Source organism: Burkholderia sp. Se-20378, assembly GCF_017104665.1.
GTDB lineage: Bacteria > Pseudomonadota > Gammaproteobacteria > Burkholderiales > Burkholderiaceae > Burkholderia > Burkholderia lata.
The window spans coordinates 1-44,333 of the sequence record NZ_JAAGPG010000022.1; the positions used below are offsets into that span (position 1 = coordinate 1).

Consider the following 44,333-nt stretch of genomic DNA (forward strand, 5'->3'; position numbering starts at 1 on the left):
TCTGCGGCCGCCTGCGCGGCGCGCGCCGCGGCGGGCCAGTCGATCGTGTGCGTGACGACGCTGCGGGTCGAATCGTTGCAAGCCATGACGCGGTGCTCCTGTGCGGTTCAGGTGTAGACGGTCGTGAACGCTTCGTTCAGCTCGCCGGAATGGAAGAAGATCCCGCGCCCGAGTTCGTCCTCGGTCCAGGTCGTGACCGGGCGGTCGGGCTGCGCGAGATAGCCGAGCCCCGCGAAGGTTTCGTTGCGGTTGCCGCTCGGATCGAAGAAATAGATGGTCGTGCCGCGCGTGATGCCGTGCCGCGTGGGGGCGACGTCGATCTTCACCTTGTTCTTCGCCATCACGTCGGCCGACTTCAGCACGTCGGCCCAGTCGTCGAGGAAGAACGCGATGTGGTGCAGCCCGTTGCGCGGGCCGCCGACGAACGCGATGTCGTGCGGCGTCGAGCTGCGGAACATCCACGTCGCGGCCTGGATCGTGTTGCCCTGGCCGACCATGACCTGCTCGGCCAGGTGGAAGTCGAGACACTCGGCCATGAAGCGCGTGTTCTCCTCGACGCGGTTCACGCCGGCTTCCGGGTTCATCTCGCACATCAGCAGGCAGTGGTCGAGCCAGTGCACGGCCGAGCCCGGGATGTCGTCGGGCCACGGATCGGGATTCAGCGAGCCGACCGCGGTGCCGACCTGCTCCTTCTGCGCGAACAGGCGCAGCTCGTGCCCGCTCGGCAGCAGGAACCGCAACTGGCGGCCCACCGCCGGCAGCGCGCCGTCGGGCAACATCTCCGTGCGGATGCCGTACGCCTCGATGCGCTGCTGCAACGCGTCGAGATCCGCGTCGTGCTCGACCTTGTAGGCCGCGTGCTTGAGCCCCGCCTGATCGGACGGCGACAGGATCAGCGAATACCGGTCCCATTCGTCCCAGCATTTCAGGTAGACGTTGCCGGCCGCGTCGCGCATCGTTTCCTGCATGCCGAGCACGCGGATGTAGTGACGCAACGCCGCTTCCATGTCCATCACCTTCAGATTGACATGACCAATACGCATCACACCCATGGTGAGTCTCCTCCTGGTTACTTGTTGAATACCGGCGCCCCGGCACAAGCCGAGCCGCAGAAAAACGGCTTTTTCAGCCGGCCCGCCACTTCCAGCTCGACGTCGCCGTCCGGCGCGACGCGGCACGCGAGCGCATAGCCGTCGCGCTCCTCGTCGGCGCTCACGTGCGCGCGGCTGATCGGCCCGAGCCGGTGCACGGCGCCGCGCAGCACGCGCACCTTGCACACGCCGCACCCGCCGTTCAGGCATCCGACCGGAATGCCGCGCCGGCCCAGCTTCGCCATGCCGGCCAGCAACGATTCGCCGGACGCGCACACGTAGCGCTCGTCGGTCTGCGCGATCGTCACCGTGGCGCACACGCGGCCCGCGTCCATGTCACACCCGCCGGAACAGCGGGCTGCGCGTCTGTTGCGCGTCGGCCGCCGAGATGAACTTCTCGTGATAGATGTCCCGCTCGAACAGGCGACCCTTCATCAGCGCGGTGATGCATGCGTCGATCATCGCGGGCGGCCCGCACAGGTACGCCTGGTGGCCGGAGAAGTCGCCGTCGAAATGCGCGTTCGCGACGTCGTGCACGAACCCTTGTGCGATCCCGCCGCCGGCATCCGCCGCACCTTCGGACAGCGCCGGCACGTACGTGAAGTTCGGGTAGCGCTGGGCGAGCGCGCGGAATTCGTCGTGGTAATAGAGCTCCTTCGCGTTGCGCTGGCCGTAGACCAGCGTGATCGGCGCGGTGACGCCGCCGTCGAGCAGGTCCGCGATCATCGAGCGCGGGCTCGACAGGCCCGATCCGCCGGCCATGAAGATCATCGGCAACGCGGCCGAGCGGCGCACGAAGAAGCGGCCGTACGGGCCCGACAGCCGCACGCGGTCGCCGGTCGCCAGTTGCTCGTGCAGGTAGCCGGTGCCCAGCCCGCCCGGCACCTGCCGCACGTTCAGTTCGATCTCGCCGGTCGCGGCCACGTCGGCCGGTGAATTCGCGATCGAGAAAGCGCGGCTCTGCCCGAGCCCCGGAATCTCGAGCTGCACGTACTGGCCGGCCTGGAAATGGATCGGCTGCGACAGCTTCAGGCGGATCGACTTGATGGTCGGCGTGAGTGGCTCGATGCGCGTGACGTCCGCAGCGAAATCCTTGACGGGGATGATCTCCGCGTCCGGCTCCTCGTCGACGTCGGCCTCGATCACGGTGTCGGCCTGCAGCGTCGCGCAGCACGCAAGCGCCTTGCCCTCCTCGCGCTCGAAGTCCATCAGCGCGAACGGATTCGCGTCGCCGACGTCGGTCTCGCCGTCGAGTACCGCGACCTTGCAGGTGCCGCACAGCCCGTGACAGCACGCGTGCGGAATGTAGATGCCCTGGCGCAGCGCCGCGTCGAGCATCGTCTGTCCTTCCTCGACCTCGATCGTGACGCCCAGCGGCTCGATGGTTAGTTGATGGCTCATGATGGTTCGCCCGTCCGCGTCGCGGTCAGAAGCTCGCGCCGCCGAGGCCGTCGAGGCCCGGCGTGCGAAAGCTGATCAGGTCCTTGTGCCCGAGGCCGTTGCCGGCCAGGCTCTTTGCCGCGTCCGGCGCCCACGGCTCGCCGGATCGGAACCACTCGACGCGATCCCAGTCGATCTTCGCGAAGTCCGGGTGGTAGCCGTAGACGGGCGGCAGCACGTCGCGTGCGAGCGCGCCGAACGGCAGGTCCGGCGGCAGCGGCAGGCAGAACGGCGCCGGGAACATCAGGTGGTCTTCCCAGCACACGTACAGCAGCGGTGCCGGAAACTTCCCGACTTCATCCTTGATCGGGAAGTCGTAGGGTTTGAGCGCGATGACGGCCATGCTTGTCTCCTGTCGGCCGGCGTTCGCGCATGCGCGCGTGCGCCGGTCTCGTTCAAGGTTGCGTAGGTGTTGCGTATCGATCAGTTGCTCGTGGCCTGGCCACGCCATGCCGCGAAGTTCTTCTGGTCTTCCGAGCCCTCGAAATCGAGGTTGTCGCGACCCATGCCCACCGCGTAGTAATCGAGTACGGCGGCAAGCGGGTCGAAGCCTTCGGCGCTCGGGTCCGCATCGGGCGGGAAGCAGTTGCCCTGGTGGATCTGGTGCACGGGCAGCCACGCCTGCACGTACTTCTGCGGCTCGTGATCGAAAATTTCCTTGCAGTGATCGCTGCAGAAATGGAACTTGTTGCCGAGGTAGTCCGATTCGCGCGCACCGATCTTTCGCGGATTGCCGGGCTCGGTGAACAGCATCGGGATCTGGCAGGTCTGGCACAGCATCGGCAGCGTCTTCATGTAGAAGCGGTTGCCGGCCTTCGCCTGCTCGCCCCAGTAGTCGAAACGCGGACGGTAGTAGCGGTCGAACGAGTCGGGATACTTCGCCGCCAGCCACGTCATCTCGTCTTCGGTCGGCACCCACGTATGGAATGCGGACGCCGCGTTGAAGCCGTAGAACGTCGACCATGCCTGGTGGCTGATGTGGTCCTTGCCTTCGCACGCGTCCTGCCAGCCCTTCGGCTCGCGAATGCCGTAGCGCGCGAGATCCTTGAACAGCGCGCCGCCGTTCTGCTCCGCGTACATCTCCCACGATTCGCGCCAGCTCATCACGCGCTTCGGCTGCATGTAGTCCATCATCATCGCGACGAGCGTCAGCAGCCGGTAGCCGCGCCAGAACCACTTGTCTATCCAGCGCTGCACGATCGGCACGTTGCCCGGGTCCTGCTCGAGCAGGAACTTGATGCACTCGATGCCGAGCGTCATGTGGCGCGATTCGTCCGACTGCGCGGAGAAGCCGAACGTGACGGTCGACATGTCGCCGTTGTAGGCCGCGCCCGACATGAACGGCACGAACAGCAGGTTCGTCAGCACGTATTCGAACGAGAAGCTCACGGCGGTCAGGAATTCGAACGGCCCCGACGAGTACGCATCCTCGAAGAACGACTTCGGCACCGACAGGTACCAGACGCGATCGAACCAGTGGTTCGAGTGATGGAATCCGTTGAAGAACTTGTTGTACGTCGACATCGCGTGCGTTTCGGTCTGGTAGTGCCGCAATTCGTCGATCGACTGCATCTGGCACGCGATGCGCGCGCCCTCGCCGGTGAAGTGCCGGCCGACGTGCGCGAAGCCGCGATGCGCGAGGTATTCGAGCGGCGTCACGCCCTGGATGAACAGCTTCAGCGCGTTGATGTAGCGCGCATCGGTCACGCCGAGGAACGCGTTGTTCTGCGTGAAGGCGTCGATCACCGCGTACAGCTTCTTTTCCTTCTCGCCCTGGTACTTCCAGTACGCGTCCATCGTCAGGCGAAACGGGTCGACCCACTTGTCCCAGTCGTGGATCTTGATGCCCTCGTAGCGGTCGTACGGAAAGACCTTGTCCATCGGCTGGTAGGTCGTCTCCCAGCCGAGGCCGCGCGTCATCGCCGCGTAGCGGTCCTTCAGGCCGAGTTTTTTCTTGAGCGTTGGCGTGTCCATTCGTGTCTCCGGTGTTGTCGGTGCGCGTGGCGCGTCGTTCAGTGCGACCAGCTCAGCGTGAACTGGTCGTCGTCCTCGTCGATGTGGCCGGACAGCGTGATCAGGTTGACCTGCAGTTGCTGCAGGTCGAAACGCGTGCCGGTGAGTTCTTCGATCGTCTCGCGGCGGATCGTCAGCCGGTCGGGCGAATCGATCTTGACCATGCCGGGCGACTCGACCACCGTCGCGAGCGGGTTGTCGGCGACGATCGCCTCGACGATCGGTCTGGACTCCTCATTGGCCTGGAAGGCGATGAATACGTTGGACATGCTGTTTTCCTGGATGAAAGGTGGGCGGCCCGGGCTCAGAGCGCGAGGCCGAGCTTCGCGACACGTGCGTGGAACTGTTCTCGCGCTTCGTCGAGCGCCGCGCGGCCGTCGTCCTGCAGCGCCAGCGCCGCCACCGGCGCGAGCGCCGCGTCGGCGCGCGCTGACCAGTCGCGCGTCCAGCGTGCCAGCAGCGCGCGGTTGTCGTCGGATTCGGCCGCCATCGTCTTCACGACGGCGTCGATCCAGCGGTTCGATTCGGTGTGCCATTCCGGCATGAACGCGGTCAGCATCGCCACCGCCGAGCCGCCCGCGAGCGCGATCCGCTCGTCGACGAAGCGGTCGTACACGAGCGGGTAAAGCAGCCCGTCGAGCGCCAGGTTCTGCGCGACGAACAGCTCGACCGGGTCGGCGACCACCAGCGTGTCCTCGACGTAGCGCCGCAGCGGCTGCCACGCGGCGCCGGTCGTCCATGCCGCCTTGGCGGTGTCGAGCACGTCGGGCTCGGCCATCGCGAGCGCGAGCCGCGTGAGGTATTGCGCAACCCCGAGGTTGTCCATCGCATGAAACATCGCGGGCGCCGTGAACGCGGTGCCGTAGCCGAGCGCGCAGACCTGCGCGTTGTTCATGTTCGCGCCCCAGGCCGCATGGCGCAGCGGCACCAGTACGTCGAGCGCGTGCGCGGCGACATCGTCGCGCATCAGGCCGATCATCCGGCGCGACTCGACGAACTCGAAGTTCGCCTCCATCGTGTCCTGCTGGCGCGCCCGCGTGGTCGCCCACGACGCGTAGTAGAACTGGCGCGGGTCCTTCAGCGCGTACCAGTTCGCCATCCGGATCGCCGAACGCGACGCGTCGAAGATCTCGTAATCGGGATCCCACGTCGGGCGGTAATGGAAGTTCGCCTGGGGCTGCGCGCCCATCATGCCTTCCTGGTAGCGCGTCGCCGTCTTGTCGCCGCCGATGTTCTGCGCCACGTGCGCAAAGGTGTGCCGGAGCGGCTTGATGTCGACTGTCTTCAGCTCGATGGTCACTTCTAGCTCCTCAAGGTCATGGGTTCGCTTCGACGTCCAGCCGCGTAACGTGCTGTTCGCGGCAGAACGCGTCGAAGGCGGCAGGAGGCAACGTCAGCTCGACGCACAGCTCCGGCGCGCCGCCGATCGAAAACTCGAATTCGACGAAGCCGCGTGGGTTCGTGCCGGTGACGCGGACGCACTTGCGGCCCGGGTCGAGCGGGGAAAGATCGGTGTCGGTTGGATTCATGTCCGGTGTCGCCTCCATGCCGTCCTTCAATGCAGCATCCGTGCCACGCACGGCCGGCTCGGCAAAAAATCTCGATAATTCAGGGAAAGCCCTGACGCGAAGTTCGAATTCGCGATCCACAATGGCGGTTAACCAGAATGGAAACGGCGCCCGGACGAAAGCGCCGGGCGCTTGATTCGGCGGGCCTCTTCATCATTTGAGCAACCCGGCGGCGCGCATTTGATGAAATGATCAAACGGCTGCCCGGGTTCGGGCGCCGCGAGCGGAAATTTCGAAAATCACGAGAAATCTCGACGGAGGAGACATGACGCGGCCCAGCCTGCCCCCCTTGCCGCCGGACACCGACCTGCGCAAGCTGATCCATTTTTCGGCGAGCGACGGCCGCATCTGGCTCGCCGGACAGCGGATGGTGCTGCTCCATGCCGGCGCGCTGGCGACGCTGCGCCAGGAGTTGATGGAAAGCGTCGGGCCCGCGCAGACGCGGCGCTTCTTCACGCGCGTGGGCTTCGCCGCCGGCGAACGGGACGCCGCGCTCGCCCGCGAGATCCGCAGCGGCGCGTCGCTGTTCGACATGTTCCATGTCGGCCCGCAGCTGCACATGCTCGAAGGCGCCGTGCAGGTCACGCCGTTGCGCTTCGAGGCCGATCCCGCGACCGGTGCGTTCTATTGCGAATACCGCTGGGAACATTCGTGGGAGGCCGACGTGCACCGCCGCACGTTCGGGCCGCAGCCCGAGCCGGTGTGCTGGATGCTGATCGGCTATGCGACCGGCTATACGAGCGCCTTCATCGGCCGGACGATCCTGTTCAAGGAAACCGGCTGCGTCGGCATGCACGACCCGCACTGCACGATCGTCGGCAAGCCCGCCGAGGAATGGCCGGACGCCGAGGAAATCTCGTCGTGGTTCAAGGCCGATTCGCTGATCAACACGATCCGCGACCTGCAGACCGAGGTCGAATCGCTGCGCCTCGAGATCGCGCCCGACGATGACCGCACGCGGCTGGTCGGACGCTCCGACGCGTTTCGCGCCGCCTATGCGCTGCTCGAAACGGCCGCGCCGACCAAGGTGGCCGTGCTGCTCACCGGAGAAACGGGCGTCGGCAAGGAGCGCTTCGCCCGCGCGCTGCACAGCCTCAGCCCGCGCGCCGCGAAGCCATTCGTCGCGATCAACTGCGCGGCCATTCCGCACGCGCTGATCGAATCGGAACTGTTCGGCGCGGAGAAAGGCGCGTTCACGGGCTCGCAGGTTGCCCGCGCCGGGCGCTTCGAGCGCGCCAACGGCGGCACGCTGTTCCTGGACGAGATCGGCGAGTTGCCGCTCGACGTGCAGGCCAAGCTGCTGCGCGTGCTACAGGAAGGCGAGGTCGAACGGCTCGGCGCGACCGACAGCAGGAAGGTGGATGTGCGCGTCGTCGCGGCGACCAACCGAGATCTCGAACAGGCCGTGCGCAATGGCACCTTCCGCGCCGACCTCTACTACCGGATCAACGTCTACCCGGTGCTGATTCCGCCGCTGCGCGACCGGCAGGACGACATCGCGCTGCTCGCCGACGCGATGCTGGAGCGCTTCGCGTCGCTGCACGGCAAGCCGGCGCCCACGCTGACCGACTATGCGTACGACGCGCTGCGCGGCTACCGGTGGCCCGGCAACGTGCGCGAGCTCGAGAACCTGATCGAGCGCGCGGTGATCCTGTCGCGCCCCAACCGGCCGGTCGATGCGAAGGACCTGTTCCCCGGCGTCGGGCTGCCTGGCGGCTCGACCGTCGACCGTGCGGGGCAGATCAAGCCGGCCGCCGCGCTGTCGATCGACTGCGCGACGATCCTCGACCAGTTGCAGGGCGGCGGCGGGCTCGACGGCCTCGAGCGCGCGCTGCTGCACGAGGCCGTCGATCGCGCGAACGGCAACCTGTCGGCCGCCGCCCGCCTGCTCGGGCTGACGCGCGCGCAGCTCAGCTATCGCCTCAACCGCAAACAGGATTCGGAGGACGCGTGACATGAACACCATCCTGCCCGCCCACCCGTTCGCCGACGCACTGCCCGACGACACTGCGCCCGCGATCGAGCCGGCCGCCGACGACGCGGTCGAACCGCATGCACGCACGCTCAGCGAACATGCGTACCACCAGCTTCGCCAGCACATCATCGAGGGGCACTACCCGCCCGGCGCGAAGCTGCGCGTCGAGCACCTGAAGAACGTGTACGGCGTCGGCGCGGGTACGCTGCGCGAAGCGCTCACGCGGCTCGTCAGCGATGCGCTGGTCGTCGCCGAAGGGCAGCGCGGGTTTCGCGTCACGCCGATGTCGGTCGACGATCTCGAAGCGATCACGCGGCTGCGCATCCATATCGAGGTCGATGCGCTGCGCGAATCCGTGCGGCGCGGCGACGATGCGTGGGAGCACAGGGTGCGGCAAAGCTTCGAGATGCTGTCGGCCTGGGAGCAGCCGGTGTCGATCGAGCACCGCACCGCGTGGGAAGCGTGCAACCGGCGCTTTCACGAAGCGCTGATCTCGGCGGCCGCGACCCCGTGGACCTACCTGATCCTGCGCATGCTGTCGCAGCAAAGCGAACGTTACCGGCGCGTGTGCATCGGGCTCGGCGATTCGAAACGCGACGTGCATGCGGAACATGCGTGCCTGTTCGAAGCCGCGATGCGGCGCGCCGATGCGCGCGCGGCGCTCGCGCTCGAAGACCATATCGGCACGACGCTCGCCGTCGTGCGCAACGCGCCGCCCGGGACGCTGCCGTTCTAGTGCTTGGATGCCGGCTCGCGGCGCTCAGGCCAGCGCGGGATACCCGTGCGCGGCCGCCTCGTGCTCGAACCGCGCAATCGCGTCGTAGTCGCCTGGCGACAATCGTTCGAATCCCTTCAGCCGCAGCACGCGCGCGCGCTCGGCATCGGCGGCGACCGCGCGATCGAGCGCATCCTGCAGCGCGGCGACCTGCGTTGCAGGCAGCGCGCGCGATGCGATGAACGGCAATCCCGGCGCAGAGGCCGTCATCCCGATGATCCGGATGTGCTTCAGCAATTCGGGCAGCGCGTCCTGCACGTACGCGAACGTCACGCAGTCGATCGCCGCGCAATCGGCTTCTTCTAAAGCCAGCGCACGCAGCACGTTCAGGTGCGAGCCGAGCGCGGCAACCGATCCGAAGAACCGCCCGTCGCGCGCATGCGGCGCGACCGCATGCCGGAGCGCGTTCATCCCGCTGTGCGAATCTCCGCCGTTGAATGCGGCCCGCAGCCCCCGGCATGCGGCGAGCGTCGTCGCGCCGCCCGCATGTGCACGAGCCGACACGGCCAGCACGCTGCTGTAGTGCGCGCCGTGGCAGCCATCCGCATCGAACACGGGCGTCGCGATCAGTCGCACGACATCGCGCAAGCCAAGCATCCGGTACGGATAGCCGCAGGTCTGCGACAGCAGCAGATCGTCGCGCCGCCATAGCGCATGCAGGTCGTCGAACGGTTCGTCAGGAAGCACGACATCGACGGGCCCGCCCGCGTTCGCGAACGCATCGAGTGCATCGCGCAGCAGTGCGCGCCACAGCGCGTCGTGGCGCGGCGTCACGTTGTACATCGGCAGTACTGCGATCCATGGGTTCATGCGGGCATTCTACGCATCACCGCTCACCCGGGGGAACCCGGTTCGATCACGTCAAAACGGGGGCCGAACGTGGTACAGCGCGCCCGAAGCTTATCGGCCACGCGACGATAAGCAAATGCGAATCGATTGGTTGGCCGCACGACGCGATCCCGGTACCGTCCTGATGCCTGCCCGAGCATCGCCATTGCACGTGATAACGGACAGGCCGACCGTGATCCGCGAGACACTTGCGCACCCGGGCCGAGCGCACCGGTTCAATCGCTCGTTCCCCGCACTGCCCGTTCAATCCGCCTCAACGCCATGGCCGAATACTTCGACGTCGACCACGCGCGTGCGATCGCCGCGCTCGACACCCGCTTCACAGCCCGCACCGAGTGGCCGACCTGGCTGCTGGTCGTCGCGATCTACGGCGGCTGGCTCGCCGTGCTGCTGCTCGTGCGCGACGGCACCCTGTCGCTCGCGGCCGCGACACCGCCGCTGATCCTGCTCGGCGCGTGGCACCTGTCGCTGCAGCACGAGCTGCTGCACGGCCATCCGACGCGCTCCGCGCGCGTGAACAAACTGCTCGGCTATCCGCCGCTGACGGTCTGGTATCCGTACACGCTGTATCGCGACACGCATCTCGACCATCACCGCGACGAAGACCTGACCGTGCCGGGCGTCGATCCCGAAACGAACTACGTCACGCGAGAACGCTGGGCGCAGTTGCCGCGCTGGCGCCGCGTGCTGACGGTCGCACGCAAGACATTCATCGGACGATTCATCGCGGGGCCGCCGTTGAGCGTCTTTGCGATGGGCGTCGATGCATGCGCCGCGTTTCGTCGCGGTGACTTTCGCTATCTGCCGATGTGGGCGATGCACGTCGTCTGCGTGGTTGCGCTGCTCGCGTGGCTGCAATGGGCGATCGGCGTGCCGTGGTGGCATTACCTGCTCGTGATCACGTGGCCCGCGTTGTCGATTGCAATGATCCGCTCGCTGTACGAGCACCGCGCCGCGCCGCATCCGAAGGCGCGCATCGCGATCAATGAAGCCGGCTTCGCAATGCGGTTGCTGTACCTGAACAACAACTATCACCTCGTCCATCACGACCTGCCGAAGCTGCCGTGGTACGACTTGCCGCGCGCGTACCGGATGCGCCGCGACGCGTATGCGCGGAAGTGCAGTGGCTTCGTGATTCGCGGCGGGTATCGCGAACTGCTCGCGCGCCATGCGTGGACGCCGACCGATACGCCCGTGCATCCGTTCGATCAGGGCACGGCGTCGTTGTCGACGGGGAGCGGCGTGAAGGTGGCGGTGGTCGACGAGGTGGTGCAGATCAGTACGTGACGTTCGGCGAAGCCGACGATTCGTCCGCCCGGCGGCACATTCCTTACGAAAAGCCGACATTCCGGCTCACACCCGCGCATTGCCAATTCCGCCGGCAATGCCCAGAATGTCGGCTCGTCCGGGGCTTCCAACAATCATTCGCCCCGGCTCTGCTCCCGGCCGCGCGCCGCACTCCCCCACGACGATGCAACCGAACACCCCGCCCGGCGCAATCCGCGCGATCGGCAACGACTGGTCCGTTTCCGCGATTACCGCGGGCTTTCTCGCGGTACTGATTTCCTACGCGGGCCCGCTCGCGATCTTCTTCCAGGCTGCGCAGGCGGCCCATGCGTCCAACGCGATGGTGTCGTCGTGGGTCTGGGCGATCTCGATCGGCGCGGGCGTATCGGGCCTGTTCGCGAGCTGGAAGCTGAAGGTGCCGGTCATCACCGCGTGGTCGGCGCCCGGCACCGCGCTGCTCGTCGGCCTGTTTCCGCAACTGACGCTCAACCAGGCCGTCGGCGCGTACATCACGGCCGCGCTGATCATCCTGCTGATCGGCGTGACCGGCTATTTCGACCGGCTCGTGCGCCACATTCCGCGCGGCATCGCGTGCGGGATGATGGCCGGCATCCTGCTGCCGTTCGGCACGCATGCGTTCGCCGCCGCGTCGGAGCAGCCCGCGCTCGCGTTCGGGATGATCGCGGCCTACGTGATCTTCAAGCGCCTGCTGCCGCGCTACAGCATCGTGCTCGTCTTGCTGACGGGCGCCGTGCTCGCGACGCTGCTCGGGATGACGCATCTCGGCAACGTGTCGGCGAGCCTCGCGCACCCGATCTTCATCGCGCCCGAATGGACGCTCGGCACGACGCTCAGCCTCGCGCTGCCGCTCGTCGTCGTCAGCCTCACCGGCCAGTTCCTGCCGGGCATGACGATCCTGCGCGTGTCCGGCTATCACACGCCTGCGCGGCCGATCATCACGGCGACCAGCGTGATGTCGCTCGTGGTCGCGTGCTTCGGCGGGATCACGATCGTCGTCGCGGCGATCACGGCCGCGCTCTGCACCGGCAAGGACGCGCACGAAGACCCGGACCGGCGCTACATCGCCGGGCTCGCGAACGGGGCGATCTATCTGATCGGCGGGCTGTTCGCGGGCACGATCGTCGCGGTGTTCTTCGCGCTGCCGAAGGCGTTCGTCGCTATCCTCGCGGGGCTCGCGCTGATCGGTGCGATCGGCGCGAACGTGCACGGGATCTTCGAGGACGAGAACCACCGCGAGGCGTCGCTGATCACGTTCCTCGCGACCGCGTCGGGCATGACGTGGCTCGGGCTCGGCTCCGCGTTCTGGGGGATCGTGATCGGGTCGCTTTCGTATGCGGTACTGAACAAGGTGCGGCGACCGGCGTGATGCGCCACGCGGGTCGCCGCTTCGGCTAGTCAGATGTGCACTATGCGCACGCACAGAAACGCCAAGAGCCAATGGGCAGCGACCACGCCAACGAGATATCCAACAATGACGAGTGGCGGGCGGCGTCGCGCAAACAGGTAGAAACCCAACGCCGCAAAGAGGATCATCGGGCCAAAGACGTATGAGAACAGTTTGATTGTGCTCTGTATGGTTATGGCGCAAGCATCCACGCCGCCGCCACATTCGCCCACGCGCGGGACGCAGAGGCTCGAAAAGACTGAGCACAAATAGCTGTCAATCAACGTCCATATGACAACACTAGCGACGCCAGCGAGCCCGAATCCGGCGGTCCCAAAGAAACGTCGCATTACCTGATTTCCCAAAAGAGTATCTGCTTGGAGTTGCGCAGGTCTGACCAACCGAAATCAGTGTCGGGGAGAAGTTCGTGCATGCCGAAAGCTCTGCCGAACGTTGATATCACTCCAGGCACACTGCTGACCGTCATTCGCGAGCCGTTCCACAAATCTATGTGACCACCACTCGCATTCGCGGCCGATTCACCGCCACGCGTCCAGTACCTAGAGAACTGTATGATACCGGTGCGTCCCTTGACCTTCGACTCCCAGTCCGCCCCAGTGATGTCCTCTGCTTTGGGAAGACCAGCGAAGGGCTGAAACTGCAGCCATTTTCCCATCTCTTCGGCACGCGTTGCGGTCGGCTTACCATCGAGCATGATTCGGCCGATGGTCTTCGCGCCCGATACAGGCTTTACCGTCTTCGAGTTGAATGACTTCATGCCAACGCCGACGCGATGCAATGTGACGCTCATCCGAATGGCGCATTGATTTGTGTAGGCGGGGTCGTCATATGGCTTTCCCGAGGGGAAGTTATCCCAAAGCTCTTTAAACGTGACGCCTGAAAGGGGCACCTCTTTCTCTGAACCTTGCGTGTTGTTCGAACGGATTTTGATGGGATTGGGGTGTGGCACGCGTCATTCTCCGTAATGTTTCACGAGAGCGTCGTCGCCCCAGTAGATGGTGTAGTCGTCGGAGTTGTCGCCGGTGTGAATGCGGGGAAGCCGGCCGCTCGCATCAAGACTCCCGTAATGCACACGGCCATCCGACGTTTCGATGTAGTACGGCATGCCTTCCGTCGCATGCTCGGTTGCCTTCACGCGTTCGTCATATGCGCCTTTCTTGACCGAAGCGACGCCACCGGTTGCCGTGCGGCTCGAAATGACTTCCCCGAGTCCCTTTAGCCCATCGCAGCACCATGCTTCGCCGGCAAGTGAAGCCATGATATGTGGTGGCATCGAGCAACCACACAGCACGATGTCCTGGTCCAGTGCGACCTCGCCTTGAAACTTGAGCCGATACGGACCACCCGCCTTTGCGATGATGCCGGTGTGTTTGCATGCATCGCAAAATGCGCTTCCGCCAATCAGCGCTGCTTGATGCCCATGTACAAGGAACGGTGGTCCGCTGTATGGCTAAATTGTCCCGCCACTTGAAAGACTATCGCCAACAACTGCAATGCGTCGATTCATTGACTGATCCTCTCGAAAGGACCAATCCTAATCGCGTCACGTATCGGGGCATCTCAATAAGACAGGGGGATCTTCGAGGACGAGAACCACCGCGAAGCGTCGCTGATCACGTTCCTCGCGACCGCGTCGGGGATGACGTGGCTCGGGCTCGGCTCCGCGTTCTGGGGGATCGTGATCGGGTCGCTTTCATACGCGGTACTGAACAAGGTGCGGCGACCGGCGTGATGCGCCACGCGGGTCGCCGCCGCTGTCACCGCGCGTGCTGGCGCACCAGTTGCGCGAGCGCGTCGGTCAGCGTCGTCGTGCCGTAAAGCCGCTCCGACACACCTTCCTCGACGTCGATCTGCCCGGCGTTGTGCACGTCGTAGAGATCGACGATCAACTGCGCATGGCGTTCGCTGAGGCCTGCGCGCAGCAACGTCGCAGCCCACGTTTCGCGTGGCAGTTCATGCGCGACGATCGCGCGGCCGGCCGCCGCGCCGAGCGTATCGGCGATCGCCGTCACGCTCACCCGCCGCGGCCCCTCGACACTGACGATGCGCGGCCCGTTGCCGCCTTCCGGCGCATCGAGCAGCAGCCGCGCCGCGACGACGCCCACATCGGGCGCCCAGACCGTCGGGAACACCTTGCCGACCGGATGGTGAAAGCTCGGCAGCACGCCGGTGCCGAGCGCGACCGGCAGGATGCGCGTCCAGTTCTGCAGATGCTCGGCCGAGCGCAGCAGCGTCACGTGCGTCGGGATCGTCCGCAACCGTTCTTCGAAGTGATGAAACAGCCGGGTGATGCCCGTATTGCCGTCGCGCTCCGCACCGTAGTCCGACAGCGCGAGCAGCACCGGCGGCGGGTTCGCGGCAAGCGCCGCAGTCGCGACGTCGATCGTCCGCGTCATCGTCGCGGCCGGATCGGGGTCGGCGACGGGCACCGGGCACAGTATCTGGACGGCCCGTGCGCCGTCGATTGCCGCTGCGATCGCGTTCGCGTCCGTCAGCTCGGCGATCACGACGTCGCAGCCGAGCTGCGCGAAACGCTCACGATGGCGTGCGTCGCGCAACACCGCGCGCACGGGATGGCCGGCGTTGCGCAAGGCCGTCACGGTCGACTGGCCGACGTTGCCGGATGCACCGAAGATCACGAACACGATTCGCTCCTGGGGGGATGAAGGTGGGGTGATTGTCGGCTTGCGCGGCGGGAACGGCGCGCACGGAGGGATGAATACAGCAGGAAAGGATGATGGATTGGGTGACGGCTACCATGCGCGTTGTCCGACGCACCGCCCGTCGTTTTGAATCGTATGATCTGCCGATCACAAGAAGCAACATGCGGCGGCGCGGGAGATTCTTTGCGCGCGGCGCCCCAGATCGCGATACGACACATGAACGTTGAGCGCACGCGATGCTTCCGGGATCTAGCTCCAACTTTGTCTTCAAAAAATTGGAGTTCTGGAGATACACTTGGAGATAACTGAAGCCTTGCCAGACAAGGCAGACAGACCGAAACACGTGATTGCCTCCAAATCTCCAACGATGTTCGCTTTCTGTCGCACTGGAACAATGCACCTCGGATGCGGAAACCCGGACCGGTCTCCGGGCTTCCGCCAACTCTGGGGTTCAGGATCGACGAAAGCACCGGCGTTTGGGATGGCAATTGCGAACTTGGCTCCGCCTGGACTAGCGACACGGATACTTCGCCATGTACATAACGAAAATAAACATATCAAACTATAGAAGCTTCGCTGATGCCACCGAAATCCCCTTGCAACCCGGAATGAATCTCCTACTTGGCGAGAATAATTCCGGAAAAAGCACGGTATTACAGGCGCTATCATTCGACTCAATAGCATACGAACCCCATCTTTCCCTAAAAACAAAACCATCGCCCTCGAGCGTAATAAGAACGGAGCAGCGAGTCGGAATCGAAGTCTCAATCGAAAAATCGGAAGTTTGGAAATATCTCGGCGAGCAGGCGCTCCTCCCAATTCCATCATCCGACATGATTCCGTCACTCGATTTCCCTAATTTTCTGAGAGAAATAGATCTCCTGGACATTGGATTTGAATTAATTCGCAAAGAAACCAACTATCAGATCGACTTTTTTCATGCAATACAGGGACAAAAATTTAGCGCCAGTCGCGTTGCCAATCAAATGATCATGGCTTATCGCTGCCCACCCGGGGAAAGCCTCCAAGGAGGAGCGATATCAAACTACGGCACTTCAGCGATTTCAACGTTAATTGACACCCAATGGAATTCATTCAAAACAAATCTTTATAAGTTTCGCGCCGAACGACTAAATGTTTACAGATGCCCATTTGGAGCATCGACAACTCTTAATCCAGACGCGAGCAATCTAGCTGAATGCCTTAACTCCATGCAATCTCAACAGCCGGATCTTTTTGAAGAGTACGTCCGGTACGTCAATAAGATTTTCCCAACCGTACACCGCATACAGGCGGTCGCAGTTCCCAACAATCAGATGCTTGAGATTAGAACGTGGCTAACTCCAGCAGCCAGCCGGCGCTTCGATCTCTCTATACCCTTGTCGCAAGCTGGCACAGGCGTCAGTCAGGTTTTGGCGATCCTGTACGTGGCTATGGTTTCGCTGGAACCGATAGTCATTGGCATCGACGAACCGAATAGCTTCTTGCATCCGAAAGCAGTGCGGTCACTACTACAAATACTCAACACCCTGACAATACGTCATCAATACATTATCACCACACACTCACCAGAAGTAATTCGCTCGTCCGACCCAGAATCTATTGCCGTCGTACTTAACAACGGCGGAACTTCACTGGTGCAAAAGCTTGATCCATCCAATATTGAGCACATTAAAGAAGGACTAGCAAACATCGGCGCCCGATTGTCTGACGTATATGGCGCAGACGAGATACTCTGGGTAGAGGGAGAGACTGAGGAACTAACATTTCCAAAGATTGCACTTCACGTAGCAAACTTAAAAATGGTTGGCGTTGCAGTGTTGAAAGTTAACGCCACCGGCGATTTTGATGGCGGTCGACGCGTGCGACCTCGGATGGTCTTTGATACCTATAAAAATTTATCGAACGCCGGATCACTAATCCCCCCAGCAATCGGGTTTATTTTCGACAAAGAAGAACGCAATCAAAGAGACATCGACGATTTAATCAAGGAATCTGGTAGGTCAGTTATCTTCCTTGATCGCCGCTGCTATGAGAATTACCTATTACACCCCGATGCAATATCCAGCACCTTGTCATCCAGCATCGGCGTCCCCATTGACACCGACAATGTAAAAAAATGGATAATCGACAATGGAAACGCTCAAAAATACATCGACCCAGCGGCGTCCATCAGTGAACAAGAGCACCCTTGGGAATCTCTCGATTGGCTTCAACGCGTGAACGCCCCAAAACTCCTGCGAGATATATTCGCTTCTATCCCCGAACAACCGGAGGAATACCGAAAAACGACGCACTCCGTAGCCTTAACCGATTGGCTGCTGGCCAACGCGCCTGATCAGCTGACGCCCATTGCGGACCTACTCAAGGGCTGCTTCTCGGCTACGGGCGAATAGATCTGCTCGGACTTCGAGGCGGCTATCAGCCTCCGTCCTCTCGTAATCCGGCAAGCTGACGTCGTATGTTGGTGCTTTTGTTGGTATCTCTTCGAAGAGATCGCTTACAACCTCGCATGTGTAAGCCAATGTGAATTCTGTCGGGCACCCCGCATCCGCGGTGGGGCCATCGCCCCGCTACGCCCCGCTCCCGCTGCCCTCGCCGTCATACGCCAACCGCAGCCCGCCCCGCGCCCCCGAGCGCGCAATCTCGGTCGGCGTTGCACCTAGCACGCGATTCATCCAGTTCGCCATGTGGCTCTGGTGGGCGAACCCGGCTTCGAGCGCGATCTGGCTGATGCTGAGCCGGCCTTCGAGCAGCAACGCCTTCGCGCGCTCGACCCGGCGCCGCACGACGTACTGATGCACGGGCATCCCGAGCGTTTCGCGGAACAGCACCTTGAAATGCGGCACGCTGATCGACACGAGCGCCGCGAGTTCGGCGAGCGTCATGCGCCGGTCGAGGTTCGCTTCGACGTAGTCGATCACGCGCGCGGCCGCCTTCGGCGCAAGCGTGCGGCGGCGCTCGCGGAATGCCGGCTGGCCGTCGACCAGCCGCGCGACGAGCGCCGTGCACAGGCTTTCCGCATAGAGCGGATCCGACGCGTCTTCCGCTTCGAGTTCGGCGGCCATCGCCCATGCGATGTGCTGCAGGCGCGGGTCACGCACCTGCAGCCGGCGGCGGATCTGCCCCTGCGACGGCTTCAGTTCGAGCTGTTCGACGGTCCGCCGCACGAACGTGTCGCTGAGCGCGATATGGAGGATCTGGCAGTCGGCGCTGTCGGTCCACTGGCCGGGCAGGCCGGCCGGAATCACGTCGACGTCGCCATGCGCCTGGATGCGCGACACGCGCTCGCCGTCGCACACGCAATCCGCGCGAACGGGCGACCCGATATGCACGCCGATCCGGTGATGCTCGGCCGCCGGAATCCGGTAGGTGCCCGCGCGGATTTCCAGCAGCGACGCACCGAAGCCCTGCCAGCCGAGCCCGCGGCTCGAGCGCAGGCTGACCGGGACGCCGTTGTCCGTCGGCGCCGCAAGAATCGCATCGCTCATGGCCTTCCTCCAGTGGATGGGGATGTCGAACGCGCATTGTGACGCGTTTTCGGGCCGCCTGCCGGGGCTGCCGGCGGCGCGCCCGGGTCGCGCAGAAAAAGATCATCCGTTTCTGCTCGGGGCCATCCTTGCGTGTGCGCCGGCGGGCGCCGCGCCGCTTACGATGGCCCCATCCGACACCTACGGAGACCGTCATGCCCCATCAGTGCCTTGCGCAGCGCACCGCGCTCTCCGCGCCGTCGCCCGCCACCACCCACCCTTCATCCGGCCCCCGCCCCCGCAACGACCGCACCACGTTCGCCGCCTGGTGCCTGCGCATCGTCGGCTGGTACCGGCTCGAACGACTGCTCGCGTCGATCCCCGACAGCAACGACGACTTCGGGCTCGTCTGAGCGGCCGCGCGGCAGGCATCGTCGACTCATCGCGCCGCCTACTTGCGCCGCCGCTCGTGCGGCGCCACCGTCGCGCCGTCGATCACCGGTGCGCCCTGCTTGATCAGGAAGTCGCGGAACAGCCCCGTGACCTGCGAAATGCGCCGGTCGGCGAGCGTGACCACATACCATTCGCGCTCGATCGGGTTGCCGGGGAACGGCAGTTGCCCGAGCAGCCCGGTGCGCAGTTCGAGTGCACACGCGTGCAACGACAGGAACGCCACGCCGAGCCCGGCTTCGGCCATCTGCTTGATGGCCTCGTTGCTCGACAGCTCGGAGCCCACATGGAAGCGGTAGCCCGCGTTCTTGAACAGGCTCTCGACGGTCGAGCGCGTACCCGCGCCGCGTTCGCGCACGAGCAGGTGCGCGGATTCGAGATCCTTCAGCGCGACGCGCTTGCGCTGCATCAGCGGATGGCCGGGCGCCGCGACGAACACCATCGGATGCTTCGCGAATTCGACCGCATGCGTGCGCAGCTCCTTCGGCGCGCTGCCCATCACCGCGAGATCGATTTCATGGGTCGCGAGCATGCGGATGATGTCGTCGCGATTTCCAACCTTGAAATAAGTCTTCACATGCGGACGCGTCGCAGTGAATTTCACGAGCAGCGGCGGAATCAGGTACTCGGCCGTCGTGATCGCGCCGATCCGCAGCGTGCCGCCGAGATCGCCCGTGAGCGCGGCCACTTCGTCACCGGCCTCGCTCCACAGATGCAGGATCTCGCGCGCATAGCGCGACACGATCTCGCCGGCCGCGGTCAGCTGCACGCCGCGCCCCACCCGCTGCAGCAACGCGGCGCCCACCGCCTCCTCGAGCAGGCGAACCTGCAGCGACACGGCCGGCTGCGTCAGGTTCAGCTCCTCGGCCGCCCGCGACACGCTGCCGAGCCGCGCAATCATGTCCAGCGCCTTCAGCTGCCGGAACGTCGCGGTCTTTCCTATAAGTGAATACATATGAGTCGCTTATAAACATTAAATTGTTCGTGTTGGTTCGAAACTATATCGTCGGTTCTTGAGCAATGTCATCCGAATCGTCATTCAGCAGGAGCCCAACATGGACAACACCACGCCCAACCTTGCAACGGACCGCGCACCGCGCCTGCCGCGCATCGTGATCGTCGGCGGCGGCGCCGGCGGCCTGCACCTCGCCACGCGTCTCGGCGATACGGTCGGACGCCGCGGGCAAGCCGAAGTCGTGCTCGTCGATCGCTATCCCACGCACTTCTGGAAGCCGTTGCTGCACGAAGCCGCATCGGGCCACCGCGACCCGGCCTCGCACACGATCGAATACGCGGCGCAAGCGAAGCGCCACGGTTTCCGCTTCGTGCAGGGCGCGTTGCAACAGGTCAACCGCGCGGCGCGCACGGCGACGATCGCAGCCGTGCAGGACGCCGACGGCACGGAAATCCTGCCGCAGCGCGAGCTCGACTATGACGATCTCGTGCTCGCCGTCGGCAGCGTGACGAACTTCTTCAATGTGCCGGGTGCGGCGCGCCACGCGCTGCCGCTCGAAAACCTCGACCAGGCCGAGGATTTCCGCCGGAAGTTCCTCGCGGCCTGCACGAAGGCGAATCACCTGGCCGAGCAGCAGCCCGCGCGGCGCGCCGCGCCGATCTGCATCAACGTGATCGGTGCGGGCGCGACGGGCGTCGAACTGGCAGCGGCATTGCGGGATTCGATCCAGCAACTGACGACGTACCGCTTCAAGGCGCTGGTGTCCGCGCGCGACGTGCATATCCGGCTGATCGAAGGCGGCCCGCGCATCCTGCCGGCGCTCGACGAGCGGCTGTCCGGCAAGATGCACGCGCAGCTTCGCGCGCTGAACGTCGACGTGCTGACCGATACCCGCGTGGCGGAAGTCGGCGCGGATGCCGTGACGACCTCGACCGGCGAACGGCTCGCGAGCGACATCACGATCTGGGCAGCCGGCGTGGCCGGCCCCGCGTTCCTGCGGCAGATCGGCGACATCGCGCTCAATCGATCGAACCAGGTGATCGTCACCGATACGCTGCAGACGCCGGACGATCCGCACGTGTATGCGTTCGGCGACTGCGCCGCCTGCCCGACCGCCGGTGCGAACGGCTTCCTGCCGCCGCGCGCGCAGGTCGCGTATCAGCAGGCCGTGTACCTGGTCAACGCATTCGCGCGGCGCGTCGCCGGCAAGCCGGTGGCCGGCTTCACGTTCCGCGATGCAGGCACCGTCGTGTCGCTCGGGCATGCGGGCGCCGTGTACCAGGCTGACATCAGCGTGCGTTCGCGCTCGCTGATCGTCGACGGGCTTGCCGCGATCGGGCTGTACAAGTTCCTGTATCGCAAGCACCTGTTCAGCGTGGTCGGCGTGAAGCGTGCGCTGTTCCAGTCGCTGAGCCACTGGCTGCAAAGCCGCAACCAGCCGTCGATCAAGCTGCACTGATCGCACCGGTTCACACGCGCTATCGCAAGACGGCATATCGGGCGTGCATCGCTCGATATGCCGTTTTTTCATATGCACATGCGCGGTGCATTCACCGCGTGCGCAACTCTGGTGCATCACATCGAAGGCCGTCGATACGATGCGATTCGCGCGGAACAGGCCGTGCGACACGCATCCCGCGCCCACCTTGGCTCGCCGCCCCATTCATTAGTCGAATCGTATGGGTCGGATATAAATATTAATTGGTCGCGATTTCGGGATCGACGCTAAGGTGTGTGGCATTCCCGTCGGCGAACGGATCATCACGTCTCTGAAGAGGAATCACCGTGGTTATCGAAGCCATCGTCACCCGTCTCGACGCAGCATTCGCGCAAATCGAAGCAACACCGGATTCGCATGAATCGCGCCATCAACGCGACGCGATCATCCAGTGGCTCGACCGAGCATCGGAAGAAGGATATCGACTCGGTCTCGTCACGACGCTGCCGGCCGCACGGCTCAGCGACATGTTCGAAGGCCAGTTCGGCCGCGCGAACCTCGACCGCTTCTCGGTCGTCGTCACGGACGCCAATCAGCAGGACTCCGGATCAAATCAGCATCCTTACGACGTCGCGCTGCAGGCGCTCGGCGTGCCGCCCGAGCGCGCGGTGGCGATTGCGAGCAGCGAACCGGAGCGCCGCGAAGCCGAGCATTTCGGCCTGTCGCGCTGCGTGAACATCACCGACACCGTGCGCTCGATCGCATCGGCCGGCCTGCACTGAACGCCGGCACACGGGCCGGCGGTGGCCGGCCTGCCCCGATCCGGCGGTCATCCGACGATTGCCCGACCGAATCCTGACATTCTGCTGTCAAAGTCGCTTGCAACACTTCCGGGCTTGACCGATCCCTCCCGGAGACGGGACGACGCGCACCTGCATCGTCCCGCCCGTTGCACACCACGATGACACGCCCGATCCGCACCGCCACCGCCCTGGTCGTTTCCTGCCTGCTGCTCGCCGCTTGCGGCGGCGAAGACTCGACACCGCCCGCGGCTCCTGCCGACAACAGCGGCTCGACGCCCGCACCGCAGCCGCAGCCTCAGCCCAAGCCGACACCCGCGACTTACTACCAGACGAAGACACCGTACCGTCCGCAACAGGACGCCGCGACGTACGAAGCGCCGCCCGCCGGCTACGCGCCCGTCTATACGGAACTCGTCGCGCGCCACGGCTCGCGTGGATTGTCGGGCTTCAAGTACGACGGCGCGATCTACGCGATGCTGGTCAAGGCCGAGGCCGACGGCGCACTGACCGCGCTCGGCGCGCAGCTCAAGGCCGACACGTACGCGATGATGAAGGCCAATGCGCTGCTCGGCTATGGCGTGGCGGGCATCTCGACGCCCGGGTACGGCAACCTCACGCAAACCGGCATCCGCGAACACCAGCAGCTCGCCGCACGTCTCGCGCAGCGGCTGCCCGCATTGTTCGCGGCCGGCAACCGGCAGGTCGTCGTCGTCAACTCGGGCCAGGATCGCGCGGTCGACAGCTCGACGTATTTCTCCGCGTCGCTCGTGGCCGCGCAGCCGGCGCTGGCCACGGCGATCACGCTGCCCGCCGCGCAGTCCGGCTATCCCGCGAACGCGCCGGTCGCGCAGCCGGCCGGCACCAACCGCTTCCTGCTGTATTTCCACTCGCTGAAGCCGGCCACCGATCTCGTGACCGACACGAGCAATCCGTACTACGCGACCTATCAGGCGAGCCAGGCATACCAGGCCTATGCGAGCGACGCGACGGTAGCCGCGAAGCTCAACGCGATCAAGGCCGCGCCGCAGGCGGCCGACGTCGCGCAGACGGTGCTGTCCGCACTCGTGTCGCAGGCATTCATCGCGAAGCTCGGCACCGACGGCTACACGTTCGCGAACACGGGCACCTATGCATTCACGTCGGCGGACGGCAAGTTCACCAATACGCTGAAAGGCGACGGCAAGACGAAGATCGCGACGACCGTCGATGCGGTGAACGTGCTGTACAACCTGCTGCAGGTCGCGCCGGCGATGACGACTGAAACCGGCGGCGTCACGATGGAGAAGTACATCGGCGCGGAGCAGGCGCAGTATCTCGCGTATCTGCAGGATGCCGAGGACTACTACCAGAAGGGGCCGGGCATCCAGGAAGCGAACCCCGTCACGTACCGGATGGCGAAGGTGCTGCAGGACGATTTCTTCGGCGAAGTCGATGCGATCGCGCGCGGCGACCTGACCCGCGCCGCGAAGCTGCGCTTCACGCATGCGGAGATCGTGATTCCGTTCGCGTCGATCATGAACCTGAAGAACGTGTTCGTGCCGACGCCGCAGGCGCAGACCTACACGTACGCGAACAACCCGTGGCGTGGCGATCAGGTGTCGCCGATGGCCGCTAACATGCAGTGGGATGTCTATCGCAACGGCTCGCGCCTCATCGTGAAGATGCTGTACAACGAGCGCGAAACGGATTTCCAGGCCGCGTGCGACGGCGCGAAGATCGCGGCGGGCAGCCACTTCTACGACTACGCGGGGTTGAAGCAGTGTTACGGGTATCAGTGAGGTGAGATGACGCGGGCGGCGGGCCACGCCACCCGCTCGCCCCGCCGCCCGCCGGCCATTTCCGGTTCGACCAGCATCACCTCGATCCGCTCCTTGCCCTTCCCGGTATTCCGGCGCTTGAGCGTCAGCATGCCGATCTCGCCGGTTGACGTAGGATGCGTGCCGCCGCACGCCATCGTCGCGAAGCCGTCGACCGTCCAGAACCTGCGTTGCGCGTCGACATCGCTGAAGTCGGTCACGATGCGCAGGTCGCGCTTCGACAGATCGGCCGCGGCCGACTCGATCTCGGGAAACAGCGGCGCCACGCTCGTGTCGCTCGCGAAGTCGATGCGCGCCTTGTCCTGCCCGATATGCGCGCCGATGCGCTCGATGCCGGGCCTGAGCCGATAGACCAGCTGCAGCACCATTTCGGCCGCGAAATGCAGACGCATCAGCCGGTACCGCCGCGTCCAGTCGATGCGCCAGGTCACGCGATCGCCGACGCCCAGCGCATGATCGTGCGCCAGCGTATAGACGATGTCGAGCCCCTGCTTTTCAGCCTGGATGACCGGATAGCCGCCCAGTGACCCCGCGTCGCTTTCCTGCCCGCCCGAAAACGCAAAGAAGATGGTTTCTTCCACCCGCACGCGGTCGCCGTCGACGTGGCTGACGACGGTATCCAGCGTGGTCCGGTAGGGATCGTCCCAGAATACTTTCTTCGTCATTGCCCGCCGTGCCTTTCGCCGAGGAAAACAAGCAGGTTAGCCGGATCGCGTACCGGTGGCTTGTACGATCTTGCGCCCTTGCGCCGACGTACCCTCGCCAGCCATGGCACGCGATGCAGCCGCGGCTTCCTCGTCGCCCTTGCGCTCGACACTCCACGTATGAATCGGCCGATGCCCCGGCCGCTCCCATTCGGGCGGCATCCACAGGTGTTTCAGCCGCTGCACGACGGGCCCGGGCGCGAACACGTCGCGCCACATGTCGACGAATTCATGCAGGTTCAGCACCAGGAAGTTGTACGAACGAATCTGCTGCGTGATCCCGTAATCGACCGGCTCCGTCTCCTCGACATACGTGCCGAACAGGCGATCGAAGATGATCAGCACGCCGCCGTAATTCCTGTCGATGTAACGCGGATTGCGGCCGTGATGCGCGCGATGGTTCGACGGCGTATCGAACACGTACTCGAACCAGCGCGGCAGCCGCCCGATCGCTTCGGTATGCACGAAGTACTGGTACGCGAGATCGACCGCAAGCAGGAACAGCACGACGGCGGGCGGAATGCCGAGCCACACCGGCGGCAGGTAGAACACGAACACGCCGACGAACGCGTTCAGCAGCGACTGCCGCATCGCGGTCGTGAAGTTCATCACTTCACCGCTGTGATGCGGCACGTGCGCGGACCAGAACCAGCGCACGCGATGCGACGTGCGATGAAACCAGTAGTAGCAGAACTCCACAACGACGAAGATCGGCACGATCGTGAAGCCGTTCACCGGCACGTCGAACAGGCGGTGCCGGTAGACCCACGCGAAGATCGCGCCCGTGAACAGCAGCCCCATCACCGTCTCCGCCACCTGATAGCCGGCGCCGAGCGACAGGTTCGCGACGATCTCCTTCCAGCGAAACGGCTCGCGGCGGCCGCGCCCGGTCATCACCGCGTATTCGATCGCGAACGCGATCAGGAAGACCGGCGTCATGCCGATCAGCAGCACCTGCTTCCAGTCCACGTCGTTACCCAGGAACGCATGGAGCCACGTCATCAACTCGGTCGGCATGTTCGCGGCCTCGATCAAGAACTGACCGGCAGTATGGTCGCGCACGGGTCGACCCGCGTTGACACTTGCCGACGATTACTTGACACTTTCCGCCATGCCCGCCGCCTCCCCGCTATCGACGCAGCGCGTCTACTACTCGAGCACCTACGTGCGGCTGCTGTTCGACTATCTGTCCGAGCAGGGCAAGGATGCCGCGCACGTGCTCGGCGAGGCGCGGCCACCCGAGGACGATCGCGGGCTCACGCTGTACGCAAGCGCTCACTGGCGCCGCCTGCTCGAATGCGCGGTGCGCGCGCTCGACGATCCGCTGCTCGGCCTGCACGTCGGCCAGCGCATCACGCCCGCTCATCTCGGTGCGCTCGGCTACGCGTTGCATGCATGTCGCGACGCCGGCACCGCACTCGCACGCTGGCAGCAATACGAACACCTGATCGCGAACGTCGCGCGCATGGAAGTGCGGGTCGAAGCGACGTCGGTCGCGATCGAATGGCACGACGCGCCGGAGCCGCTCGGCCCGCTCGTCGACGAAGTGGCGCTGACGGCCATCGTACAGTTCGCGCGCAACATCACCGGCACGCATCACGGGCCCGACGAGGTCTGCTTCGTGCACCCGTCACCCGCCGACGAACGGCCGTATGTCGACTATTTCGGCTGCCCGGTGCGATTCGGCCAGCCGGTGAACCGCCTCGCGTTCCCGTTGCGCCTGCTCACGCAGCCGCTGCGCCAACCGGATGACGCGCTGCTGCAGATGATGGAGCGCCAGGCGAGCGCGCTGCTTGCCGAGCTGCGGCAGACGGACGATCTCGAACAGTCGGTGCGCGAAGCCGTCGCGCGCCTGCTGACGCAAGGTGAAGCGAGCATCGAACAGATCGCCGCGGACCTGCATGTGTCGTCACGCACGCTGCATCGACGCCTTGCCGAACTCGGGCTCAACTTCCGGATACTGCGCGAGGACACGCGGCGGCGGCTCGCGATCGACCACCTGAACGATCCGCGGCTGACACTCGCGGAAGTGGCCTGGCTGCTCGGCTATTCGGAACACAGCGCATTTACGCGCGCCTTTCGGCGCTGGACCGGCGAATCGCCGCAGCAGTGGCGCAGCCGGCAACCGGCACGGGCAGCGAACGTCGCGCGCGGCTGAACGTGGCGCGCAAGCGTGCCGCCGACGAACTCGCGTCCGCTCGCACGGTCGAACGAGCATCGCCGGAGAATCCCATGAAACGCGTTGCTATTGCCACTGTCCTGACCCTGCTGGCCGCCGTCAGCTTGCCGGCTGCCGCCGCTGCACCATCCGGCAGCGCCGAGCCGGCTCCCGTTCAAGTGCACGCGAAAAACTGCGTGCCGTCCCGCGACGCCACGCCCGACACCCGCTCGCCGTCGAAGGCGCCGCCGATCCGCGTATGCGTCAGCGATTCCAATACGCAGCTGAACCTGCCGTGGTTCCTGACCGATGTGCTCACCGCAGTGGACACGCACCAGTCGGGCGGTGACCTGCTGCGCAAGATGCGCAACGATTTCTGAATCGCGGCCCGCGCGACGCGCCGGCACCGCATCGATCACTCACCATCGGACGCCTGCAGCACCTGCACGAACGTGCCGACCATGCCGGCCCACATCGCCGGGTCGGCAATGCTGCGCAGCAGCGCAAGCAATTCCTTTCTTTCACCTTTCGAAAGCGGCCCATGTGCGCCGCTGATGGTGTTGTAGCGCGGCGTCCCGCGCGAAGCGAGCGCGCGGTCGAGCCCGTAGTTGCGGGCCTGCCCGTTCACGTCGAGCCGGATCCACAGCGAACCGCCGTCGGCTGCGGCTGCACCATCGGTCACGATGACCGTGGGCACGGTATTTTCTGCCATCCCGAAGCTCCGGCGAGACGCGCGACCGTATTGCGCGGCGACCGATCAACGGCCGCCGGCAGGCCGGCGGAGACAGCATCCCGAAAGAATGTTTCCTGTCGAGACACAATGACAAAACTACACTAATAGTTGAATAACAATATTTCGTAATCTCTCATCACATCTTATACTTGCCGCGCACCATCCTCGTGCCAAAGAGACGGTGTTTTTAGTCCCGGCCGCAAGACCATGCGGCCGGGGTTTTTTTCGGTGTGCTACGTCAATATACATGCGCCGTATGCACATGTTTATAGAGGCAAGCCTCCGAAATAAATGGCCGATTGCAACGGGGCTGCCGCATATACCCGTCGCGACCGTAGAATCGATCGCATCGCCGCGATACCGGCGCGCGCAACGCATCGTCCGACCCTGGCATGACGCGTGCGCGCTGTTCGTGTGTCGACCGGTTCGACTTGCCTCTCTCGACAAACAACACCAAAGGCGACCGCGGGAATGTCGGCGTTCACGCCAGGCTCGAAGGCAGTTTTCCAGCACAGCGGTGCGTGGCCGCGAGTCGTCTTTTTCGTCGCCGTAATCGTTTGCGTGCTCGTGCCGGCATGCGCGATCGCGCTGGCCGACCGCTACGCGCGCGACACCGTCACCGAGCATGAACACGTGGTCGCGAATGACATCGCGGCCTCGGTGGACCGCATCCTCGACGGTGCGCGCCTGCGTCATGTGGACGAACTGACCGCACTCGTCGGGCGGCCATGCGCGACGGTCTTCCGGACGCTCGCCGAAATCGGCACGCGCCTGCGCTACCTGCGCGCCGTTGCGCTGGTGCACGACGGCCGCGTCATGTGCTCGTCGGCGCTGGGGGCGATCGACTTGCCGCTCGACGCGTACACCCACGAGCCGGAACCGGGATCGACGCTCGTCACGCTGCTGCGCCAGACGCCGTTCCAGCAGGGCATCCCGGTACTGCCCGTGTTCTATGCCACCGCGCCCGGCGCGGGCGTGCTCTACCTGATCGAAGGTGACTACGTGGCCGACGCGCTCGCACACGGCGCCCGCTACGGGACGGAAACCGCGACGCTGTCGATCGCGGGTTCGGGCCATCTCGATCAGCGCGGGAAGTTTTCACCGGAGTCGGCCACGGAACCCACCGGCGGAAGCACGATCGTGTCGCCCCGCTGGCCGTTCACGGTGCGGGTTGCCGCCTCCGCGCACTATGCGTCGCAGATCCGGCAGCACTATCGGCTGATCGGCATCACGATCGTGCTGCTGGCGGACGGCCTCGTGATGGCGGCCTACCTGCTGGCGATGGCGCCGCGCCGGCTGCTGCTGAAGGCCGTGCGCAACGCGCTCAGGCGCGACGAGCTCCATGTCGTGTACCAGCCGATCGTCGATGTCGAGACGCGCAGGACCGTCGGCGTCGAGGCGCTGCTGCGCTGGCAACATCCCAAGTGGGGGGCCATCAGCCCGGCCGTGTTCATCCCGCAGGTCGAATCCAGCGCCGTGCTGCCGAAAGTGACCGAATTCGTGCTGCGGACAGCCGTGTCGGAACTATCCGCGCTGACGCCGTCCGTGCCGCTGCGCGTCGCCATCAACATCGCGCCGAAGGATCTCGAGCGCACGCGGTTCGTGTCCGTCGTCGAGGAGGCGATCCGCGCGCTGCCGCCGGGCTTTACGCTGGTGCTCGAAGTGACCGAGCGCATCCTGCTCGAGAAGAACGCGCGGACCACCGCGATCTTCCATGCGCTGCGAGCGAAAGGCGCGAAGTTCGCGATCGACGATTTCGGCACGCATCACAGCAATCTCGACTTGCTGTCGCGCTTTCCGTTCGACTACGTGAAGATCGATCGCCAGTTCGTCTCGCAACTGAACGGCGGGAATGTCGGGTTGATCGAAGGGATCGCGTCCGTTGCGCATCACTACGACCTGAAGATCATCGCGGAAGGTGTGGAGACCGAAGTTCAGCATCGCGCGCTGCATACGGTCGGGATTCAGTATGCGCAGGGCTACCTGTATCAGCGGCCGCAGCGGGTGGAGCATTTGAAGCAGGATGTTGCGTGGGTGTCGGCGTAGGGAGCGTTGCCGCCGACACATACGCGCCAGCGCTTACTGCGCGCCGTATTGACCGTCGAGGCGCACGCGGTCCTGCTCGACCCAGCCTTCGAAGTCTTCGCCGGTCTTGCCGTTGATGTACATGATGTTGTACCAGCGCCCGTGCGACTTGTAGACGGTCACCGAATCGCCGGGGATGATGAAGGTCCGCTTCGTCATGCATTGCCCATCGGGCGCCGAGTAGAAGTACGCGCGCCCCGCGCCGGTGACCGTGCCCGAAGCCGGCGGCCGGAAATTGTCGTCCGGGCCGCTCGTTGCTGCGTTGAGCTTCGTGCAGTCCACTGCGCTTTTTGCGTACGCACCGTTCGCGCCGATCGCAAGCATCGCGATACCGATGAGCATCGTCATTTTCATCTGCATGATCCGTTCTTGAAGTCGTATTGTCGTTTCGTTTCGCCGGTTCACGACCGGCATGTGCTCAATCCTGTGCGACCGTCGCCGGCTCGACACCGGCCGCCTCCGGACGATGTCCAAGCCGCGCGGAAATCGCCTGCCCGGCCTCCGTCAGCAGTGCGATGTAATGCGCCTTCGTGTCCGCGCCGCACCGCATCGTCGGGAACGACAGCGACAACCCCGCGATCACGCGACCGAAACGGTCGAACACGGGCACCGCGAGACACAGCAGGCCATCTTCCTGCTCCTCGTTGTCCTCGCCATAGCCCTGCTGCCGCACATGCGGCAGGATGCTCATCACCGCATCCGCCGACGCGAGCGTCTTCGCGGTCGACTTCCTGAACTCGACGCCGGCCAGCACCGTGCGCGCTTCGTCGGGCGTCATCCACGCGAGCAGCACCTTGCCGATCGCCGTGCTGTACAGCGGATTGCGCCGGCCGATCCGCGACTGCATGCGCAGCCCGTAATCGGCGTCGATCTTGTGAATGTAGATGATCGCGTCCTCGTCGAACGCGCCGAGATGCACGGCTTCGCGCGTCAGCTGCCCGATGCGGCGCATCTCGAGATCGGCCTCGCGCACGAGGTCCACACTCTCCAGCGCCTTGCTGCCGAGTTCGAACAGCCGGATCGTCAGCCGGTAGCGGTCGGTCTCGCCTTCCTGCGCGACGTAGCCGAGCGTCTTCAGCGTCTGCAGGAAGCGATGCACCGTCGTCTTCGACATGCCGAGATGCTGCGACAGTTCGCTGATGCCGACCTCGCGGCGATCGCCGAGCGCGGCGAGGATCGTGAAGACCTTGCCGACGGCGGCAACCGAATCGGCCTTCTCCGCGCTGCCGGCCGCCTGCGAATCGCCTGCCTCCGGACGGCCGGCCCCCTGATGGCCGCCCCCCGCTTCCGGGTTCGCCTGATCGCGCTTGCGCTGTCTGGGCGTTGCTGTCATGTCCGTGAATCCGTGAGATGCAAATCGGGAGAGCATAACGCGTTCGCCGTGCGGCACGCGTCAGCGCGCGAGCCACCCACCGTCGACGGCAAGCGTGTGACCGTGCACGTAGTCCGACGCGCGCGACGCAAGAAACACCGCCGCGCCCGCGAGATCGTCCGGCATGCCCCAGCGGCCGGCCGGGATGCGACCGAGAATGTCGTCGCTGCGCCGGCTGTCCTCGCGCAGCTGCGCGGTGTTGTCGGTTTCCATGTAGCCGGGTGCGATCGCGTTCACGTTGATCCCGCGCGCCGCCCATTCGTTCGCGAGCAGGCGCGTCAGCCCCAGCACGCCGCTCTTCGACGCCGTGTACGACGGCACGCGGATGCCGCCCTGGAACGACAGCATCGACGCGACGTTGACGATCTTGCCGCCGCGCCCCTGCCGCACCATCTGGCGCGCGACGGCCTGCGACAGGAAGAACACGCTCTTCAGGTTCACGTCGATCACGGCGTCCCAGTCGGCTTCGGTGAATTCGAGCGCATCGCAGCGGCGGATCATGCCCGCGTTGTTGACGAGGATGTCGACGTGACCGAACGCGTCGACCGCGCCGCCGACGATCCGCTCGACCGGCTCGAGCGTCGACAGATCGGCGCGCACATCGACGAAGCGCCGCCCGGCCGCTTCGACGCGCGCCGATGTCTCGGCGGGCGCCGAACGGTTCGCACCGACGATGTCGCATCCCGCCGACGCAAGCGCGACGGCCATCGCCGCGCCGAGCCCCGTGTTGCAGCCGGTGACGATCGCGACCTTGCCGGTCAGGTCGAACAGGCCGGCGAGCGCGGTGCGCGTGTCGTTGGCGGGAAGATCGGGCGTATCGCGTTTCATGGTGTCAGCGCAGGTCGGCAACGGCGAGGTGATCCATGTCCTTGAACACCTGGTTCTCGCCCGCCATCCCCCAGATGAACGTGTAGGCCTTCGTGCCGACGCCCGAATGGATCGACCAGCTCGGCGAGATCACCGCCTGTTCGTTGTGCACGACGACGTGGCGCGTTTCCTGCGGCTCGCCGAGCAGGTGGAACACGGCCGCGTCGTCGGCGAGGTTGAAGTAGAAATACACCTCCATCCGCCGCTCGTGCGTATGGCATGGCATCGTGTTCCACAGGCTGCCGGTCTCGAGTTTGGTCATCCCCATCGACAGCTGGCAGGTGGGCAGCACGTCGGGCACGATGAACTTGTAGATCGTGCGGCGATTGCTCGTGGCCGCATCGCCGAGCGTTTCGGGCGATGCCTGCGCGAGCGTGATGGTGCGCGTCGGATGGGCCGTATGCGCGGGTGCGCAGTTCAAGTAAAACTTCGCGGGATGCGCTCGATCGTTGCTACCGAACACGACACCCTGCCCGCCTTGCCCGATGTAGATCGCCTCCTCGGTGCCCACCGCGTGACGCTGCCCGTCGACCTCGACCCAGCCGGGCCCGCCGATGTTGATCGCGCCCAGTTCGCGCCGCTCCAGCAGATGGCTCACGCCCATCGACGCGCCGAGCGATGCCGGTACCTCGACCGGCCGCGTGGCCGGCCACGCGCCGCCGACGATGATGCGGTCGATATGGCTGTAGGTCAGCGACAGCGCGTCCGGCTCGAACACGTTCTCCACCAGGAAATGCCGGCGCAGTCCGGCCGTGTCGAGCGTTTTCGCGTGTTCGCCGTGTATGCCCTGCCGAACTTCCATGCCGGTTCTCCGTGCGGAATGGACACGCCGCCGGCACCCGCGCCGACGATCGCCCTGACGAAGATTGAAGCACACATTCTTCAAAGTCGGAACGTCGATCCGGATTTTTGATTCAGCGCGCTCGGTCGATAAATTCCTTGTAGATCAATGGCATCGCATCTTACGGGTATACGACTACCATCGATATTCACAAAAACGGAACGGCATTCCGAATCATGTCCTATAGTCAGTCAGCAGACATCATTCGACAACGGGACGCATCGACGTCCACGGAGGAGACGTGAAGCTGAAACAGGCCATCGACCGTATTCCGGGTGGGCTCATGCTGGTTCCGATGCTGCTCGGCGCGTGCGTGCACACGTTCGCACCGAACGCCGGGAAGTACTTCGGCTCGTTCACCAACGGCCTGATCGCGGGCACGGTGCCGATCCTCGCCGTCTGGTTCTTCTGCATGGGCGCGACGATCAACCTGCGCGCAACCGGCGTCGTGCTGCGCAAATCGGGCACGCTGCTCGCGACGAAGCTCGTGGTCGCGTGGCTCGCGACCGTGATCGCCGCGCAGTTCATCCCCGACGACGGCATCCGCACGGGCCTGTTTGCGGGCCTGTCGCTGCTCGCGATCACAACGTCGATGGACATGACCAACGGCGGCCTCTACGCGGCCGTGATGCAGCAGTACGGCAGCAAGGAGGAAGCCGGCGCGTTCGTGCTGATGTCGATCGAATCGGGGCCGCTCGTCAGCATGCTGATCCTCGGCGCGGCCGGTGTCGCGGTGTTCGAGACGCGGCTGTTCGTCGGCGCGGTATTGCCGTTCCTGATCGGCTTCACGCTCGGCAACCTCGACGAGGATCTGCGCGAGCTGTTCGGACGCTGCGTGCATCCGCTGATCCCGTTCTTCGGCTTCGCGCTCGGTAACGGCATCGATCTCAACGTGATCGCGAAAAGCGGGCTGCCGGGCATCGCGCTCGGGCTCGCGGTGATCGTCGTGACGGGTGTGCCGCTGATGCTCGCGGACAAGCTGCTGGGCGGCGGCAACGGCACCGCCGGGCTCGCCGCGTCGTCGACGGCCGGCGCCGCGGTCGCGAACCCGGCGATCATCGGCGAGATGATTCCGAAGTTCAAGCCGATGGTGCCGGCGGCGACGGCGATCGTCGCAACCGCGTGTCTCGTGACGGCGATTCTCGTGCCGATATTGACGGCGATGTGGGCGAAGCGGGCGGCGAGGATGTCAGGGGCGCCGGTCAGGGTGGCGCCACGGACGGGGCATGGTGGGGCGATCGAGCACGAGGGGCATGTTTGAGGGGTGCCGGTTCGAGTCTGGTCCCCGGCACCCGTTTCAAGTCGATCAATGTTCGATGGCGTAATAAAACCCGGGAAATCGAAATGTTTCCCGGGGTTTTCGTTCGCCGGTGTTTGCGTGCATTCAGTGGCGCGCTCACGAATCCGGACATTGATGCGCATCCACCGCGTGGCGCTTCAGTCGAACGTACGCACGACGGCGGATGCCTTGGTGGCGATCAGCCATTTGCCCTCCACCTTATGCATGACGAAGTGATCGTTGAACAGCCTGTTTCCGATCCGCACCCGCACGGTAGCCGTTGAAAGGCCGTCCGAGACATGCGCCATCGACAGGATCGCCTCGTCCCTGGGCGCGCCGGCCTCTCGAGGACTCTGCCTCCCATGGATGAGTGCCGCATACTCGTGCGACGACAGCGTGCGCAACCGGCCTTCATCCAGCCACTGAATCACACAGCTCGGGTGAAAGACCGTGTCGAAGTCACGGCTCCTGGGCTCATAAGCCAAATTGAAATAATCGTCGATCAAGGCGACGACGGCTTGGGTCTGGGTCATGGCTGGCTTCCCTCGGTAGTGAACGGCTCGTATAGTGAGCGCTCCTCCCCGCGCTCGGCTACGGCGACCCGGTTATCGCTGCCATTACAGGAACACATGGATCATGGAAGACCTCGATGGAGGGCTCGTCAGCGGCCTGCTGGTTCTGGCAGCCATCGCCGAATCCGGGAGCTTCGGCCGTGCTGCATCGCGCCTGGGCAAGACCCAGCCGGCGGTCAGTCGCGCGATCCAGCGACTGGAAGACCGCCTGCGCGCGAAGCTCGTGCATCGCACCAGCCGGCACGTCGAAGTGACGGACGCCGGCCATGCGCTGCTGTCGAAGGTGCTGCCGTTACTCCAGGGGATTGAAGAGGCAACCGCCGGCGCCTCTCACCAGACCTCGATCGTCAACGGAACGCTCCGTGTGGCATGCGACGCCGTGTTCGCCCGACTGGTGCTCGCGCCGGAGCTGGCCCAGTTCATGAAGGACCACCCTGCGCTGCACGTGAAGCTGGAGACCCGAAACGACCTCCCGGACCTGATCAGCGACGGATTCGATCTCGCCATCCGGTTCGGACCGCCAACCGTTTCAACTCTGGTCTGTCGCAGGCTGTACAGTCCGCGGGTCCTCACTGTGGCCGCGCCGTCGTACCTGGAGCAACGCGGCCGGCCGAGGTCGCCGCAGGATCTGGTCGATGATGGCCATGAATGCATCATGGCCATCGATCCGGCTACCGGCAGACCCTTCGATTGGGAGTTCTGGCGTGACAGCGAGAAAGTGAAGGTGGCCGTCAACGGGAAGCTGATGGTCACGGATGCGGGAACCAAAATCGGTGCCTGCCTTGCCGGCTACGGGATCGCGCAGGTGATCGACCTCGGGATCGACACCCACCTGCGGGCGGGCACGCTGGAGCCGGTTCTGACGGACTGGTGCGACGAGACGTTCCCGCTTTACGTCTACTATCCCAGCCGGAATCACGTGCCGGCCAAGGTGAGAGCGTTCATCGACTTTGTTGTCGGGATGATGCCGGGGCTGCGGTCGAAAGGTGAGGATGCCGGCGCTGGCCGGCAGCCGTCAGCGGCGGTGCTGGAAACGCTGCGTCGTTTGCCATCCGCTTGATTCGCTTGATTCGCTCGTTACGGCGCTTCGGCTCGGCTGCACATGCTGATCCGGACAAACGCACGTAAAGCGTTTGCGATGCGGGTCGAACCAGGGCAGATTTTCGTCGCGCGGGAGATCCGCGTCGACGACGATGCGCTCGAACTCTCCGTCGACGCATACGTGGCGCAAAAGCCGTACGCGGTCGCCGCGCGCCGCTGGCTGCCCAAGCCTTCCCGTACAACGCACGCCGAATGGCGCGTCACGCACCGGCCCGCCGTCGCCTGATCGCGCGCCGAACTTCACGCGCTCGCCGAACCCGCGCTGGAGATGAACGCGACGCGCACGACGTACCGCGTTTCCCGACGGGTATCGGGTATCCAGGTCGTGTGGAGACGGCGGCGAGTGAAGAGGGTCAGCAAGCCGGCGGATAATCGGGATCGGACCGGCAGGTGTCCCGATATGTGTCGTCGACAGCGCGCAGAAATGCATTACGTCCGCTCTCCAATGCCGTTGCGGTAGGCTGGTTCGGCGGTACGGGCATGACGCGGCCATCAGGCGACATCGAATATCCGAGATCGACATATACATCGTCCGATGTGCGCTTCGATCCGATCCAGTAGCCGATCGTCACCGCATCGGCGATACCGGTCGCACCGTTGTAACCGACTTCGATTCGTTCGACCTTGAAAGCGCGCGGCCTCATTTTCTCCGCATAGGCCAGTACTTCGGCAACGGTTGCCCCATCTTTTGTCCGGTGCCGCTTGACTGCCTGTATCCAGGCTGCTTCCTGGGTTGCCGGCAGTATCTTCAGTTTCGGCACGGCGAACAGCGTGCTCCCGCTTCCCCATAGACAAGCCGCGACAACAGCATGCGCGGCACCACGTGCGACACGATCCATCGTGATTTTCATTGAACGACGCCTGGTTGGTTGAATCGACCCCGAATCTTACGATCATTGCCCGCGATACCGGGGCACGACATCGCGCACGCCATTCCGGCACACCCCCCGCCCAAGCGCTAAAATCCGCCGCCTGGGCATCCACAACGAGCAAGCGTTTTGACGGCGTTCGAGCAGGGTTTCATCCTCACCCGCCACTGGCGGGATACCGCATCCGGCATCGAGATCGAGTTCTGGCTGGCAACCGAACACGGTCCGCGCCGCGTGCGGTTGCGCCCGCAGGAAGCCGTCGCGTTCATCCCGGCCGAACAGCAGGCGCTCGCCGAACGCGCGCTGGCCGGCGAGCGCGAGGCCGCATTGCGCCCGCTAGCGCTGCGCGACTTCCGGCAGCGGCCCGTCGTCGGCCTCTATTGCAAGCGCTATCGCCACCTGTCCGGGCTGCAGAAGCGCCTTGCGGCAGCCGGCGTCGACGTCTATGAAGCCGACGTGCAGCCGCCCGACCGCTACGCGATGGAGCGCTTCATCACGGCCTGCGTGCAGTTTCGCGGGCAACCCGGCGGCGACGGCACACTGACCGGCGCCGAGCTGAAAACCGCGACCGGCTATCGCCCGGCACTGCGCTGCGTGTCGCTCGACATCGAAACCAGCGTCCACGGCGAGCTGTATTCGATCGCGCTCGAAGGCTGCGGGCAACGGCAGGTCTACATGCTCGGTCCGCCGAACGGGGGCGACAGTGATGCAGCAAACGCCATCGACTTCCGTCTCGACTACTGCGACAGCCGGCCCGCGATGCTCGCGCGGCTCAACGAATGGTTCGACGAACACGATCCCGATGCGGTGATCGGCTGGAACCTCGTGCAGTTCGACCTGCGCATCCTGCATGCGCATTCGGAGCAATACGGCATCCCGTTGAAGCTCGGCCGCGGCGGCAGCGTGCTCGACTGGCGCGCGCACGGCCAGCAACCCGACCACTTCTTCGCGGGCGCGGCCGGCCGATTGATCCTGGACGGCATCGACATGCTGAAATCCGCGACGTGGACGTTCCCGTCGTTCAGCCTCGAATACGTGTCGCAGGCGCTGCTCGGCGAAGGCAAGTCGATCGACAATCCGTATCAGCGGATGGACGAGATCCAGCGCCGCTTCGATCACGACAAGCCGGCGCTCGCGCGCTACAACCTGAAGGACTGCGAGCTCGTCACGCGCATCTTCGACAAGGCCGACCTGCTGTCCTTCGCGCTCGAACGCGCGAGCGTGACGGGCCTCGCGGCCGATCGCACCGGCGGGTCGGTGGCGGCCTTCACGCACCTGTACCTGCCGCGCATGCACCGGCTCGGCTATGTCGCGCCGAACCTCGGCGACGTGACGGGGCAGAACAGCCCCGGCGGCTTCGTGATGGATTCGCGCCCCGGGCTGTACGACTCGGTGCTCGTGTTCGACTACAAGAGCCTCTATCCATCGATCATCCGCACGTTCCTGATCGATCCGGTCGGGCTGATCGAAGGGCTCGCGAATCCCGGCGACGACGCATCGGTGCCGGGCTTTCTCGGCGCGCGCTTCTCGCGTACCGCGCACTGCCTGCCCGACGTCGTGCGCCGCGTATGGGAGGGCCGCGACGACGCGAAGCGGCAGCGCAACGCGCCACTGTCGCAGGCGCTGAAGATCATCATGAATTCGTTCTACGGCGTGCTCGGTTCGACGGGCTGCCGCTTCTTCGACCCGCGCCTCGCGTCGTCGATCACGATGCGCGGGCACGAGATCATGCACCGCACGCGCGAGCTGATCGAAGCACAGGGTTACGAAGTGATCTACGGCGATACCGATTCGACGTTCGTGTGGCTCGGCCGCGCGCACGACGACGACGAAGCCGGCGCCAAGGGCCGCGCGCTCGTCGAGCACGTGAACCGCTGGTGGCAGGCGCACCTGCACGACCACTTCGGGCTCGAAAGCGCGCTGGAGCTGCAGTACGAGCGGCACTACCGCCGCTTCCTGATGCCGACCGTGCGCGGCGCGGAGGAAGGCAGCAAGAAGCGTTACGCCGGCCTCGCGGCAGCGGCCGACGGCGGCGAGGATCTCGTGTTCAAGGGGCTCGAAACGGTGCGCACCGACTGGACGCCGCTCGCGCAGCAGTTCCAGCGCGAGTTGTACCGGCGCGTGTTCAACCGCGAGCCGTACCAGGATTTCATCCGCGACACCGTGCGGCGCACGCTGGCCGGCGAATTCGACGACCAGCTCGTCTACCGCAAGCGCGTGCGCCGGCCGCTGCGCGAGTACGAACGCAACGTGCCGCCGCACGTGCGCGCGGCGCGGATCGCCGACGAGTTCAACCAGGCGCAGGGCCGCCCGCTGCAGTATCAGCGCGGCGGCTGGATCAGCTACGTGATGACGACGGCCGGCCCCGAGCCGCTCGAAACGATGCGCTCGCCGATCGACTATGCGTTCTACCTGAGCCGCCAGTTGCAGCCCGTGGCCGACGCGATCCTGCCGTTCCTGCGCGACGATTTCGAACGCGTGATCTCCGGGCAGGGGCAGTTGTTTCAGTAATGGCGGCGCCATGTCGGGCGCGGGAGAAACACCGGGCCGGTTAAAATACCGCGCTGCTGCGCGTCCTGCCGCAGCCGAAGGAGATTCATCATGACCGCACGTCGCGGAACAGCGGTCGCCATCGCGCCCGGCCACGAGACAGCCAGCCTGTCGAAAGCCCAGAAAGCATTCAATACGCTCGTCCAGCAGATCGAGAAGCGGCGCGAGCGGCTCGGCGCGTGGGAAGCCGCGATGCCGGCCTTCCAGAAGAAATTCGTCGACGAGCTGTTGCCGCTCGAACAGACGTCGACCGCACTGCGGATCCGGTTGCTCAATCAGCTCGACGACGCGTACCTGCAGAAAGGCTTGAGCAAGGCCGAGCAGCAGACCCTGTCCGGGATGATCGCCAACATGGCGCGCGACTTGCTCGACTTCAGCGACGACGCGCAACTGAAGGCCATCCACGCCCGGCACAGCGTGGCCGATCACGGCAGCAACGCAGCGGCCGAGCCGGAGCTGGAACCGGAGTCGACGCCTGGCGCGACCACGAAAGACGATCTCGACGCGCTGTCGCCCGAAGAACTCATGGCGCGCGTGCAGGCCGAACTGGACGAGCAGTTCGAGCGCGACATGGCCAAGCACGCGGCCCGCGAGGCACAGCGCGCGAAGCGCAAGAAAGCGCCCCGCCAATCGGCCGCGCTGGCGAAGCGCGAAGCCGAGCAGGCCGAAGCGAGCCGGTCGATCCGCGAGGTCTACCGGAAGCTGGCGAGCGCGCTGCACCCCGATCGCGAGACCGATCCGCAGGAACAGGAACGCAAGACGGTGCTGATGCAGCGGGTCAACCACGCTTACGCGAACGGCAAGCTCCTGCAACTGCTGGAGCTGCAACTGGAGATCGAACAGATCGACCGGCACGCGATCAACGGCCTCGGCGAAGACCGGCTCGCGCGCTACAACGGCATCCTCGAAGATCAGCTGCGCGAGCTGGACCAGGAGATCCAGGACGTCGAGACCGGATTCCGGCGGACCTACGGGATCGCGCCGTCCGTCAAGGTCGCGCCCGATACCATCATGCGCATGCTCACGCGCGACATCGCGGGCACTCAGCGCAGCATCCACGACCTGAACCTGACGCTGCGCGAGTTCGACGATCCGGCGAACGTCAAGGAATGGCTGAAGGACATGAAGCGCCAGCAGGCATTCCCGCGCTTCGACGACTAGCTTTGTCGGGCGGGCCTGCGTCTGCCCGCCGAACATCGCGTGCACAGCCGCTCGGATGGAACAGCTGCACACCCCTCATCCATCGGCATTCCGCGCGATCAAGACGAGTCAAAGCCGGCTCACCGGGCGCCATACGTCACCCACTTTCTCGGATTCAGGAACACAGCTGGACAGGAATCGCCATTTATCCGGCCGATCCGGGTTCCTAAACTTGTCTCGTCGGTTCAGCCAGCCGCCATCGCGCCGAACCGCAACGAAACCGTCTGAGGAAACCGTGAAATCCATCATCGTCACCATCGCCACCGTCGCCGCTACCGCCACCGCTCTCCTCGCCGCACCGACCGCGTCGTACGCGCAGTCGTCGCACTCGACGCTCACGCGTGCGCAGGTACGCCAGGAGCTGCTCGACCTCGAGTCGGTCGGCTACGAGCCGATCGCCGGTGATGGCGACAACTATCCGGGCGACATCGTCGCCGCGCAGGAACGCCTGGCCGCCAAGCGGCTGGCCGAGCGCAAGCGCACCGAAGCGGCCTACGGGTCGAACGGTGCGCCTGGCGTGGATTCGGGTGCGCCGGCGGTTGCGGTGTTGAAGCCGTAACGCCGCGACGCACGCCCGCATCGACGCAGGCGAGCGGCCATGACACCCGGCCGCCGCACTGCGCTGCGGTCGCCCGCCCGGGCGACCCGTCGCTTCACTTCACGCCCGATGCCCCGAGATCGGCCCCGCTTCGCCGGTCAGGTTGAAGATGCTGTCGATCCACGCAAGAAACGTCGAGAACGTGAAATCCGACCACTGCTGCGTGCGGAACGCCTTCATCACCGGCGTATCGGCCGGGTCCTGCTGGTTCAGCAGGTTGTCGACGAACGTGCCGATATCCGCGTCGATGCCGTTCTCGTGGATGCCCGACCCGGTAAAGCTGACCGCCGTCACCTGGTGGTTGTCGATGAAGTCGTTGCGCGCCCACGGCATGAAGTAGCCGAAGTTCGGCAGCGGGTTCAGCGTCTGCTTCAGCCCGTCCAGCTCCTGGTCGAACATCGCGAGCGACAGCGAATCCTTCGTCGCGTCGTCGGGCGCCGCGATCACGGCCGGCACGAACGCGCGATAGTGATACGCGGCGATGATCTTGTCGCGCTGGTAGCTCGAGAAGCCGAAGCGATCGTGCGGATACGTCGCCGACAGCGCCGCGTACGCGCTCCCCATGTTGCCCGGATCGAAATGGCTGGTCAGCCGGCTGTTCACGGTGATCATCCCGTCGGGGCCCGTCATCCCCCACTCGGTACGCACGCGGTCGTACAGGCCGACCGACGGATGCGTGGCCGCGTCCGCATCGAACGGCGTGTTGAAGACCGTGCCGGCGTCGTCGAGCAGCGAACTATGCGCCTGCGGCTGCAGCGTGTTGCGCAGCGTCGCGTAGTTCGCGAGCGTGCCGTAGCCGCCCGCGCTCATCCCGTACACGAGCAGCCGGTTCGGCTTGCCGAAGCCGTGCGACGTCAGCCACTGCGCGACGGCCTGGATGTTCTTCAGCCCGCTGTAGTGCTGCAGCCGCCAGTCGCCGCTCGGCGCGGTGTAGTTGCGCACCGCGCTGCCCATGTGGATATCTCCGGTGCAATAGGGCACGAAAACCTGTGTCCACTGCTGCGTCTCGACCTTCGGTTCGCCGACGAGAATGTGCGCGAGATCCATCCGCGTGAGCAACGGCGACAGGAACGACGACAGCAGGCTCTCGTTCGCGGTGCCGTTCATGTAGTTGTGCGGGATGCCGTCCGGGTTGAAGCCGCCGAGGCCGGCCTCGGCGCCGGTCGACGTTTGCGTGCAGGTGCCGTAATCCCAGCACGCGCCGCCCGGCTCCATCATGTACAGCAGGTTGTCCGACTGCGCGCGATTGATGTAGAAGCGCATCGGCGTGCCGTTGCCGCATGATGCACCGGTGCTCTCGGGCAACGTCACTTCGTACCACGAATAATATGGAATCGCCGGATCCGGCATCGTCGTATCGGCGGCGTGGCCGTTCAGTGCCGCGCAACCGAGCAGCGTGGCAACGGCCGCGCGCAGCAGGCTTCGTGCTGTGGACATCTCCCCTCCTTGTCGATGGACATGACGCGGCCGCCGGGCTCCGTCCCGGCGTCGCGGATTCGGCGCTCAGTGCGCGCCGGACGGTGACGCGCCGTCGAACAGCTGGACCCGCAACGCCTGCAGGCGCTGCGCGATGACGGCTTGTTGCTGATCGGGATCGGGAATGCTCGCCTGAACCTGCCGGACGACGTCGCGGCTCTGCTGTTCGTACGATAGATAGCGCGGGTCCTGCGCCGGCGACGGGCCGACCGTCTGCTGCGCATAGGTGTCCCATTGCGCGCGCATCGACCGGATCGCCGCGCTGCGTGTCGCGGGGTCGGCTTCGGTGTCGGTCAGCAGCGCCGCGCTCAGCGCTTCGGCCTGCACCGGCACGATCTCGTTGCGTGCGACATGGTCGGGCAGTTCGTCGAGAATCCGGCGCGCGAGCGCCGCGCGCTCGGCTTGCGGCATGCTGTTGCGGCGATCCCCATACGCGGCAACCTCGTCGCGAAAGCGCGCGAATGCGACGATGCGCTTCACTTCGGCATCCGCGTCGGGGCGCCCTGCGAGGCTGCGACGCAGCGCATCGACGTCGAGCCGCCGCTCCTCCGGGCCGGGCGTCGCCGCGCCGGTGTCGAACGTATCGGCCGCGCCTCGCTGCGCGCTCGCCGTCGTGGTCGCTGCCGTGTCGGACGACGCGGCTTGCGCCGGAGTCGCCGCTTCATATCGCCAGATTGCGACGACGGCCACGCCGATCGCCGCGATCGCGCCCGTGCGCCGCCAGAGTGCCCTGTTCTTCTTCACGTCGCCTCCTCGTCACGTCATGCCGTTCTTCGCCGGTGCATCCGCGAGTAGGTTCTAGGTCGAATCCGGCATGCAGTCAAAAGCGGCACTAGAACGCAGGCACTAAACCTGCTCGCATCGGCCACGCCCGGCAGAACGTTTGAAACGCATTTCGTTGTCGCCCGGCCAGGCGCGCGATGTCGCGCGTCACGCCCGTCCGGCGGCGATTCGGGCCGGCACGCGCCATGTGTACCGCGACACCAAGCAAGCCGTGATCCAGCCGCACGCAGCACGCGGGCCATGCATCGGCGTGGCCGATACGGATGGCCGGATAAGACCCGTCGAACGACCCGCTCAGCGCTTGGTCGTGATTTTGGCCAGCCCTATGCTGGTTTCCGACACGCGCCGAACGGTCGGCGCGACACCCACCCCACCCAGCCGAGCCCGTTCCATGAGCCGTGCAGACCTTCCGCATCGCGCGCCCGCCGCCGTCCACGACTACCCGACCTATCGCGACGCACTCGCGGGCCGCCGGCTACCTGCCGCCTTCGTCAACCTCGACTGCCTCGATGCGAACCTCGCTGACCTGAAGCGCCGCGCACGCGGCCTGCCGATCCGGCTCGCGACGAAGTCGGTGCGCTCGCGCGAACTGATCGGCGCGGTGCTCGCCGCCGGCCCGTTCATGCAGGGGCTGCTGTGCTACTCGGCCGCGGAAGCCGCGTGGCTTTCGGACGGCGGGTTCGACGACATCGTCGTCGCGTATCCGACCGTCGAGCCCGACGACCTGCGCGCGGTGGCCGCGCAGCTCCGGCGCGGCCGCTCGATCACGCTGATGGTCGACGACGCCGCGCAGGTCGACGCGATCGACCGCGTCGCCCACGAGGAACGCGTGACGATCCCGCTCGCGATCGATCTCGACATGTCGTCCGCGTATCCGGGCCTGTACTTCGGCATGTACCGCTCGCCGGTGCGCGATGCGGCCGGCGCACTCGCGCTCGCGAACCGCATCGGCGAGCGGCAGCACGTGCGGCTCGACGGGCTGATGGGCTACGAAGGACAGATCGCCGGCGTGGCCGACACGGAGCCGGGCAACGGCGCGCGCAACGCGCTGGTGCGTCACCTGAAGCGCCGCTCGGCACGCGAGATCAACGCGCGCCGTCAGGCGGCCGTGCAGGCGCTCGCGGC

General features: G+C 65.2%; 43 protein-coding genes and 2 pseudogenes. 20 read left to right on the plus strand and 25 right to left on the minus strand.

What is annotated here, in order from left to right; translation table 11 throughout:
- Positions 1 to 107: 107 nt before the first annotated feature.
- The 8 genes from G3N93_RS05155 to G3N93_RS05190 all read right to left on the minus strand — a co-directional run bounded on the left by G3N93_RS05155 (position 108) and on the right by G3N93_RS05190 (position 6,193).
- Positions 108 to 1,052 (minus strand): catechol 2,3-dioxygenase, encoded by a 945-nt coding sequence (locus G3N93_RS05155; RefSeq protein WP_206132418.1) that lies wholly within the window; start codon positions 1,050 to 1,052, stop codon positions 108 to 110.
- Between the two features lie 17 nt (positions 1,053 to 1,069).
- Complete coding sequence (locus G3N93_RS05160; RefSeq protein WP_174943559.1) at positions 1,070 to 1,426, minus strand: 2Fe-2S iron-sulfur cluster-binding protein; 357 nt, start codon at positions 1,424 to 1,426, stop codon at positions 1,070 to 1,072.
- Position 1,427: 1 nt separating this feature from the next.
- Positions 1,428 to 2,492, minus strand: coding sequence for an NADH:ubiquinone reductase (Na(+)-transporting) subunit F (locus tag G3N93_RS05165; protein ID WP_206132419.1), 1,065 nt, complete (start codon positions 2,490 to 2,492; stop codon positions 1,428 to 1,430).
- Between the two features lie 25 nt (positions 2,493 to 2,517).
- Positions 2,518 to 2,874, minus strand: a complete 357-nt coding sequence (locus tag G3N93_RS05170) for a phenol hydroxylase subunit P4 (protein ID WP_011356557.1) — start codon at positions 2,872 to 2,874, stop codon at positions 2,518 to 2,520.
- Between the two features lie 80 nt (positions 2,875 to 2,954).
- The gene (locus tag G3N93_RS05175) at positions 2,955 to 4,505 is read right to left on the minus strand and encodes an aromatic/alkene/methane monooxygenase hydroxylase/oxygenase subunit alpha (RefSeq protein ID WP_174939720.1); all 1,551 of its coding nucleotides are present in this window, start codon (positions 4,503 to 4,505) and stop codon (positions 2,955 to 2,957) included.
- A gap of 38 nt (positions 4,506 to 4,543) precedes the next feature.
- Positions 4,544 to 4,813, minus strand: a complete 270-nt coding sequence (locus G3N93_RS05180) for an MmoB/DmpM family protein (RefSeq protein ID WP_059684923.1) — start codon at positions 4,811 to 4,813, stop codon at positions 4,544 to 4,546.
- 35 nt (positions 4,814 to 4,848) lie between these two features.
- Positions 4,849 to 5,844: a phenol hydroxylase gene (locus G3N93_RS05185; protein ID WP_174939718.1), complete on the minus strand. Its 996-nt coding sequence runs from the start codon at positions 5,842 to 5,844 to the stop codon at positions 4,849 to 4,851.
- 16 nt (positions 5,845 to 5,860) lie between these two features.
- Complete coding sequence (locus G3N93_RS05190) at positions 5,861 to 6,193, minus strand: phenol hydroxylase subunit (protein ID WP_374196414.1); 333 nt, start codon at positions 6,191 to 6,193, stop codon at positions 5,861 to 5,863.
- Between the two features lie 184 nt (positions 6,194 to 6,377).
- Between G3N93_RS05190 and G3N93_RS05195 the strand changes: the two genes are divergently transcribed.
- Together G3N93_RS05195 and G3N93_RS05200 are read left to right on the plus strand one after the other, a co-directional pair.
- Positions 6,378 to 8,066 carry a sigma-54-dependent Fis family transcriptional regulator gene (locus G3N93_RS05195; protein ID WP_206132420.1) on the plus strand — a complete coding sequence of 563 codons (1,689 nt, stop codon included), beginning with the start codon at positions 6,378 to 6,380 and terminating at the stop codon, positions 8,064 to 8,066.
- 1 nt (position 8,067) lies between these two features.
- Complete coding sequence (locus G3N93_RS05200) at positions 8,068 to 8,823, plus strand: GntR family transcriptional regulator (protein WP_206132421.1); 756 nt, start codon at positions 8,068 to 8,070, stop codon at positions 8,821 to 8,823.
- A gap of 24 nt (positions 8,824 to 8,847) precedes the next feature.
- Here the strand turns inward: G3N93_RS05200 and G3N93_RS05205 are convergent, their stop codons facing one another.
- Entirely contained in the window at positions 8,848 to 9,672 is an 825-nt protein-coding gene (locus G3N93_RS05205) for a phosphate/phosphite/phosphonate ABC transporter substrate-binding protein (RefSeq protein WP_206132422.1), read from the minus strand.
- Between the two features lie 300 nt (positions 9,673 to 9,972).
- Here G3N93_RS05205 and G3N93_RS05210 point away from each other — a divergent pair, with 300 nt between their 5' ends.
- Positions 9,973 to 10,998: a fatty acid desaturase gene (locus G3N93_RS05210; RefSeq protein WP_206132423.1), complete on the plus strand. Its 1,026-nt coding sequence runs from the start codon at positions 9,973 to 9,975 to the stop codon at positions 10,996 to 10,998.
- Positions 10,999 to 11,182: 184 nt separating this feature from the next.
- Positions 11,183 to 12,385: a benzoate/H(+) symporter BenE family transporter gene (locus G3N93_RS05215; RefSeq protein WP_041493411.1), complete on the plus strand. Its 1,203-nt coding sequence runs from the start codon at positions 11,183 to 11,185 to the stop codon at positions 12,383 to 12,385.
- A 367-nt stretch (positions 12,386 to 12,752) separates the two neighbouring features.
- On the opposite strand, the gene G3N93_RS05220 is transcribed toward G3N93_RS05215, so the two are convergent.
- Together G3N93_RS05220 and G3N93_RS42020 are read right to left on the minus strand one after the other, a co-directional pair.
- Positions 12,753 to 13,373 carry a type VI secretion system amidase effector protein Tae4 gene (locus tag G3N93_RS05220; protein ID WP_206132424.1) on the minus strand — a complete coding sequence of 207 codons (621 nt, stop codon included), beginning with the start codon at positions 13,371 to 13,373 and terminating at the stop codon, positions 12,753 to 12,755.
- Positions 13,374 to 13,376: 3 nt separating this feature from the next.
- Positions 13,377 to 13,847: pseudogene (locus G3N93_RS42020) on the minus strand (PAAR domain-containing protein); the annotation flags it as partial.
- A gap of 150 nt (positions 13,848 to 13,997) precedes the next feature.
- Here G3N93_RS42020 and G3N93_RS05230 point away from each other — a divergent pair.
- Positions 13,998 to 14,156: pseudogene (locus tag G3N93_RS05230) on the plus strand (benzoate/H(+) symporter BenE family transporter); the annotation flags it as partial.
- Positions 14,157 to 14,181: 25 nt separating this feature from the next.
- Here G3N93_RS05230 and G3N93_RS05235 read toward each other — a convergent pair.
- Positions 14,182 to 15,069 carry an NAD(P)H-binding protein gene (locus tag G3N93_RS05235; RefSeq protein ID WP_206132425.1) on the minus strand — a complete coding sequence of 296 codons (888 nt, stop codon included), beginning with the start codon at positions 15,067 to 15,069 and terminating at the stop codon, positions 14,182 to 14,184.
- Between the two features lie 551 nt (positions 15,070 to 15,620).
- On the opposite strand from G3N93_RS05235, the gene G3N93_RS05240 reads away from it, so the two are divergent.
- Positions 15,621 to 17,483, plus strand: a complete 1,863-nt coding sequence (locus G3N93_RS05240) for an ATP-dependent endonuclease (RefSeq protein WP_241026405.1) — start codon at positions 15,621 to 15,623, stop codon at positions 17,481 to 17,483.
- A gap of 177 nt (positions 17,484 to 17,660) precedes the next feature.
- On the opposite strand, the gene G3N93_RS05245 is transcribed toward G3N93_RS05240, so the two are convergent.
- Positions 17,661 to 18,578 carry an AraC family transcriptional regulator gene (locus tag G3N93_RS05245; protein ID WP_174939703.1) on the minus strand — a complete coding sequence of 306 codons (918 nt, stop codon included), beginning with the start codon at positions 18,576 to 18,578 and terminating at the stop codon, positions 17,661 to 17,663.
- Positions 18,579 to 18,772: 194 nt separating this feature from the next.
- On the opposite strand from G3N93_RS05245, the gene G3N93_RS05250 reads away from it, so the two are divergent.
- On the plus strand, positions 18,773 to 18,970 hold the full coding sequence (locus tag G3N93_RS05250; RefSeq protein WP_206132427.1) for a hypothetical protein: 198 nt from the start codon (positions 18,773 to 18,775) through the stop codon (positions 18,968 to 18,970).
- Between the two features lie 38 nt (positions 18,971 to 19,008).
- Here G3N93_RS05250 and G3N93_RS05255 read toward each other — a convergent pair whose 3' ends face one another.
- Positions 19,009 to 19,962: a LysR family transcriptional regulator gene (locus tag G3N93_RS05255; RefSeq protein WP_046548935.1), complete on the minus strand. Its 954-nt coding sequence runs from the start codon at positions 19,960 to 19,962 to the stop codon at positions 19,009 to 19,011.
- Between the two features lie 100 nt (positions 19,963 to 20,062).
- Here G3N93_RS05255 and G3N93_RS05260 point away from each other — a divergent pair, with 100 nt between their 5' ends.
- From G3N93_RS05260 to G3N93_RS05270, 3 genes are all read left to right on the plus strand, one after another.
- Positions 20,063 to 21,421, plus strand: a complete 1,359-nt coding sequence (locus G3N93_RS05260; protein ID WP_174943531.1) for an NAD(P)/FAD-dependent oxidoreductase — start codon at positions 20,063 to 20,065, stop codon at positions 21,419 to 21,421.
- 326 nt (positions 21,422 to 21,747) lie between these two features.
- The gene (locus tag G3N93_RS05265; RefSeq protein WP_174943528.1) at positions 21,748 to 22,182 is read left to right on the plus strand and encodes a phosphatase; all 435 of its coding nucleotides are present in this window, start codon (positions 21,748 to 21,750) and stop codon (positions 22,180 to 22,182) included.
- Between the two features lie 179 nt (positions 22,183 to 22,361).
- Positions 22,362 to 23,981, plus strand: coding sequence for a histidine-type phosphatase (locus G3N93_RS05270; RefSeq protein ID WP_206132428.1), 1,620 nt, complete (start codon positions 22,362 to 22,364; stop codon positions 23,979 to 23,981).
- Here the strand turns inward: G3N93_RS05270 and G3N93_RS05275 are convergent.
- Together G3N93_RS05275 and G3N93_RS05280 are read right to left on the minus strand one after the other, a co-directional pair.
- Positions 23,975 to 24,685: an alanyl-tRNA editing protein gene (locus G3N93_RS05275; RefSeq protein WP_206132429.1), complete on the minus strand. Its 711-nt coding sequence runs from the start codon at positions 24,683 to 24,685 to the stop codon at positions 23,975 to 23,977. The two genes, G3N93_RS05270 and G3N93_RS05275, sit on opposite strands and share 7 nt — an antisense overlap.
- Positions 24,686 to 24,721: 36 nt before the next feature.
- On the minus strand, positions 24,722 to 25,741 hold the full coding sequence (locus G3N93_RS05280; RefSeq protein WP_206132446.1) for a sterol desaturase family protein: 1,020 nt from the start codon (positions 25,739 to 25,741) through the stop codon (positions 24,722 to 24,724).
- 94 nt (positions 25,742 to 25,835) lie between these two features.
- On the opposite strand from G3N93_RS05280, the gene G3N93_RS05285 reads away from it, so the two are divergent.
- Together G3N93_RS05285 and G3N93_RS05290 are read left to right on the plus strand one after the other, a co-directional pair.
- A complete protein-coding gene (locus tag G3N93_RS05285) occupies positions 25,836 to 26,882 on the plus strand; it encodes an AraC family transcriptional regulator (RefSeq protein ID WP_206132430.1) in 1,047 nt (348 codons plus the stop codon).
- Positions 26,883 to 26,956: 74 nt separating this feature from the next.
- Positions 26,957 to 27,262 (plus strand): hypothetical protein, encoded by a 306-nt coding sequence (locus tag G3N93_RS05290; RefSeq protein WP_174939689.1) that lies wholly within the window; start codon positions 26,957 to 26,959, stop codon positions 27,260 to 27,262.
- Positions 27,263 to 27,297: 35 nt separating this feature from the next.
- Here G3N93_RS05290 and G3N93_RS05295 read toward each other — a convergent pair whose 3' ends face one another.
- Positions 27,298 to 27,594 (minus strand): hypothetical protein, encoded by a 297-nt coding sequence (locus tag G3N93_RS05295; RefSeq protein WP_174983787.1) that lies wholly within the window; start codon positions 27,592 to 27,594, stop codon positions 27,298 to 27,300.
- A gap of 492 nt (positions 27,595 to 28,086) precedes the next feature.
- Here G3N93_RS05295 and G3N93_RS05300 point away from each other — a divergent pair, with 492 nt between their 5' ends.
- A complete protein-coding gene (locus G3N93_RS05300) occupies positions 28,087 to 29,661 on the plus strand; it encodes an EAL domain-containing protein (RefSeq protein ID WP_206132431.1) in 1,575 nt (524 codons plus the stop codon).
- Between the two features lie 33 nt (positions 29,662 to 29,694).
- Here the strand turns inward: G3N93_RS05300 and G3N93_RS05305 are convergent, their stop codons facing one another.
- The 4 genes from G3N93_RS05305 to kduI all read right to left on the minus strand — a co-directional run bounded on the left by G3N93_RS05305 (position 29,695) and on the right by kduI (position 32,741).
- A complete protein-coding gene (locus tag G3N93_RS05305; protein WP_206132432.1) occupies positions 29,695 to 30,054 on the minus strand; it encodes a hypothetical protein in 360 nt (119 codons plus the stop codon).
- 64 nt (positions 30,055 to 30,118) lie between these two features.
- Complete coding sequence (gene kdgR / locus G3N93_RS05310; protein WP_206132433.1) at positions 30,119 to 31,033, minus strand: DNA-binding transcriptional regulator KdgR; 915 nt, start codon at positions 31,031 to 31,033, stop codon at positions 30,119 to 30,121.
- 60 nt (positions 31,034 to 31,093) lie between these two features.
- Positions 31,094 to 31,900 (minus strand): 2-dehydro-3-deoxy-D-gluconate 5-dehydrogenase KduD, encoded by an 807-nt coding sequence (kduD, locus tag G3N93_RS05315; RefSeq protein WP_206132434.1) that lies wholly within the window; start codon positions 31,898 to 31,900, stop codon positions 31,094 to 31,096.
- A 4-nt stretch (positions 31,901 to 31,904) separates the two neighbouring features.
- Positions 31,905 to 32,741, minus strand: a complete 837-nt coding sequence (kduI, locus tag G3N93_RS05320; protein ID WP_206132435.1) for a 5-dehydro-4-deoxy-D-glucuronate isomerase — start codon at positions 32,739 to 32,741, stop codon at positions 31,905 to 31,907.
- Positions 32,742 to 33,021: 280 nt separating this feature from the next.
- Here kduI and kdgT point away from each other — a divergent pair, with 280 nt between their 5' ends.
- Entirely contained in the window at positions 33,022 to 34,041 is a 1,020-nt protein-coding gene (gene kdgT / locus G3N93_RS05325; protein WP_206132436.1) for a 2-keto-3-deoxygluconate transporter, read from the plus strand.
- 176 nt (positions 34,042 to 34,217) lie between these two features.
- Here the strand turns inward: kdgT and G3N93_RS05330 are convergent, their stop codons facing one another.
- Positions 34,218 to 34,592, minus strand: a complete 375-nt coding sequence (locus G3N93_RS05330) for a nuclear transport factor 2 family protein (protein ID WP_174943493.1) — start codon at positions 34,590 to 34,592, stop codon at positions 34,218 to 34,220.
- A 103-nt stretch (positions 34,593 to 34,695) separates the two neighbouring features.
- Here G3N93_RS05330 and G3N93_RS05335 point away from each other — a divergent pair, with 103 nt between their 5' ends.
- Both G3N93_RS05335 and G3N93_RS05340 read left to right on the plus strand, forming a co-directional pair.
- Positions 34,696 to 35,691, plus strand: a complete 996-nt coding sequence (locus G3N93_RS05335; RefSeq protein WP_206132437.1) for a LysR family transcriptional regulator — start codon at positions 34,696 to 34,698, stop codon at positions 35,689 to 35,691.
- Positions 35,692 to 35,769: 78 nt separating this feature from the next.
- On the plus strand, positions 35,770 to 35,958 hold the full coding sequence (locus G3N93_RS05340) for a hypothetical protein (protein ID WP_206132438.1): 189 nt from the start codon (positions 35,770 to 35,772) through the stop codon (positions 35,956 to 35,958).
- 127 nt (positions 35,959 to 36,085) lie between these two features.
- Here G3N93_RS05340 and G3N93_RS05345 read toward each other — a convergent pair whose 3' ends face one another.
- Positions 36,086 to 36,583: a hypothetical protein gene (locus tag G3N93_RS05345; RefSeq protein WP_206132439.1), complete on the minus strand. Its 498-nt coding sequence runs from the start codon at positions 36,581 to 36,583 to the stop codon at positions 36,086 to 36,088.
- Positions 36,584 to 36,730: 147 nt separating this feature from the next.
- Here G3N93_RS05345 and G3N93_RS05350 point away from each other — a divergent pair, with 147 nt between their 5' ends.
- The 3 genes from G3N93_RS05350 to G3N93_RS05360 all read left to right on the plus strand — a co-directional run bounded on the left by G3N93_RS05350 (position 36,731) and on the right by G3N93_RS05360 (position 40,910).
- A complete protein-coding gene (locus G3N93_RS05350) occupies positions 36,731 to 39,112 on the plus strand; it encodes a DNA polymerase II (protein WP_206132440.1) in 2,382 nt (793 codons plus the stop codon).
- A gap of 90 nt (positions 39,113 to 39,202) precedes the next feature.
- Positions 39,203 to 40,312 (plus strand): J domain-containing protein, encoded by a 1,110-nt coding sequence (locus tag G3N93_RS05355; RefSeq protein ID WP_206132441.1) that lies wholly within the window; start codon positions 39,203 to 39,205, stop codon positions 40,310 to 40,312.
- 274 nt (positions 40,313 to 40,586) lie between these two features.
- On the plus strand, positions 40,587 to 40,910 hold the full coding sequence (locus G3N93_RS05360) for a DUF4148 domain-containing protein (protein WP_206132442.1): 324 nt from the start codon (positions 40,587 to 40,589) through the stop codon (positions 40,908 to 40,910).
- 99 nt (positions 40,911 to 41,009) lie between these two features.
- On the opposite strand, the gene G3N93_RS05365 is transcribed toward G3N93_RS05360, so the two are convergent.
- Both G3N93_RS05365 and plcR read right to left on the minus strand, forming a co-directional pair.
- Entirely contained in the window at positions 41,010 to 42,386 is a 1,377-nt protein-coding gene (locus G3N93_RS05365; protein ID WP_206132443.1) for a pectin acetylesterase-family hydrolase, read from the minus strand.
- Between the two features lie 66 nt (positions 42,387 to 42,452).
- Entirely contained in the window at positions 42,453 to 43,169 is a 717-nt protein-coding gene (plcR, locus tag G3N93_RS05370; protein ID WP_206132444.1) for a phospholipase C accessory protein PlcR, read from the minus strand.
- A gap of 430 nt (positions 43,170 to 43,599) precedes the next feature.
- Between plcR and G3N93_RS05375 the strand changes: the two genes are divergently transcribed.
- Positions 43,600 to 44,333 (plus strand): alanine racemase (locus G3N93_RS05375; RefSeq protein WP_206132445.1); only part of this gene is annotated, 734 nt, incomplete at its 3' end.

Excerpts from the sequence above, each read along its gene's own strand:
- G3N93_RS05155 (WP_206132418.1), bottom strand. The coding sequence starts at position 1,052 with ATGGGTGTGATGCGTATTGGTCATGTCAATCTGAAGGTGATGGACATG.
- G3N93_RS05160 (WP_174943559.1), bottom strand. The coding sequence starts at position 1,426 with ATGGACGCGGGCCGCGTGTGCGCCACGGTGACGATCGCGCAGACCGAC.
- G3N93_RS05165 (WP_206132419.1), bottom strand. The coding sequence starts at position 2,492 with ATGAGCCATCAACTAACCATCGAGCCGCTGGGCGTCACGATCGAGGTC.
- G3N93_RS05170 (WP_011356557.1), bottom strand. The coding sequence starts at position 2,874 with ATGGCCGTCATCGCGCTCAAACCCTACGACTTCCCGATCAAGGATGAA.
- G3N93_RS05175 (WP_174939720.1), bottom strand. The coding sequence starts at position 4,505 with ATGGACACGCCAACGCTCAAGAAAAAACTCGGCCTGAAGGACCGCTAC.
- G3N93_RS05180 (WP_059684923.1), bottom strand. The coding sequence starts at position 4,813 with ATGTCCAACGTATTCATCGCCTTCCAGGCCAATGAGGAGTCCAGACCG.
- G3N93_RS05195 (WP_206132420.1), top strand. The coding sequence starts at position 6,378 with ATGACGCGGCCCAGCCTGCCCCCCTTGCCGCCGGACACCGACCTGCGC.
- G3N93_RS05200 (WP_206132421.1), top strand. The coding sequence starts at position 8,068 with ATGAACACCATCCTGCCCGCCCACCCGTTCGCCGACGCACTGCCCGAC.
- G3N93_RS05205 (WP_206132422.1), bottom strand. The coding sequence starts at position 9,672 with ATGAACCCATGGATCGCAGTACTGCCGATGTACAACGTGACGCCGCGC.
- G3N93_RS05210 (WP_206132423.1), top strand. The coding sequence starts at position 9,973 with ATGGCCGAATACTTCGACGTCGACCACGCGCGTGCGATCGCCGCGCTC.
- G3N93_RS05215 (WP_041493411.1), top strand. The coding sequence starts at position 11,183 with ATGCAACCGAACACCCCGCCCGGCGCAATCCGCGCGATCGGCAACGAC.
- G3N93_RS05240 (WP_241026405.1), top strand. The coding sequence starts at position 15,621 with ATGTACATAACGAAAATAAACATATCAAACTATAGAAGCTTCGCTGAT.
- G3N93_RS05245 (WP_174939703.1), bottom strand. The coding sequence starts at position 18,578 with ATGAGCGATGCGATTCTTGCGGCGCCGACGGACAACGGCGTCCCGGTC.
- G3N93_RS05250 (WP_206132427.1), top strand. The coding sequence starts at position 18,773 with ATGCCCCATCAGTGCCTTGCGCAGCGCACCGCGCTCTCCGCGCCGTCG.
- G3N93_RS05255 (WP_046548935.1), bottom strand. The coding sequence starts at position 19,962 with ATGTATTCACTTATAGGAAAGACCGCGACGTTCCGGCAGCTGAAGGCG.
- G3N93_RS05260 (WP_174943531.1), top strand. The coding sequence starts at position 20,063 with ATGGACAACACCACGCCCAACCTTGCAACGGACCGCGCACCGCGCCTG.
- G3N93_RS05270 (WP_206132428.1), top strand. The coding sequence starts at position 22,362 with ATGACACGCCCGATCCGCACCGCCACCGCCCTGGTCGTTTCCTGCCTG.
- G3N93_RS05275 (WP_206132429.1), bottom strand. The coding sequence starts at position 24,685 with ATGACGAAGAAAGTATTCTGGGACGATCCCTACCGGACCACGCTGGAT.
- G3N93_RS05280 (WP_206132446.1), bottom strand. The coding sequence starts at position 25,741 with ATGCCGACCGAGTTGATGACGTGGCTCCATGCGTTCCTGGGTAACGAC.
- G3N93_RS05285 (WP_206132430.1), top strand. The coding sequence starts at position 25,836 with ATGCCCGCCGCCTCCCCGCTATCGACGCAGCGCGTCTACTACTCGAGC.
- G3N93_RS05290 (WP_174939689.1), top strand. The coding sequence starts at position 26,957 with ATGAAACGCGTTGCTATTGCCACTGTCCTGACCCTGCTGGCCGCCGTC.
- G3N93_RS05295 (WP_174983787.1), bottom strand. The coding sequence starts at position 27,594 with ATGGCAGAAAATACCGTGCCCACGGTCATCGTGACCGATGGTGCAGCC.
- G3N93_RS05300 (WP_206132431.1), top strand. The coding sequence starts at position 28,087 with ATGTCGGCGTTCACGCCAGGCTCGAAGGCAGTTTTCCAGCACAGCGGT.
- G3N93_RS05305 (WP_206132432.1), bottom strand. The coding sequence starts at position 30,054 with ATGAAAATGACGATGCTCATCGGTATCGCGATGCTTGCGATCGGCGCG.
- kdgR (WP_206132433.1), bottom strand. The coding sequence starts at position 31,033 with ATGACAGCAACGCCCAGACAGCGCAAGCGCGATCAGGCGAACCCGGAA.
- kduD (WP_206132434.1), bottom strand. The coding sequence starts at position 31,900 with ATGAAACGCGATACGCCCGATCTTCCCGCCAACGACACGCGCACCGCG.
- kduI (WP_206132435.1), bottom strand. The coding sequence starts at position 32,741 with ATGGAAGTTCGGCAGGGCATACACGGCGAACACGCGAAAACGCTCGAC.
- G3N93_RS05330 (WP_174943493.1), bottom strand. The coding sequence starts at position 34,592 with ATGACCCAGACCCAAGCCGTCGTCGCCTTGATCGACGATTATTTCAAT.
- G3N93_RS05335 (WP_206132437.1), top strand. The coding sequence starts at position 34,696 with ATGGAAGACCTCGATGGAGGGCTCGTCAGCGGCCTGCTGGTTCTGGCA.
- G3N93_RS05340 (WP_206132438.1), top strand. The coding sequence starts at position 35,770 with ATGCGGGTCGAACCAGGGCAGATTTTCGTCGCGCGGGAGATCCGCGTC.
- G3N93_RS05345 (WP_206132439.1), bottom strand. The coding sequence starts at position 36,583 with ATGAAAATCACGATGGATCGTGTCGCACGTGGTGCCGCGCATGCTGTT.
- G3N93_RS05355 (WP_206132441.1), top strand. The coding sequence starts at position 39,203 with ATGACCGCACGTCGCGGAACAGCGGTCGCCATCGCGCCCGGCCACGAG.
- G3N93_RS05365 (WP_206132443.1), bottom strand. The coding sequence starts at position 42,386 with ATGTCCACAGCACGAAGCCTGCTGCGCGCGGCCGTTGCCACGCTGCTC.